64 protein-coding genes and 1 pseudogene (1 of these 65 cut by a window edge) are annotated in these 57671 nt (G+C 37.0%); 9 read left to right on the forward strand and 56 right to left on the reverse strand.

Going from position 1 to position 57671, the window contains the following annotated elements:
* On the reverse strand, window positions 1-252 hold the 5' end (the start) of the coding sequence (gene dhaK / locus A9Q68_RS04445) for a dihydroxyacetone kinase subunit DhaK (RefSeq protein WP_071793492.1). 738 nt of this gene lie to the left of the window's left edge; only the first 252 of its 990 coding nucleotides appear in the window; its start codon is at window positions 250-252; its stop codon lies beyond the left edge, outside the window.
* Between the two features lie 164 nt (window positions 253-416).
* Between dhaK and dhaS the strand changes: the two genes are divergently transcribed.
* Window positions 417-956 (forward strand): dihydroxyacetone kinase transcriptional activator DhaS, encoded by a 540-nt coding sequence (gene dhaS, locus A9Q68_RS04450; protein ID WP_071793493.1) that lies wholly within the window; start codon window positions 417-419, stop codon window positions 954-956.
* A 3-nt stretch (window positions 957-959) separates the two neighbouring features.
* The gene (gene dhaQ, locus A9Q68_RS04455) at window positions 960-1949 is read left to right on the forward strand and encodes a DhaKLM operon coactivator DhaQ (protein WP_071793494.1); all 990 of its coding nucleotides are present in this window, start codon (window positions 960-962) and stop codon (window positions 1947-1949) included.
* 43 nt (window positions 1950-1992) lie between these two features.
* Here the strand turns inward: dhaQ and thrS are convergent, their stop codons facing one another.
* From thrS to ccpA, 5 genes are all read right to left on the reverse strand, one after another.
* A complete protein-coding gene (gene thrS / locus A9Q68_RS04460; protein ID WP_071793495.1) occupies window positions 1993-3939 on the reverse strand; it encodes a threonine--tRNA ligase in 1947 nt (648 codons plus the stop codon).
* A gap of 340 nt (window positions 3940-4279) precedes the next feature.
* Window positions 4280-5614, reverse strand: coding sequence for a glycosyltransferase family 4 protein (locus A9Q68_RS04465; protein ID WP_071793496.1), 1335 nt, complete (start codon window positions 5612-5614; stop codon window positions 4280-4282).
* A gap of 1 nt (window position 5615) precedes the next feature.
* Window positions 5616-6614 (reverse strand): LTA glycolipid anchor biosynthesis glycosyltransferase, IagA/BgsA family, encoded by a 999-nt coding sequence (locus tag A9Q68_RS04470; RefSeq protein ID WP_071793497.1) that lies wholly within the window; start codon window positions 6612-6614, stop codon window positions 5616-5618.
* A gap of 99 nt (window positions 6615-6713) precedes the next feature.
* A complete protein-coding gene (locus A9Q68_RS04475) occupies window positions 6714-8186 on the reverse strand; it encodes an alpha-amylase (protein WP_071793498.1) in 1473 nt (490 codons plus the stop codon).
* 224 nt (window positions 8187-8410) lie between these two features.
* A complete protein-coding gene (ccpA, locus tag A9Q68_RS04480; protein WP_071793499.1) occupies window positions 8411-9412 on the reverse strand; it encodes a catabolite control protein A in 1002 nt (333 codons plus the stop codon).
* A gap of 172 nt (window positions 9413-9584) precedes the next feature.
* On the opposite strand from ccpA, the gene A9Q68_RS04485 reads away from it, so the two are divergent.
* Window positions 9585-10670, forward strand: a complete 1086-nt coding sequence (locus A9Q68_RS04485) for a M24 family metallopeptidase (protein ID WP_071793500.1) — start codon at window positions 9585-9587, stop codon at window positions 10668-10670.
* 49 nt (window positions 10671-10719) lie between these two features.
* Here A9Q68_RS04485 and A9Q68_RS04490 read toward each other — a convergent pair whose 3' ends face one another.
* From A9Q68_RS04490 to A9Q68_RS04520, 7 genes are all read right to left on the reverse strand, one after another.
* Window positions 10720-11808, reverse strand: coding sequence for a DUF871 domain-containing protein (locus tag A9Q68_RS04490; RefSeq protein ID WP_071793501.1), 1089 nt, complete (start codon window positions 11806-11808; stop codon window positions 10720-10722).
* A gap of 73 nt (window positions 11809-11881) precedes the next feature.
* Window positions 11882-13219, reverse strand: coding sequence for a PTS cellobiose transporter subunit IIC (gene celB, locus A9Q68_RS04495; RefSeq protein ID WP_071793502.1), 1338 nt, complete (start codon window positions 13217-13219; stop codon window positions 11882-11884).
* Window positions 13220-13245: 26 nt separating this feature from the next.
* The gene (locus tag A9Q68_RS04500; RefSeq protein ID WP_071793503.1) at window positions 13246-13770 is read right to left on the reverse strand and encodes a hypothetical protein; all 525 of its coding nucleotides are present in this window, start codon (window positions 13768-13770) and stop codon (window positions 13246-13248) included.
* A 26-nt stretch (window positions 13771-13796) separates the two neighbouring features.
* A complete protein-coding gene (locus A9Q68_RS04505) occupies window positions 13797-14111 on the reverse strand; it encodes a PTS cellobiose transporter subunit IIA (protein ID WP_071793504.1) in 315 nt (104 codons plus the stop codon).
* A gap of 10 nt (window positions 14112-14121) precedes the next feature.
* Window positions 14122-16089 (reverse strand): BglG family transcription antiterminator, encoded by a 1968-nt coding sequence (locus tag A9Q68_RS04510; RefSeq protein WP_071793505.1) that lies wholly within the window; start codon window positions 16087-16089, stop codon window positions 14122-14124.
* A 60-nt stretch (window positions 16090-16149) separates the two neighbouring features.
* Window positions 16150-16467, reverse strand: coding sequence for a PTS cellobiose transporter subunit IIB (locus A9Q68_RS04515; RefSeq protein ID WP_206281798.1), 318 nt, complete (start codon window positions 16465-16467; stop codon window positions 16150-16152).
* 160 nt (window positions 16468-16627) lie between these two features.
* On the reverse strand, window positions 16628-16942 hold the full coding sequence (locus tag A9Q68_RS04520; RefSeq protein WP_071793507.1) for a hypothetical protein: 315 nt from the start codon (window positions 16940-16942) through the stop codon (window positions 16628-16630).
* A 160-nt stretch (window positions 16943-17102) separates the two neighbouring features.
* On the opposite strand from A9Q68_RS04520, the gene A9Q68_RS04525 reads away from it, so the two are divergent.
* Both A9Q68_RS04525 and gloA read left to right on the forward strand, forming a co-directional pair.
* Window positions 17103-17765 carry an NAD(P)H-dependent oxidoreductase gene (locus tag A9Q68_RS04525; protein WP_071793728.1) on the forward strand — a complete coding sequence of 221 codons (663 nt, stop codon included), beginning with the start codon at window positions 17103-17105 and terminating at the stop codon, window positions 17763-17765.
* A gap of 12 nt (window positions 17766-17777) precedes the next feature.
* Window positions 17778-18158, forward strand: a complete 381-nt coding sequence (gene gloA, locus A9Q68_RS04530; protein WP_071793508.1) for a lactoylglutathione lyase — start codon at window positions 17778-17780, stop codon at window positions 18156-18158.
* A 59-nt stretch (window positions 18159-18217) separates the two neighbouring features.
* Here gloA and smpB read toward each other — a convergent pair whose 3' ends face one another.
* From smpB to A9Q68_RS04635, 20 genes are all read right to left on the reverse strand, one after another.
* Window positions 18218-18685, reverse strand: coding sequence for an SsrA-binding protein SmpB (gene smpB, locus A9Q68_RS04535; protein WP_071793509.1), 468 nt, complete (start codon window positions 18683-18685; stop codon window positions 18218-18220).
* Between the two features lie 3 nt (window positions 18686-18688).
* Complete coding sequence (gene rnr, locus A9Q68_RS04540) at window positions 18689-21040, reverse strand: ribonuclease R (protein ID WP_071793510.1); 2352 nt, start codon at window positions 21038-21040, stop codon at window positions 18689-18691.
* Window positions 21041-21127: 87 nt separating this feature from the next.
* A complete protein-coding gene (gene secG, locus A9Q68_RS04545) occupies window positions 21128-21364 on the reverse strand; it encodes a preprotein translocase subunit SecG (RefSeq protein WP_071793511.1) in 237 nt (78 codons plus the stop codon).
* 44 nt (window positions 21365-21408) lie between these two features.
* Window positions 21409-21555 carry a 50S ribosomal protein L33 gene (gene rpmG / locus A9Q68_RS04550; protein ID WP_071793512.1) on the reverse strand — a complete coding sequence of 49 codons (147 nt, stop codon included), beginning with the start codon at window positions 21553-21555 and terminating at the stop codon, window positions 21409-21411.
* Window positions 21552-22754: a multidrug efflux MFS transporter gene (locus tag A9Q68_RS04555; protein ID WP_476713172.1), complete on the reverse strand. Its 1203-nt coding sequence runs from the start codon at window positions 22752-22754 to the stop codon at window positions 21552-21554. Before A9Q68_RS04555 ends, rpmG begins: the two co-directional genes overlap by 4 nt.
* A gap of 290 nt (window positions 22755-23044) precedes the next feature.
* A complete protein-coding gene (locus A9Q68_RS04560) occupies window positions 23045-24559 on the reverse strand; it encodes a helicase HerA-like domain-containing protein (RefSeq protein ID WP_071793514.1) in 1515 nt (504 codons plus the stop codon).
* Between the two features lie 88 nt (window positions 24560-24647).
* Window positions 24648-25313 carry a membrane protein YczE gene (yczE, locus tag A9Q68_RS04565; RefSeq protein WP_071793515.1) on the reverse strand — a complete coding sequence of 222 codons (666 nt, stop codon included), beginning with the start codon at window positions 25311-25313 and terminating at the stop codon, window positions 24648-24650.
* Window positions 25307-25909: a dephospho-CoA kinase gene (coaE, locus tag A9Q68_RS04570; RefSeq protein WP_071793729.1), complete on the reverse strand. Its 603-nt coding sequence runs from the start codon at window positions 25907-25909 to the stop codon at window positions 25307-25309. The genes yczE and coaE overlap by 7 nt, the downstream gene beginning before the upstream one ends.
* Window positions 25906-26727 (reverse strand): DNA-formamidopyrimidine glycosylase, encoded by an 822-nt coding sequence (gene mutM / locus A9Q68_RS04575; RefSeq protein WP_071793516.1) that lies wholly within the window; start codon window positions 26725-26727, stop codon window positions 25906-25908. Before mutM ends, coaE begins: the two co-directional genes overlap by 4 nt.
* A gap of 204 nt (window positions 26728-26931) precedes the next feature.
* Entirely contained in the window at window positions 26932-27231 is a 300-nt protein-coding gene (locus tag A9Q68_RS04580) for a bacteriocin immunity family protein (protein WP_071793517.1), read from the reverse strand.
* Between the two features lie 135 nt (window positions 27232-27366).
* Complete coding sequence (locus A9Q68_RS04585; RefSeq protein ID WP_071793518.1) at window positions 27367-27999, reverse strand: ATP-binding cassette domain-containing protein; 633 nt, start codon at window positions 27997-27999, stop codon at window positions 27367-27369.
* Between the two features lie 602 nt (window positions 28000-28601).
* Window positions 28602-29432 carry a hypothetical protein gene (locus A9Q68_RS04595; RefSeq protein WP_071793520.1) on the reverse strand — a complete coding sequence of 277 codons (831 nt, stop codon included), beginning with the start codon at window positions 29430-29432 and terminating at the stop codon, window positions 28602-28604.
* A gap of 54 nt (window positions 29433-29486) precedes the next feature.
* Window positions 29487-29876: a hypothetical protein gene (locus A9Q68_RS04600; RefSeq protein ID WP_071793521.1), complete on the reverse strand. Its 390-nt coding sequence runs from the start codon at window positions 29874-29876 to the stop codon at window positions 29487-29489.
* A 182-nt stretch (window positions 29877-30058) separates the two neighbouring features.
* Window positions 30059-30535: an NUDIX hydrolase gene (locus A9Q68_RS04605; protein WP_071793522.1), complete on the reverse strand. Its 477-nt coding sequence runs from the start codon at window positions 30533-30535 to the stop codon at window positions 30059-30061.
* 120 nt (window positions 30536-30655) lie between these two features.
* On the reverse strand, window positions 30656-31555 hold the full coding sequence (era, locus tag A9Q68_RS04610; RefSeq protein ID WP_071793523.1) for a GTPase Era: 900 nt from the start codon (window positions 31553-31555) through the stop codon (window positions 30656-30658).
* 21 nt (window positions 31556-31576) lie between these two features.
* Window positions 31577-31978, reverse strand: coding sequence for a diacylglycerol kinase family protein (locus A9Q68_RS04615; protein ID WP_071793524.1), 402 nt, complete (start codon window positions 31976-31978; stop codon window positions 31577-31579).
* On the reverse strand, window positions 31959-32456 hold the full coding sequence (gene ybeY / locus A9Q68_RS04620; protein ID WP_071793525.1) for an rRNA maturation RNase YbeY: 498 nt from the start codon (window positions 32454-32456) through the stop codon (window positions 31959-31961). Before ybeY ends, A9Q68_RS04615 begins: the two co-directional genes overlap by 20 nt.
* A gap of 114 nt (window positions 32457-32570) precedes the next feature.
* Window positions 32571-33143, reverse strand: coding sequence for a uracil-DNA glycosylase family protein (locus A9Q68_RS04625; protein WP_071793526.1), 573 nt, complete (start codon window positions 33141-33143; stop codon window positions 32571-32573).
* A gap of 26 nt (window positions 33144-33169) precedes the next feature.
* Complete coding sequence (locus tag A9Q68_RS04630; RefSeq protein ID WP_071793527.1) at window positions 33170-33643, reverse strand: NUDIX hydrolase; 474 nt, start codon at window positions 33641-33643, stop codon at window positions 33170-33172.
* Between the two features lie 43 nt (window positions 33644-33686).
* On the reverse strand, window positions 33687-34766 hold the full coding sequence (locus A9Q68_RS04635; protein WP_071793528.1) for a PhoH family protein: 1080 nt from the start codon (window positions 34764-34766) through the stop codon (window positions 33687-33689).
* A 50-nt stretch (window positions 34767-34816) separates the two neighbouring features.
* On the opposite strand from A9Q68_RS04635, the gene A9Q68_RS04640 reads away from it, so the two are divergent.
* Window positions 34817-35467, forward strand: coding sequence for a helix-turn-helix domain-containing protein (locus A9Q68_RS04640; protein WP_083426023.1), 651 nt, complete (start codon window positions 34817-34819; stop codon window positions 35465-35467).
* Between the two features lie 527 nt (window positions 35468-35994).
* On the opposite strand, the gene A9Q68_RS10555 is transcribed toward A9Q68_RS04640, so the two are convergent.
* From A9Q68_RS10555 to A9Q68_RS04690, 12 genes and pseudogenes are all read right to left on the reverse strand, one after another.
* The gene (locus A9Q68_RS10555; RefSeq protein ID WP_165605223.1) at window positions 35995-36459 is read right to left on the reverse strand and encodes an ATP-binding cassette domain-containing protein; all 465 of its coding nucleotides are present in this window, start codon (window positions 36457-36459) and stop codon (window positions 35995-35997) included.
* A 2-nt stretch (window positions 36460-36461) separates the two neighbouring features.
* Entirely contained in the window at window positions 36462-37157 is a 696-nt protein-coding gene (locus A9Q68_RS10560) for an ABC transporter ATP-binding protein (protein ID WP_165605224.1), read from the reverse strand.
* Window positions 37158-37159: 2 nt separating this feature from the next.
* Complete coding sequence (locus A9Q68_RS10565) at window positions 37160-37417, reverse strand: hypothetical protein (RefSeq protein WP_083426026.1); 258 nt, start codon at window positions 37415-37417, stop codon at window positions 37160-37162.
* A 105-nt stretch (window positions 37418-37522) separates the two neighbouring features.
* A pseudogene (locus A9Q68_RS04650) lies at window positions 37523-38356 on the reverse strand (oleate hydratase); the annotation flags it as partial.
* A gap of 116 nt (window positions 38357-38472) precedes the next feature.
* Complete coding sequence (locus tag A9Q68_RS04655) at window positions 38473-38688, reverse strand: YozE family protein (RefSeq protein ID WP_071793530.1); 216 nt, start codon at window positions 38686-38688, stop codon at window positions 38473-38475.
* A complete protein-coding gene (msrA, locus tag A9Q68_RS04660; protein WP_071793531.1) occupies window positions 38685-39194 on the reverse strand; it encodes a peptide-methionine (S)-S-oxide reductase MsrA in 510 nt (169 codons plus the stop codon). Before msrA ends, A9Q68_RS04655 begins: the two co-directional genes overlap by 4 nt.
* Before the next feature lie 82 nt (window positions 39195-39276).
* Window positions 39277-40134 (reverse strand): CvfB family protein, encoded by an 858-nt coding sequence (locus A9Q68_RS04665; protein WP_071793532.1) that lies wholly within the window; start codon window positions 40132-40134, stop codon window positions 39277-39279.
* Between the two features lie 121 nt (window positions 40135-40255).
* Window positions 40256-40813 carry a ribosome recycling factor gene (gene frr, locus A9Q68_RS04670; protein ID WP_071793533.1) on the reverse strand — a complete coding sequence of 186 codons (558 nt, stop codon included), beginning with the start codon at window positions 40811-40813 and terminating at the stop codon, window positions 40256-40258.
* A 29-nt stretch (window positions 40814-40842) separates the two neighbouring features.
* Entirely contained in the window at window positions 40843-41571 is a 729-nt protein-coding gene (gene pyrH, locus A9Q68_RS04675; protein ID WP_071793534.1) for a UMP kinase, read from the reverse strand.
* Window positions 41572-41845: 274 nt separating this feature from the next.
* Window positions 41846-42535 carry a 50S ribosomal protein L1 gene (gene rplA / locus A9Q68_RS04680; RefSeq protein ID WP_003082715.1) on the reverse strand — a complete coding sequence of 230 codons (690 nt, stop codon included), beginning with the start codon at window positions 42533-42535 and terminating at the stop codon, window positions 41846-41848.
* A gap of 109 nt (window positions 42536-42644) precedes the next feature.
* Window positions 42645-43070 carry a 50S ribosomal protein L11 gene (gene rplK, locus A9Q68_RS04685; protein WP_071793535.1) on the reverse strand — a complete coding sequence of 142 codons (426 nt, stop codon included), beginning with the start codon at window positions 43068-43070 and terminating at the stop codon, window positions 42645-42647.
* Window positions 43071-43265: 195 nt separating this feature from the next.
* Window positions 43266-44348: a baeRF6 domain-containing protein gene (locus A9Q68_RS04690; protein WP_071793536.1), complete on the reverse strand. Its 1083-nt coding sequence runs from the start codon at window positions 44346-44348 to the stop codon at window positions 43266-43268.
* Between the two features lie 170 nt (window positions 44349-44518).
* Between A9Q68_RS04690 and A9Q68_RS04695 the strand changes: the two genes are divergently transcribed.
* On the forward strand, window positions 44519-44869 hold the full coding sequence (locus A9Q68_RS04695) for a DUF3397 domain-containing protein (protein ID WP_071793537.1): 351 nt from the start codon (window positions 44519-44521) through the stop codon (window positions 44867-44869).
* Between the two features lie 40 nt (window positions 44870-44909).
* Here the strand turns inward: A9Q68_RS04695 and A9Q68_RS04700 are convergent, their stop codons facing one another.
* Window positions 44910-47327: a DNA translocase FtsK gene (locus A9Q68_RS04700; protein WP_071793538.1), complete on the reverse strand. Its 2418-nt coding sequence runs from the start codon at window positions 47325-47327 to the stop codon at window positions 44910-44912.
* Window positions 47328-47453: 126 nt separating this feature from the next.
* Entirely contained in the window at window positions 47454-48290 is an 837-nt protein-coding gene (locus A9Q68_RS04705; RefSeq protein WP_083426027.1) for a hypothetical protein, read from the reverse strand.
* Window positions 48291-48494: 204 nt separating this feature from the next.
* Between A9Q68_RS04705 and A9Q68_RS04710 the strand changes: the two genes are divergently transcribed.
* Window positions 48495-49301: a peptidylprolyl isomerase gene (locus A9Q68_RS04710; RefSeq protein WP_071793539.1), complete on the forward strand. Its 807-nt coding sequence runs from the start codon at window positions 48495-48497 to the stop codon at window positions 49299-49301.
* Window positions 49302-49357: 56 nt separating this feature from the next.
* Here the strand turns inward: A9Q68_RS04710 and A9Q68_RS04715 are convergent, their stop codons facing one another.
* The 3 genes from A9Q68_RS04715 to A9Q68_RS04725 are packed head-to-tail and all read right to left on the reverse strand — an operon-like array spanning window position 49358 to window position 51891.
* Window positions 49358-50176 (reverse strand): metal ABC transporter permease, encoded by an 819-nt coding sequence (locus tag A9Q68_RS04715; protein ID WP_071793540.1) that lies wholly within the window; start codon window positions 50174-50176, stop codon window positions 49358-49360.
* A complete protein-coding gene (locus tag A9Q68_RS04720) occupies window positions 50176-50898 on the reverse strand; it encodes a metal ABC transporter ATP-binding protein (RefSeq protein ID WP_071793541.1) in 723 nt (240 codons plus the stop codon). The genes A9Q68_RS04715 and A9Q68_RS04720 overlap by 1 nt, the downstream gene beginning before the upstream one ends.
* A gap of 60 nt (window positions 50899-50958) precedes the next feature.
* Window positions 50959-51891, reverse strand: a complete 933-nt coding sequence (locus A9Q68_RS04725; RefSeq protein ID WP_071793542.1) for a metal ABC transporter substrate-binding protein — start codon at window positions 51889-51891, stop codon at window positions 50959-50961.
* A 144-nt stretch (window positions 51892-52035) separates the two neighbouring features.
* On the opposite strand from A9Q68_RS04725, the gene A9Q68_RS04730 reads away from it, so the two are divergent.
* A complete protein-coding gene (locus tag A9Q68_RS04730) occupies window positions 52036-52686 on the forward strand; it encodes a metal-dependent transcriptional regulator (protein ID WP_071793543.1) in 651 nt (216 codons plus the stop codon).
* 32 nt (window positions 52687-52718) lie between these two features.
* On the opposite strand, the gene A9Q68_RS04735 is transcribed toward A9Q68_RS04730, so the two are convergent.
* The 6 genes from A9Q68_RS04735 to A9Q68_RS04760 form a co-directional block, all read right to left on the reverse strand.
* A complete protein-coding gene (locus A9Q68_RS04735) occupies window positions 52719-53408 on the reverse strand; it encodes a 5'-methylthioadenosine/adenosylhomocysteine nucleosidase (protein WP_071793544.1) in 690 nt (229 codons plus the stop codon).
* A gap of 12 nt (window positions 53409-53420) precedes the next feature.
* Window positions 53421-53693, reverse strand: coding sequence for a cell wall synthase accessory phosphoprotein MacP (gene macP, locus A9Q68_RS04740; protein ID WP_071793545.1), 273 nt, complete (start codon window positions 53691-53693; stop codon window positions 53421-53423).
* Window positions 53693-54247, reverse strand: a complete 555-nt coding sequence (locus A9Q68_RS04745) for an NUDIX domain-containing protein (protein ID WP_071793546.1) — start codon at window positions 54245-54247, stop codon at window positions 53693-53695. Before A9Q68_RS04745 ends, macP begins: the two co-directional genes overlap by 1 nt.
* 21 nt (window positions 54248-54268) lie before the next feature.
* On the reverse strand, window positions 54269-55648 hold the full coding sequence (gene glmU / locus A9Q68_RS04750) for a bifunctional UDP-N-acetylglucosamine diphosphorylase/glucosamine-1-phosphate N-acetyltransferase GlmU (protein WP_071793547.1): 1380 nt from the start codon (window positions 55646-55648) through the stop codon (window positions 54269-54271).
* A 97-nt stretch (window positions 55649-55745) separates the two neighbouring features.
* Window positions 55746-56711 (reverse strand): Gfo/Idh/MocA family protein, encoded by a 966-nt coding sequence (locus tag A9Q68_RS04755; RefSeq protein ID WP_071793548.1) that lies wholly within the window; start codon window positions 56709-56711, stop codon window positions 55746-55748.
* 12 nt (window positions 56712-56723) lie between these two features.
* Window positions 56724-57230, reverse strand: coding sequence for a GNAT family N-acetyltransferase (locus A9Q68_RS04760; protein ID WP_071793549.1), 507 nt, complete (start codon window positions 57228-57230; stop codon window positions 56724-56726).
* Between the last annotated feature and the right edge of the window lie 441 nt (window positions 57231-57671).

Raw genomic sequence — 57671 nt, forward strand, 5'->3', positions numbered from 1 at the left:
GTCAGGTGTTGGAGATGTGAAGACCGCTCCACAGATGGCTGCCGAAAGCATTCCCTGTCCCACAAATCCAGCATGAGAAGGTTCATGGCCTGAGCCACCACCGGAAATAAGGGCAACTTTACCTGATTTTTCAGCTTTACGGACAATGACATCATAGCCATCTAGACGTTCTACTAAGTCCGAGTGGATAAAAGCGAAACCTTTTAACATATCGTCAACAATGGTTTCAGCTTGGTTCATAATTTTTTTCATTTGGGCTTCCTCCCTAAAACTAAAAATTTTGTTTACGCTTTCAGTTTATCGAAATCTCTCTTTTTTGGTAAGGGACAAAATGTGGAATTTGTCCTTATACTTTCCTCATTATTTTTGATAAAGTATAATAAGATAAAGAGACAAAAATGGGAAGGAGGTCTGATATGACAGCATCTTTAATTACTAAAAAACGGATTGCTAAAGCTTTTAAAAAAGAACTGGACAGTAAGCCTTTCGAAAAAATATCAGTCGTCGATATCATGGATCGTGCTGGTATTCGTAGACAGACCTTCTATAATCATTTTGTTGATAAATACGAACTCCTGGATTGGATTTTTGAGACAGAACTGCAAGAGCAGGTAACCAATAATTTGAACTATATTACGGGTTTTCAGCTTCTTGACGAGCTCCTCTTCTACTTCAGCAACAATAAAAGCTTTTATGCCCAATTGTTTTCGATTAAAGATCAAAATGATTTTTACACTTACTTCGGCGATTATTGTTTGGTCCTTTTAGAAAAAATTATTTCAGAGCAAGAAGCAAAAGCCAATATGAGTTTGGAGGCTAACTATCGATCATTTTTAAAAACTTACCATTCCCGCGCTTTGGCTAACATGATTCGAGCCTTCGTGACTTCAGAGGCTGTCAAACCAGAAACCAACCTAATTAAAAAGACAATTCTAGCTAGTATGAAAGGAGGTTAAGTCATGGTTACCATTTTAAATCATAGAAATAAAATGATTGAACATTATATGAAAGGCATGCTCTTGGCGCATCCTCATCTGGCCAAGCTTCCTGATCAACCAATCATTTATAATCGAAACCAGAACCCTGACCTGATCCCCATTCTTTCTGGCGGTGGTTCTGGACATGAACCGGCCCATATAGGTTTTGTGGGCGACGGCATGCTGACGGCAGCTGTTTATGGAGACCTCTTCACGCCTCCAAGTTGGGAACAAATCTTAGCAGCTCTGCGATTCCTTAACAAAGGAAGGGGCGTCTTCGTCATTATCAAAAATTTCGAGGCCGATATCCGCGAATTCAGCAAGGCTATTCATCAAGCTAGGAACGAGGGTATTGCTGTCAAATACATCGTTTCTCACGATGACATTTCGGTCGAGCCTAAGAAGAATTTCCAGATGCGACACAGGGGTCTGGCAGGCACCATTCTTTTACATAAGATTTTGGGACAAGCTGCGCTTCTGGGGGCAGATCTGGATGAACTGGAACAAGTCGCCTTTGGGCTTGCTACTGAGATTGCGACCATTGGCTTCGCAACAAAATCAGCGACTATCCCTAATGCCGCCCTACCACTTTTCGAACTGCCAGAAAATGACATCTCTTTTGGGATCGGCATCCATGGCGAAGAAGGATACCGCACTGTACCATTTTCATCCTCTGAACAACTGGCGGTTGAAATCACCAATAAACTACAGATGAAATTCCATTGGCAGGAAAAAGATGCTTTTATCCTCTTGGTCAATAATTTAGGGACAACAACGGAATTAGAACAAGGTATCTTCCTCAATGACCTGGGTCAACTCTTGGATTTAGAAGGCTTAGATATTGCCTATATTAAAAACGGCAAATACATGACCAGCCTAGATATGACCGGGATATCGGTAACCCTAGCCCGCTTGAAAGACCCCAATTGGTTAGACTACCTCAAAGCACCAACCAATGCCTTCGCTTGGTAAATAAGATTAGCAAAAAAGGAAGCCTTTGGCTTCCTTTTTTTGCTTATTCTGCGTCTGGTCTTGATTTGCGGGCAATATCCGCTAAGATTGTTTCTACAAATTGCTCGATCATTTCAGTATGTGTTGCCTTGCTTCCATAACGACGAACATTGACTGATTTCTCTTCCATTTCCTTGTCACCAACAATTAATTGGTAAGGAATTTTGCTAGTTTGTGAAGCACGAATCTTGTATTGCATTTTTTCATTACGTTCATCGACATCGGCACGAACACCTTTGTCACGTAAGATTTTAGCAACTTCCCATGCGTAATCCACATGAGCTTCGTTTGAAATTGGGATAACAGTAACTTGATGAGGTGCCAACCAAGTTGGGAAAGCCCCTTTGTAAGTTTCAATCAAGATGGCTGTAAAGCGTTCCATAGTTGAAATAACACCACGGTGAATCATTACTGGACGGTGCTCTTCACCATCTGCTCCAATATATTTAAGATCAAAGCGTTCTGGAAGCAAGAAGTCTAATTGAATAGTTGAAAGGGTTTCTTCGTTACCAAGAGCAGTTTTTACTTGGATATCCAATTTAGGACCATAGAAAGCTGCTTCCCCTTCAGCCTCAAAGTATTCCACACCCATCTCATCAAGAGCTGCTTTTAACATACTTTGCGCATTTTCCCACATCTCATCGTTGTCATAGTACTTTTCAGTATCTTTAGGGTCACGATAAGAAAGACGGAAACGATAATCTGTTAAGTTGAAATCAGCATAAACATCAATGATTAATTGAAGTGCACGTTGGAATTCTTCCTGGATTTGCTCTGGTGTGACGAATAGGTGCCCGTCATTCAGAGTCATCTCACGAACCCGTTGCAGACCTGACAAGGCACCTGATTTCTCGTAGCGGTGCATCATACCAAGCTCAGCGATTCGAATAGGCAACTCACGGTAAGAATGAACATGGTTTTTAAAGACTTGAATATGGTGAGGACAGTTCATTGGACGAAGAACAAACTCTTCTCCGTCTCCCATATCCATTGTTGGGAACATATCTTCATGATAATGATCCCAGTGACCAGATGTTTTGTAGAGCTCTACTGAAGCTAATGGTGGTGTATAAACGTGTTGGTAACCTGAAGCCAATTCTTTATCAGTGATGTAGCGTTCAAGGGTACGACGAATAGTTGCACCATCTGGAAGCCAGAATGGTAGCCCTTGTCCTACTTCTTGACTAATCATGAAGAGGTCTAACTCTTTACCAAGTTTACGGTGATCACGTTCTTTAGCTTCTGCCAAACGTGTTAAATAGGCTTTAAGGTCTTTTTTATCAAACCAAGCTGTACCATAGACACGTTGCATCATGGCATTATCACTATTACCACGCCAATATGCTCCGGCAACATTTAAGAGATGGAAGACTTGAATCCGTCCTGTTGATGGCACATGAGGGCCACGGCACAAGTCCACAAACTCACCTTGACGATAAATGGTTAAACCGGCAGCATCATCGGAGTGTTCATTAATCAATTCAACTTTGTAAGGATCATCTTTAAAGATTTCTAAAGCTTCTTCTTTAGAGACTTCCTCACGAATACAAGGATGATTTTCTTTAACAATTTTTTGCATTTCTTCTTCAATACGAGGAAGATCTTCATTAGAGATTTGACCAGCTTGATTATCTGTATCGTAATAGAAACCTTCAGCAATAGCTGGACCTACACCAAGATGGATTTCTGGGAATAAGCGTTTAGCTGCTTGCGCAAATAAGTGGGCAGCAGAGTGACGTAAGACTCCAAAAGCATCTTCATGATCAGGGGTAACAATTTCAATACTACCATCTTCTTGGATTGGACGGGTTGTATCAATTAATTGACCATTGAATTTTCCTGCTAAGGCTTTTTTAGCAAGGGAGTTGCTGATAGATTGAGCAATCTCAAATGTTGTGATGCCTGCTACAAATTCACGAACGGCACCATCAGGGAAGGTAATTTTAATCATTTTTTCTCTCCTTTTTATCGTAATACTTCCATTTTTTTAATAAAAAAAGCGACATCCTCAAAAGGACGTCGCAACGTGGTTCCACCTTCATTTGTGTATGACAAAAAGCCAGACACCTCTGATTAGTTATAAGGGAACCACCCTTTTATGTTTGCATAAAATCATTGGAAGGAGTATTAGTAAAGTCATCTTGTGCTCTTTTCACCAACCAGCACTCGCTTCGGATAGATGGTTCTCAACTAACTTGTCTTCTCTGATATTATATCAATAATTGATAAAATTTCAAGTCACTTCTTGAAATTTATCATAGACTTCCAATCAAGAAAATAGATAGTATTTCTTATTCTAAGAAGTCACGGATGGCATTAACCATTTTCAAGGGTGCTTTCACCACTTTGACAGATGTCACTGCTGTCGCTTTTACTGCTCTCCGTGGGAGATGAGTTGCAGATTGGACTAACTTCATAGGCTCACGCTTACTTGACCCCGTAATTCTTAAGCTGAGTTTCTGTTTCTTACGGTCACTTTTATTGATAATGGTATCTAAGTAAAAGGTAAAAACGGATTGTCCAAAATGCTGTGATGAAATATCAAAGCGCTTTTGATTCAAAAGTTCTGGTGACATTTCTGGTGTTTCCAGAATGGCATCAATAATGGCATCAGCAAGATCATCTTCATGGTAAAAGAGTGTTCCAAACATCTTATCAGAGATTAAACTATCTAAATAGGGATTACCATGGGCAATGATTGGTTTACCTGTTGCCAAACTTTCAATATAGGTAAGACCTTGCGTTTCACTAGTTGAAGCAGAGACAAAGAAATCACAGGCTTTGTAGAATAGACTAACTTGCTCATGTGCCACCATTCCTGTAAAAATAATATTGTCATCTAGCTCTAGTGCACTTGCCATATCCTTCAAATCATCCAGATATGGACCATCACCAACAATAACTAACTTAACCTTGCTATTAGCTGCCAAAACATCCGGCATTTGTTTGATAATAGCTTGGATATTTTTTTCAAAAGAAATTCGAGACAAACTTAATAGAAAGGTTTCATCCTCTTGAATACCTAGTTGATCTTTCAAAGACAAAATCTCTTCTTGACTGATATCATCACGAACATATTTTTCCAACTCGATACCAGTTGGTATAATACGCTTTGGAATGTCAATTTGATAATCATCAATTAAATTGGACACAATCGGGCTTGGGCAAACCAGGCCGTCAATTTCCTTGAGATAACTTTTAAGAATTGGTTTAATCATACTTGGACGAATAATTTTACCATTGGCAAAGTAATTGACATAGTCTTCGTACTGAGTATGATAAGTATGAACAACTGGGATTCTTAAAGCTTTAGCTACCATTTTCCCCAAAACCCCTAAACTGAACTCTGTCTGGGTGTGAATGATATCCAAGTTATACTGCTTGGCGATTTTATAAGAGGAAATAAGGCCACGATAAACCACGCGCCGATCTGTAAAAGAGACAAAGGGAACACTTGGAAGGCGAATAATGGTCGGATCTTCAAAGCGTTTAACATTACGATCAGTAGTCGTGAAGACATAGACTTCATGTCCTTCTTTTTCCAATTCCTCTTTTAAGGTTCGAATACTGGTTGCAACCCCTGAAACTTGTGGAAAATAAGTATCTGTAAATAGACCTACACGCATCTTAGGACTCCATAACTTTTTGATAAGTATCTACTAACTGAGTAGCAATTTTTTCCAAGCGTCGGCTTTCAGCAACACGATAACCCGCCTCAACCTTATGACTTTGTCCTGAAAGAACACGCTGAATGGCAGCGACAAATCCTGGAACATCGTCAGCTAATTCAGCACTGTCTTGATTAACCCAACCCGAATAGACAGGGATATCACGAAGAACAATATTCTGGCGACTAGCCAAAGCCTCCAAGACGACAATACCTTCTGTTTCTTCACGACTAGGGAAGAAAAAGACATCTGCTCCAGTCATGGCACCTTCATAAACAGCACCTTTGATATAACCCGGAAAAATCACATTGTCTGGATGGTCTTTCTCAACAATCCGTCTGATTTCAGCCGGAATCATCCATTTGTTCATCTCGCCAAACCAAATAAAGGTCACATCTGGCATCTGACGCGCAACTTTGACAAAGTCATCAATCCCTTTCCGTTTGAAAAAGAGACCTGCTCCCATGACCACTTTTTGACCTTCTTTTAGGTTGAAATAGTCCCGAAACGCTTGTTCCTTCTCTGGCTGTGCTCCATACTGCGCTAAATCAATACCATTTGAAATAGCGTAAATCGGTTTATGAATGCCATAATTTTCGATTAAAGACTTTGAATAAAGTGTTGGTGTAATAATAGTATCAGCCTTTTTATAGAAAGCACAAAGATACCGTCTAAATAAGGGAGACAGTTGATTTGAAAAAATAAAAGACTCACGGAAATCTTCTTCCGTCGAATGCCCATGCATAATGACTTTCTTCCCAGCTTTTTGCGCTTTAGCCATCAAAAGCCAGCTAGCTAGTCCATAAGAATTGAGATGAACTAAATCATAATCATCCTTTGGATTAGTTGTAAAATCCTGATGAGCCAGTTTAAGGGCTTTGATTTGGTGCTTGAGGGCACGACCAATGCCTGATTTTTTTAAATAATTTTCTGCTTCTAAGTATAGTAAGACTTTCATAAAGTCTATTATAGCTTATTTTAGCGGAATTTTCACTAGAGAGGAAAAAAATCAGCCAAAGGCTGATTTTCTCATTGTAACTACACTAATCAATTCTGATTAGTTGTCATTTGACAAAGCTGATTTAGGAATCCAAGCCGAGATGGAACCTGGCTCTACCTTAAAGTCAGCCCAACCATCTTCTCCAACTGTAATTTCTTCTTGACAGTATCCTAAATAATCTACGAAAGTCTGACCAGCATAGAGTAGACCAACTTCCATATGTTTCCAACCTCGATCACCATTAGTCATGACGACCGCTAAAGCAGCATCGGTTTCCTCGTTACCAAGTTGCGTCCATCCAATACAATTAGCATGATCAAAATAATCAACCTGATTACCATATACATATTTCTTCCGTAAAAAGGCTAACTTGTCGATAACTTCTTTAAAAGAAACCTGCCAATGGTCTCCCTGAATACCATGATAATCTCCGTAAAAGAGGCATGGCGTTCCTTCTTGGCGCAACATGATAAAAGCATAGGCTAATGGCTTAAACCAATCCTCTACTCTAGATTCTAAAGCTTGTCCACTTTGCGTATCATGGTTCTCGACAAAGGTAATGGCAAATTCAGGGTTGGCTTGCATCAATGTCGAATCTAAAAGTTTGGTCATATCAAAACTGTTGCCACACTTACTGGCTTCAAAGAAGTTCATGTGTAAGGCCACATCAACTAATTCAACTTGCATGTCAACCTCATCAAGGTAGTGATGAGTAGCATCCGCATTATCCTTCCAATATTCCCCAAAAACATAGAGTTCTGGTGCAAGATTTTCCCGAACATAACGAATAAAATGGTCCATAAAATGGGCATCGATGTGCTTAACAGCGTCTAGTCTAAAACCCTTAATTCCAGTAGTATCTAAAAACCATTTTGCCCAGTCTTGAAGGTGTTCTTGAACCTCTGGGTGTTTGAAATCAATATCGTTGAACATGAGGTAATCAAAATTCCCCTTCTCATTATCTACCGAATCTTGATTTGCCCAACCTTTATTATCACCAGTAATCAGATAGATACCCGTTTCATTATTGCGAGCGTCATAATCAATGCCGGTGAAATGATACCAGTGCCACTTAAAGTCACTATATTGATTCTTCCGACCTGGGAAATTGAAACCAGTCCAACCCTCAATTTCAAAGGGCTCTGAGATAGGCTGTTGACGATTTTCCGGATCCATTCGCAAGACATAAAAAGTCTCTTTCTGGTCACCATTTGCCTTATGATTCAAAACAATATCAGCAATTGGCAAGATACCGGCCTCGTTTAAGCCTTGAACCAAAGCAAGATATTCCTCTTTAGTTCCATATTTTGTGGGAATAGTGCCATTTTGATCAAATTCCCCAAGGTCAAAGAGATCGTAAACCCCATAACCAACGTCATTACTGCCGGTTCCTTTAAAGGCAGGGGGTAACCAGACTTTAGTAATGCCAAGTTTTTGCATGTCAGGAATAGCAGCTTTAAGGTTCTTCCAATGTGTTTGGTCTGCCGGTAAGTACCATTCAAAGGCCTGATACAATAATTGATTTGTCATTCTTTTCTCCCGTGTTTTCAGTCGACGCTGTTTAAATATAATGTCATAAGACCATTATATAATTAATTCTGTCATTTGTTTAACGTTTAGCATTACTCTTAAATTTTTGAAAGTCTAAATATCTCAACAATTCTTTTGACAAGGGGATTGAATTTCTATTCCTAGAAAAAATGAAAACAAAAAATTTTGTCATCAAAAAAAACTGCCAACCAATGGCAGCTTTTTTATTTTGTTGTACCACGACGTTTAATGCCATGATTTAACAAGATTTCTTTTTCTTCTAATTCTTCTTTATTCATAATTTTCGTCAACATACGCATACTTACCGCACCTAAGTCATAAACCGGTTGGCTAATAGAACTTAAGTTTGGACGAGTATAGTCAACAACTGGAGAATCGTTACTTGTGATGATTTCAAAATCTTCTGGTACTGATTTGCCTGCTGCAAAAAGACCATTTAAGAGACCTGCGGCTAATTCATCCTCACCAACATAAGCTGCTGTTGCACCCGAATTAATAACGCGTTGCGCCAGTTCGAAACCTTCTTTATAAGAATAGTTAGCTTCAAAAACAAGACCCTCTTTGTAATCTAATTTATTAGCTTTTAAACCTTCTTTATATCCAGCTAATCTTACTTTTCCATTAATATCATCAATTAATGGTCCAGAAACAAAGGCGATGTTTTTATGATGTTCCGCTAAAATATCGACAACTTCTGCTACAGCTGCTTTATAGTCAATATTAACACTTGGTAATTGGTGTTCTAAATCAACAGTACCAGCTAAAACAATAGGTGTTCTTGACCGTGAAAACTCGGCACGAATTTTTTCTGTTAAATGGTGACCCATAAAGATAATACCATCTACCTGTTTTGCAAAGAGGGTATTAACGACATTCACTTCTTTATCATCATCTTCATCACTTGATGCTAGGACAATATTATATTTGTACATTGCTGCAATATCATCAATTCCTTTTGCCAAAATTGAAAAATAAGCATTTGCAATATTTGGGATAACAACCCCAACGGTAGTGGTTTTTTTACTTGCTAAGCCACGAGCAACAGCATTAGGACGATAATCTAAACGATCGATAACTTCTAATACTTTTTTACGTGTATTTTCCTTAACATTTTTGTTTCCATTTACAACACGGCTAACAGTTGCCATCGATACGCCTGCTTCACGAGCGACATCATAAATCGTAATGGTATCATCTGTGTTCATACTTTATCTTCCTTTCTATTTTGAAAATGACGCTTCCAAAATCATTCTAGCATGATTTGAAACCACTTTCAAGTCATAACTCGCATTTTTTGAAAACTTTTTCAACAACTAAAAGAAAACTTGATTTTTTAAGCTTTTTTTGGAAAAATAGAGGTAGAAAGAAGGTATTTTTATGACTAAAATCACCCAAATCCAAGAATTTTTGAAAAAAAATGATGCTGAATTGGCAGTCTTTTCAGACCCAATTACAGTCAACTATTTAACTGGCTTCGCTTGTGACCCACATGAGCGCCAAATGTTCCTTTTTATCTATGACCAACAAGACCCAGTTCTTTTTGTTCCTGCTTTAGAAATCGCTCGCGCTAAGAAGTTTGTTTCCTTCTCAGTTTTTGGCTATATGGATTCTGAAAACCCATGGGAAAAAATCTCAGCGGTGCTACCAAATACAAATGCCAAACGCATCTATGGTGAGTTTGATCACTTAAATGTCACTAAGTTCCAAGGCTTACAAACTGTTTTTTCAGGACGCTTTGAAAATTTAACACCCTTTATTCAACGCATGCGTTTAATTAAATCAGCTGATGAAATTGACAAAATGATGGTTGCCGGTGAATTTGCTGACAAAGCTGTTAAAGTTGGTTTTGACAATATCTCATTAGTAGCTACTGAAACGGATATCATTGCTCAAATTGAATTTGAAATGAAAAAACAAGGTATCAGTAAAATGAGCTTTGAAACCATGGTTCTAACAGGTGACAACGCAGCGGACCCGCATGGAATTCCTGGTACTAATAAGATTGAAAACAATGCCCTACTACTCTTTGACTTAGGCGTTGAAACCTTGGGTTATACCAGTGACATGACCAGAACGGTCGCTGTTGGAAAACCTGATCAGTTCAAATTAGATATTTATAATCTCTGTCTTGAAGCCCAATTAACTGCCCAAGAATTTGTCAAACCAGGTGTTACAGCGGCTGAAGTTGATGCAGCAGCTCGTAATGTCATTGAAAAAGCAGGTTATGGTGAATACTTCAACCATCGTCTCGGTCATGGTCTCGGCATGGATGTGCATGAGTTCCCTTCAATTATGGCTAGAAACGATATGGTTATCGAAGAAGGCATGTGCTTCTCAATTGAACCAGGAATTTATATTCCTGGCAAAGTTGGTGTCCGGATTGAAGATTGTGGTCACGTTACCAAAGATGGTTTCCAAGCCTTTACTCAAACACCAAAAGAACTCTTGTACTTTGAAGAGTAAATTAATTACATATACAAAAAGCGAAGACAGAATCTGTCTTCGCTTTCTTTTATTCTTCAATAAAGAGGAAGGATTGCCACACTTTTAAGAGATCAATCAAGATATCATTTTCAGGGGAAATCTGAGCGACCACATTTTGACGGCCATTATTCGGACGATCTTGCAAGGCAATTTGCAATTCGCCTTTATATTGACCAGCTTCATTATTGCCAATAGTTACCATACCCCGTTTAATTGGAATGGTATTGAATGGCTCAATAGAATGGTCTTTATAAATAACACGTGGTTGGCTAGAGCGGATCATGTAATCTGACTTGTCTCCACGGTAAAGATGCTGATTATCGAGTAGGATTTCTTTTTCCACAGCCGATAATTCTTGCTGAACTTTGACTGGAAAGACTGGTAAGGATTGTTTGTAGGCGTCAGCCACGGCTTTGAGCTCTTCTTCCGACAAGAGACTTGATGAGAGTAAGATATCGTCTATCAGGCCACTCATTTTCAAAAGCGAAACCTGAGCTCTTAAAGACATATCCCTTTGAATTTCTGCTGAAACCATGCGATCTGATAACGGCCAAGGGCCGATTTTGCCATTTGGACTATCAATAAAGGCTGCTGTTTCTAGATTATAATCCTTGTATTGTTTGGCTGTTTTAAGGAAATAGTCAAAGGACAGTCCGGTATAGGCTTGCGGATAAAAGTTGTGTGAGCCGATTAATTGAGTTGGGTTTGGACCAAAGTCGTGAACCATATCAATATAGTGTTGCCCGCGTGAGATGTTTAATTCAATCTTGATGCCTAAGCTATTATGGGTTAACATAGCTTCTTCATAGCCAGTGAAACCTTCATCTAATCGAAGGGCATCAATCCCCATTTGCGCAAATTTCTCTAATTGATTGTATTTAATGTTTAAGGCTTTGAAGAGTTTCGGATTGACATCCAAAGATGTTTTAAATCCTTTTTCATTTCCATATTGAATAATTTCAGTAAAGGTAGCTACTGTTTCTTGAGCATTATCTGCCACTTCTAACATGGATGTAAAAAGGCGTTGATAGCCATACTTAGCTGCTAAATCAATATATGACTTCATTTCAGAGATGCTGGACTTAGACGGATAAATGGATATACCTAATTTTCCCATAAGAATTCCTCCTTTAGTAAAAAAATACCTTAATCCACAGTGTGAGTCAAGGTATTTTTTAAAATGCTACAGATTAAGCAATTGATGCTGCTTTAGATGCTGCTTCTCTTTCTTCAGCTACTAATTTATTGTCATAGTATTTGAAGAATGGGAACCAGATAGCACCTGAGATAGCGAAACACGCAAGTGCTAAGATAGCAGCTTTGATGTCACCACCAGCTCCGATGAAGGCACCAAACCCAATTGGAGTTGGCCATGGTGTTTGAACGATAGCTTCTTTAACAATGTTCAAGTTGATAACAATGTAAGCGAAGACTGCAGTTGTAACAGGTGCAAGAATAAATGGAATTGCAAGAATTGGGTTATAAACGATTGGAAGACCGAAGATAAGTGGTTCGTTGATGTTGAAGATTGATGAACCGATAGCGGCACGACCTAAAACTTTCAATTGTTCTGAACGAGCAAGGAAAGTCATGAATAAACATAATGCAAGAGTTCCACCAGAACCACCCATTGTTACATAAGCGTTTGTGAATTCACCAGCGAATGCGAAGTGAGCACCGTTTACGTTTTCTGCCATGTTAGCAAGAAGGATTGGGTTAACAAGACCCATAACGATGTTGGCACCGTGGATACCAACTAACCACAAAGCATGAACTAGGAAGTAGATAACGATGATACCACCAACAGAGTTGGTAATATTTTTAACGAAACCGAATGGAATAGCGATTACTTTATAGATATCTGTACCCATCATGATGAAAGCACCATTGATGAAGATAACTGTAAGAGCTACTACGAATGCAGGAATCAAAGCTGTAAATGAACGAGAAACTCCTTCTGGAACAGCTTCAGGCATTTTAACAACCCAGTTTCTAACAACACAGAGACGGTACAATTGAACTGCTAAGATAGCCATAAGGATACCTGTAAACAAACCAGATGTTCCTAAACGCGCTAAACTGTCGCCACCAACTGTCCAACCATTGATAGTTGTTTCAGATGCAACAAGTGTCATAGCACCTTTTGTAAATGTTAATTCAGGAATAGTCATGAAGAAAGCAAATACAGAAAGGATACCACCATTCATTGGGTCAAGGTTTAAACCATCTTCTTCTGCATAGATTTTAGTATATTCATTACCAATAACGAATGCGAAGTAAAGGGTTAAAATACCCATTGAACATTTGTAAGCGAGCAAAGTAAGTGCGGCAAATTTATCAAATGATCCTGCCCAGATACCTGCTAAGAATGGAAAGGCTTGAGGAAGAACTCCTAAAACCAAGAAAGCTGAACCAACGATTGTTAGTGGGATACTGGCCATCCCAGCAGCAACAATGGCACGTACAGGACGCCAAGTGGATACTTTACCCATTGGGCCCATGAGGTACTTCTCTAAAAATTCAAACATTAATCTTACCTCCTAATTTATTTACATTAATAATGTTTGCTAAGGTTAAGTGATTCCAAATAACGATTAATACGAACGTATTGTTTATCCTTATTGGTATCGATACGGTTAATTTTGACTAGCATCCAAAAAGCAAGCAATGCTCCAGCTGCTAAGAGAGATAGGATTACCATCTTACTTGCAAAGGAAGTATTAAAGAATGGATATAAACTAGCCGATTGACCAGCAAGGGTCATTATCGCCAAACAACTATTAACCGCGATAGTTGTTTTAAAGAAAGCCTTACTAAATTTTGCTTCTTTTTGCTCGATGGTAAACATTCTATATTGTTCCCACATAGCTAATGCAGCAAAAAGTCCTAATAAGACTGGTGCAACAACTGTAGCTGAAGCTTTTGATAAATAGAGCAGGATGCCCCAATAGAGATTAGCAAAAACAAAGAAGGTAACCACGTACCGAACCATAAAATAACGTGTGTAATACATTGATTTTATGGCATTAGTTTTCCGCAATTCTTCAACTTTTGCCTTGTCCTTTTCTTTTGTATTCATCTAAAACTCCTTCTCAGTATCAAATCTTAGTTAACTTTTTTATAAAGTTCTAACATTTCAAGTGCAACTTCACGTAATGTCATTGTTGTCATTAAGTGGTCTTGTGCGTGAACCATAATAATTTCAATCTTAATTTCAGTACCACCAGCATACTCTTGTAAAAGTTTTGTTTGTGCTTTGTGTGCTAGTAATAGTTCTTCATTTGCAGCTTCAAGTAATTCGGCTGCTTTATCATAGTTTCCTTCACGCATTGCTGCGAATGCTTCATGAACAGTAGTTCTTGAATTTCCACTGTTCAAGATAATTTCAAAGGCTGCCATTTGCAATTCATCGTTTGTCATTAATACTCTCCTATTTCATGTTTAATAATATGTGTTTAAATGTTTCGAAATCCCGACAGGCGATTAGTTTTTCTTTTGTTTCTGGACTTTCAGTCAAATCAACAATTAATCGTGTCATTTCAGCCAAACCTTCATTATTGTAAATGGAAGGTGAAACGAGGAAGACTAATTTGATGGCTTCAAATCCCTTTTCCCAATATATTCCAGTCGGAATAATGGCAATCCCAATTTTTCCTTGTTTATCGACTGCTTTCAGAGGATGAGGTACAGCAATGTCTTGATCAAAGATAACCGTACTCATTGACTCTCGATTAGCAATTAATTCTTTCATGGAAGATTGGTATTGGTCGTTTTCATTTGAATCCAAGGATCTTATCATTTGTGACAAAACGGATTCTTTATCACTCTGTTCAAAAACTGTAAAGTAATCTTTTGAAAAATAGTGATCAAAAATGTTTGCATCTGTCATTTTTTCATTGGTATGATGGCGATGATGATGTTTGCAATCTAGTTGTGCTAATTGATCCTTAATTCGCTGAACTTCGTCATCTTTTAAGAAGACACTAACAGTAAATACCGGAACAGAGAAAACTAAATTTGATAAATCAATGGTTGAGATAATTAAGTCGATACCTTCTAATTTCTCATCAGTGATATCATAATAACCAACTAAATTAACAACATTCAATTGTCTACCCAATTCATTTTCCAGACGCATTCTAAGCATCTGAGCACTGCCGTAACCAGTAGCGCAAATAACTAGGGCATTCAACTTATTATTTTGATAAAAGCGTTCAATGCCAGCTAATAAATGTAAGGTGACATAGGCAATCTCATCATCAGACAAATGAAAATCTTTAAAATATTTCAACTTACTCATCAAACTTCTTGAGATTAAGTAAGCTTCCTTATATTGTTTTTGGATATCATCTAATAGTGGATTATCTAAACGAACCTTATTTCTCACACGTTCAAGTAAGACTTCTAAGTGTTTTAACAATCCTTCGATGAAAGTAAAATCCTGACTGAATTGATAGCCGTAACGGTGATCAATTTCAGTTGCTGCTTCTACCAGGTCTTGTCTCAATGAGATTTGATCGAGGCTATCAGTATTCTCAGCATGGATACTTTCTGAAATTAAATGAAGGGCAATATAATTGATTTCCTCTACTGGAAAATTCGTTCCAGTAACATGCTCAACGCGTCTTAAAATATTTTTCGCTACTAAAATTTCCGTTTTAAATTTCTTTTGGTCAATTTTTAGTTGCGATATTTTAAACCCATCGTTAACCCGAGTGATCGCTAAAGCAATATGGACAATCAGATTCTGGATTACAAAATCAGATAATTTTAAATATTGACTTCTACACTCATCTAAAACAATGATGGTTAATTCTTCAAAACTAATTGGTAATTTAAAGAAATCATCTCCAACATATTGGTGGATATTCTTCAAAAAATAACCGCTAAAGAAGTAATCCATAATAAAATGGCGCTTATCATGTTCGGCACCACTAACATAAACTCCCTTGTTTGCCCGACTTTCAATTTTCAAATCGTATTTGGCAAATTCGTGGCGAATTTTTTTAAAATCTGAAGATAAGGTGGATCGACTCACATAGAGTTGATCCATCAAATCTTCAAATAAAATATATTCTTGCTCAAAAATTAATTTATTAATGATGAAATTGTGACGATCATTAATATCAATATTTTCAGTACCGACTTGGATATTATTATCAGAAATAACGTTTAAATAATCTGATTCTTCTTCCAAGATGAGTTGGTAACCATGACCTTGTTTAGAAATGATTTCTAAACCTTTTTCATGATCAATAAAGGAAATTAGTGACTTGATATAAGTACGAACAGTACGATCTGAGCAATCTAAGTGTGCTGCCAGTTCCTTACTTGTCACGAATTCTTCTCGCTTGTGGTATAGATATTGTAAGATAAGTTTTTCTTTTTGGCCTAACATCATGTCTCCTTTGGAAAATCTCTTACCTTAATTATACTAAATATTTAATGAGAAGATAAGTTAGATATTTTCTTTCACTAAAGCAGCCATTTTTTCAATACCCATTGGGATTGGAATATAAGCTTGAGGAGGAATTTGAACAACAGGTTTGCCAACTTTTGCACCAGCATCAGAGAACTGTTTGAAATGCATTTTTGTTTGAGGACTTACTAAATAAAGATCATATTCAGATGATGCAATACGTTTTGCTCCTTCTGGTACACCAACTGCATTCATTTCAACTTCAACACCTTGCTCAGCAAGCAAAGTTTGAGTTTTTTTAGCAATAAGTGATGATGACATGCCTCCGGCACAGATAATTAACGCTTTAGTCATAATGACTGCCTCCTATAATGTGTTTTTATTTACAATTTAATTATAGGTGTATCCGCTTTCAAAGGCAAGCTATACTATTTCCGTATCAATACGGAAATTGATGACCTTGCTTTTCTTTTTTTCCGTAAATAAAAAAGCAAAAGCCTTAGACTTTTACTTTACCTTATATTGTCGCTTGTGAAACGATGACTTGATTTAGAGTCAGATGAAATTCTTTCATTAAGAATTCCTTTAGTTTAATCGCACTTAGTTGTGTTTCCACGGAATAAGCATCTTCATCTGGATTTTTTGACAATATCGTCATTTTTTCTTTACAAGAATCATAACGGTCTAAATCAATTGATCTTGCCAGATTTTTAAAATGGATAATGTAGTGATGACCTTTTTTTGAACGATTTCTCAAATTACCTCGAATAATAATAAAAGTCAAAATCAAAAATAAAGTCAGAGAAGATATAATCAAAAGAATTTCTAACATAAGAAAACCTCTACATAGAGCAATTTTGTTCTATTTATTATACCCCTACCTGTAAGCGTTGTCAATTTAATTTTATAAATAAAGCTTTTAAGTCATTTTTTTGTTTATGTCTTTTCATTATGCTATCATTATTTTAGTAAATACTTGGAGGTAGTTAATGATGGATGACATCAGAAAAGTAATCGCAGATGCATATTATTTCCGCACAGCGGTTCGCGTCTATAATGACCGAAAAATCCCTGATGAGGATTTAAATCTGATACTAGATGCTGCTTGGCGAAGCCCTTCTTCGGTAGGACTTGAAGGTTGGCGCTTTGTTGTCTTAAACAATGAAGATATCAAAAAAGAGATTAAAGAAGTTGCTTGGGGTGCTCAATACCAATTGGAAACGGCCAGCCACTTTATTCTCTTACTTGCTGAAAAAAATGCTCGCTATGACGGTGATTCCATGTATCAAAGTTTAGTTCGTAGAGGTATCCCAGATGGTGATGGCATAACAAGTCGTATTAAGACCTATGAAGATTTCCAAAAACGTGACATGCATATGGCCGATAACCCACGCGCCCTATTTGATTGGACTGCCAAACAAACTTACATCGCTCTTGGTAATATGATGACTAATGCAGCCCTTATGGGGATTGATTCCTGCCCAATTGAAGGCTTTGATTATGATAAAGTCAATGAAATCCTTGCCAAACATGGCGTACTTGACCCTGAAAAAGAAGGTATCGCCAGCATGTTATCCCTTGGTTATCGCTTAAGGGACCCTCGACATCCACAAAACCGTAAACCTCGAGAACACGTTATCACCTATTTTGATTAAGGAGAAATTATTATGAAAGCATTACATACCTGTATACGCGTTAAGGATTTAGAAGCCTCTGTCAACTTCTATACACAAGCATTTCCCTTTAAAGAAACACGTCGTCGTGATTTTCCCGACAAACAATTCACCCTTGTCTACTTAGCCCTAGAAGGTGAAGACTATGAATTAGAATTGACCTATAATTACGACCATGAAGCCTACGATTTAGGAAATGGTTACGGACATATTGCAGTAGGTAGTGACAATTTTCAAGAAGACCACGACATGCATGTCAAAGCTGGTTATCCCGTCACTGATATTAAAGGTTTAACAGCAACATCAGCTTCCTACTACTTCATCCAAGACCCAGATGGCTATAAAATTGAAGTCATTGATATTAGTAAAAAATAATTGTTCTGAAAATAAAAATAAGACCTAGAAGTCATTTTTGATTTCTAAGTCTTATTTTCTTATCTACTATTTATACTTTTCATGACACGTTTGATATCACGGTCCTGCTCCTTGCGTTTGAGGCTTTCGCGTTTATCATAGTCGTGTTTCCCTTTAGCCAACCCAATCAAAACTTTAGCAAAGCCATCTTTGAGATAGACTTTGAGCGGAATCAAGGTCATACCGCTGCCTTTAAGCTCGTTTTCTAAGCGCTGGATTTCTCTTTTTTTGAGTAATAGCTTGCGCGTTCTGTCAGGATCTTGATTCCATATATTGCCATTTTCAAAGGGGGCAATATGGACATTGACCAACCAGGCTTCACCATGTTTGATTTGGGCAAAGCCGTCCTTTAATTGGATCCGAGCTGCGCGAACACTTTTAATTTCTGTCCCAGTTAAGACGATCCCAGCTTCAATGGTTTCGACAATATGGTAATCGTGACTTGCTTTTTTATTTTGTGCCAGTAAATTTCCCTGACCTTTTGCCATAGTTTATCCTTTCCTTTTCTTTTTCTTCTTGGCCGCATCTTTATAAAAAGCTTTTTGAGCTGTCTTGCCTTGGCCGTTTTTAGTTCTTAAGTGGCCTGACTGATTGTTACGGTCATTGGCATCTTTTAAAGCAGAGCCATTTCGGTTTCCTCTTGAAGAACCAGTATTACGTTTACCTCTTATGTCACTCTTGTCTGGCTTAGCCATTTTTTCCACCACATCAAAGCTACTTGGAAGATATTCAAAATCAATATCGCCTGTTTCTTTGTCAGCTCTCACTAACTTGACTTGGATAGATTGTCCAACCTTGAAGACTTTGCCTGACTTCTCACCTTGTAGACTCATGGTCCGCTCATTATAGTTATAGTACTCAGGCAAACTTGTAACATGAATCAGGCCTTCAATGGTGTTTGGAAGTTCAACAAAGAGTCCAAATTTAACCACGCTAGCCACAATAGCATCAAAGGTTTCGCCAACATGTTCTTCCATGTATTCGGCTTTTTTCATGGCTTCAACCAAGCGTTCAGCATCAATAGCACGTCGTTCTAAACGAGAGGATGATGTCGCTAATTCTGGAATGACTGCAGCAAAATGCTCGCGTTTGTCATCAGTTGCTTGGGTATATTCACGAATCATCCGGTGAACTAACAAGTCGGGATAACGACGGATTGGACTGGTGAAATGAGTATAATATTCTGCTGCCAATCCGTAATGTCCATGATTAGTTTCTGAATAGCGAGCTTGTTGCATAGAGCGTAGTAGCATCATATTGAGTACTTCTGCTCCGGGTTGCCCCTCAACTTTAATCATGAAGTCTTGGAGTGCTTCCTGGCTAATTTTAGTAGCTGTCCCTTTGATTTGAATGCCAAAGACACTAGCGTAATCAATAAATTTTTGTAATTTTTCAGATTTAGGTTCTTCATGGACACGGTAAATGAATGGGTATTTGGCCCTTGAAAAATGTTCTGCCACACACTCATTGGCCGCCAACATAAAGGACTCAATCATCCGCTCAGCGATTCCTCGCGTGCGAACAACGATGTCAACAGGCATCCCTTTATCATTAACAATAATACGTGCCTCTGAAGTATCAAAATTAAGGGCTCCCCGTTTAATGCGCATAGCCTCAAGAATCTTATGTAGAGCTACCATATGGTCAACTGACTCTTTGATTGCAGCAAACTCTGTCAACGTCTCTTCATCACCAGCAATCATGTCGTTAACAGCCGAATAAGTCATTCGGAAAGTCGTATTAATTACTGATTGACAAATTTGATGGTTAATAACGTGACCATTAGCATCAATTTCCATAATAGCAGATTGGGTTAAACGGTCCACATTTGGATTTAAAGAGCAAATACCATTAGACAATCGTTCCGGTAACATTGGCACAACCCGGTCAGTAACATAAACGGAAGTTCCACGTTCGATGGCTTCTTTGTCCAAAGCAGAGCCTTCGGTCACATAGTAGGATACATCGGCAATATGAACTCCGAGTTCGTAATTACCATTAGCCAATGGCTTGATATGAATAGCATCATCCAAGTCCTTAGCATCTGCCCCATCAATGGTGAAGGTAATTTCTTTGCGTAGATCAATCCGTCCCACTAAATCTTTATCAGATGGTGCATCTGCAATGGCATTAGCTTCCTCTAAAACAGCATCAGGAAATTCAGAAACAATATCCATTGATTCCAAGACTTCTAAGACATCAATCCCGACATCCCCTTGGTGACCAACAATATCACGAACATTTCCTACAAAATAGTCATGACCACGCGTTGGGTATTTTTCAATATCAACCTTAATAATTTCAGTTCCATCTAAGACAACAGGTTCTTTTTTAATATATATTTTTTGTTGCACTTTCTGGTTTTTAGATTTAATATAACCAGCATATTTTGGCTTATCGTCATCTAAAATAAATTTACCAACAACTGTTTTTAAGGCTCGCTCAACAATTCCAACAACCTTTGCTTCAGCTGCTGTTCCTTTAAGGCGATCAGCTGGCTTTTTAATCGCCACTTCTACTAAGTCACCGTCGATAGCGTAGCCGATATCATTGCGACCGATAAACATATCATCTTCAGTATCACTAACTTGTAGGAAGCCAAAGCCAGCTTTATTGGCACGAAAAGTTCCTTGCACCGTAATCAGCTTTTTTTCTTCTCTTGGTTTCCGTAAACTGATGCTGCCATCATTATCGAAACGTAAGAGACGCTGACTTTCCATTTTGGATATTTCTTTAATTAAACTAGGGAATTTTTGCGCCCCAGCCATATCTAAAGCAGCCGCAATGGCATTAATATTGGACTTGCCGTTTTCCTTTAGATAGTTAATAATATTTTCTTTCATAAAACCTAATTTCTATTTCTTTAAGTGTACGACTATTTGTCAATCTCATAAAAAAATGAGCTAGACTAACTCTGTCAAGCTCACTCTCTATTTACTTGATAAAACAGCAAGCACAAGTGCGATAGCTAGCCAGAAAAAGACTAGAATTGCTGTAAAGCGTTGCATGAATGCTTCAAAACCACGAGCTTTTGTCCGCTCAAATAAAGCTTCTGAACCACTGCTATCAAAAACATTACTGCTTGGGTTCTTTTGTGGTTGCATAAAGATAGCAATCACTAATAAAACTGATAAAACAAGCAATACTGTGAGTAGTAAGTTGTACATGTTTATTCCTCCACTATAGTCTTCTCATTTTAGCACAATAATCACTAAGATTCAACATGTAAGGTTACTTTTCTCTCTTTTGGACAATACTTGGGAACCTGAATTTTCTCAGGATGATTGGTCTTGTTTTTACTGGTCAGATAATTCTTACTTCCGCACTCGCTACACTTTAAATTGATTTTAACTCTCACACAATATCCTTAACCTTAATAAATTTTCGAAAATTAATAACACACCAAACAAGATTGACCAAAACGATGGCACTTGTGACAAAGAAGACGGACCTATAACCTAAAAGGATAGCCACATTTGATCCAATGAAAGGACCGATGACTTGGCCAATATTCATAAACATTTGATTAAAGGAGAAAATCCGTGAAATGCCTTCTCGTGGTGTTATTCGAGTCAGCAAGGAATTAATGCTTGGCATTAAGGCACCGACACCAAAACCATAAGCAAATCTAAGAAGTCCCAATTGTAAGCTAGTGGTTGCTAAAGCAGTAAAGAAATACATAATAAAACTGTAAAAGAGTGCCATCAGCAACATGCGATGATTACCGATTTTATCCCCTAGTTTACCTAAAGTTGAACTACTTAACAAACTGGAAACACCCATTGCTGAAACAATCAGACCAGAAACAAACATCAGATTTTCAGTCTGACCTAAATGCCTAATATACAAGGTCAAAATTGGAGCTACCGATTGAGCTGAAATCTGGATAATCATACTGGTTACAAAAAGACTAACCATGATTTTACGACTCTTGACCCGTTTTAAAACTAAATGCGTAGGAACTACTTGAGACTTAGTAATAGGTTGAAAATCTTCCTTAACAAAGAAGATAGTCATTATGGTACAAATCATAAGAATGAGACCCACTAAGAGGAAAACTAGCCGAATCCCAACGAGTTCTGCTAAAATCCCACCGATTAGGGGACCAATCAGCATACCAGCCGTAACTCCGGTCCCAAGCGTTCCAAGTGCATAACCAGTCTTATCACGGGGGATTTGACTAGCAATCAATGCCGTCGAATTAGGGACGTAACCAGCAAAAACACCATTTAAAAGCCTTAGAATAATTAGCCAATGGACATTGGGAATAAAGGCTAGGCCACCCATAGTAAAAGTCATCATTAAGGAAGCACGAACCATCATCGGTTTTCGACCATAGCGATCCGCTAAGCGCCCCCAAATGGGAGCAAAAACAGCCGAAGCAAGGGCAGAAATAGCTACTGCTAGCCCTGCATACCACTCTATTTGATTCTTAGCAACACCTAAATTTTCTACAAAAAGTGGCATAAACGGCATGACAAGCGAAAAGCTTGCCCCAGTAAAAAAGGTACCGAGCCAAGCCACTTTCAAATTTTGTTTCCAATTTACGGTTTCTATTACATTTTCATCAATAAGACTTCACTTCTTTCCAAAAAAACGCTCTTACTATTATAACATATTTTTCACAAAGATTTAAGGAAACTTTTAAATCAATAATAGAAAAAGTAACTTTCCAAATAAATAGAAAGGATATTTTTGAAAATCATTTTATAGCTACAGGTTATTGCTCACTGACAAAGGAAAGCCAATCAAACAGTAACAAAGCTTTCTGATTACTTGCATAAGATAACAAAAAATAATATTGTCAAAATCTATTGTTTACTAAACAAATTAACGTTATTCACTTATTACTTACGAAGGGAACCTAATAAGCCACGCACCAATTCACGGCCAATTGTTCTTACGGCTGTGCTAATGAAAGCATCTGTCGCTTTTTCAACAACGGTTTTACGTTGGCGTCCGCCAGTACTTCTTCTAGCTAAGCGTTCAGCTTCAATTCTGTCTCTTTCAGCTGCTTTTGCAGCTTCTTTTTCGGCTTTTTCTCTTTCCTTAGCTAATTCAGCCTCTTTGGTAGCTGCTTCTTCACCTAAAACTTTGGTTGCCAGTTTTTCGTAGGCTGATTCCCGGTCAATGGTCTGACTGTATTTGCTTTGGAAGGGCGACGCTTGAACTAAGCTTTGCAATTCCCCATCAGTCATCACATCAAAGGAACTCTTAGGCGGCATAACAAAGGCCCGTTCCACTATACTTGGTTGTCCTTTGTCATTTAAGGCTGAAATTAGGGCTTCACCGACTTCTAATTCTGTGATCACTGTTGCGACATCCAGCTCTGGATTTTGGCGGAAAGTATCAGCAGCCACGCGAACGGCTTTTTGTTCTTTAGGCGTATAAGCACGGAGGGCGTGTTGGACACGATTACCTAATTGGGCAAGGACTGTTTCTGGTAAATCCAATGGATTTTGGGTAACAAAGAAAATTCCCACACCTTTTGAACGGATTAAACGAACGATTTGCTCTACTTTTTCAAGGAAAACTTTTGGTGCATCATTGAAGAGTAAATGCGCTTCATCAAAGAAGAAGACCATTTTTGGCTTATCAATATCTCCAACTTCTGGCAACAACTCATATAATTCAGATAGCATCCAAAGTAGGAAAGTGGTATATAGAGTTGGCGAGTTGAACAATTTAGTAGCATTTAAGACATTGATGGCACCTTGACCACTAGCCACATCCAACTGAATAAAGTCAGCAAGTTCCAAAGCCGGCTCACCAAAGAAGAGCTCTGCTCCTTCTTGTTCCAAGGTTAATAAGCTTCGTTGAATGGCACCAATTGATTGCTTGGCAATATTGCCATATTGACCTGAGTATGCACTGGCGTGATCAGAAACTTCTTTAAGAATTGCCTGCAAATCTTTAAGGTCAATCAGCAACCATCCACGCTCGTCAGCAATCTTGAAAACAATATTAAGAACGCCTGTTTGCGTATCATTTAAATCCAAAAGACGGGATAACATCAACGGTCCCATTTCAGAAATGGTCGTCCTTACGGGTTGTCCTTTTTCACCAAAAACATCCCAGAGTCGAATTGGAAAGGCTTGGGGACTGTAATCCGTAATTCCTAATTTATCGAGTCGTGCTTGTAATTTATCATTAACTTGACCAGCTTTAGCAAGGTTACTTAGATCACCTTTAATATCTGCTAGAAAGACCGGTACACCAGCTAAACTTAATTGCTCAGCCAAAACCTTTAAGGTCACTGTCTTACCTGTTCCGGTTGCTCCTGCAATCAGTCCGTGACGGTTGAGCATATTTAATTGAAACTCAATTGGCGTTTTGCCTTTTGCAATGGTAATAGTTGCCATAACTACCTCTTTCTTATCTCCGCAAATCCCGAAGTTTTAGCACTTTATATTAATCAATTATATCACAAAATAGGGAAAATCAATTCTGCTAGCCTTTGGCTGATTCGTTCTTGTTTAAGTGGGGAAATAGCTTAAAGATACAGTCCAAACTGAGCTGCATAGCCCATCCCACCCCAAAGGCAAATAACAGAGTCCCAAGTCCTAAGGTCCCGCCTAAAATGTAACCAAGGAGGGAAACTGTTCCTTCGATTAGTGTGCGGACAATGGCCACGCGCCAACCAAAGACATAACACAAGCCAACTAAGAGGCCATCACGAGGCCCCGCCCCCTTATGGGAAGTCAGGTATAGAGCAGAAGCTATCCCTACGATGATGACGCCCGCTATGGTCAAGTAAATACGACTGATAAGGCTTGTTGGAGTTTCAAAATAGCTGACCATCTGACCAATGACAAAAGCAATGACGATGATATTGAGGACCGTCCCTAGGCCTGGCTTAATATGAAGAGGAATCCAGAGGAAAAGAATTAGACTGCTGATAATGAAAGTCATCCAGCCCAGGTCAATTTGAGTCGTCTGGGAAAGGCCAGTCGATAAAACAGTCCAAGGTGCAGAACCTAAATTGGCAATAACCAGAAAGGACTCACCGACCCCATAAAGAATTAAGCCTAGAATCAGAACAAGAATGGAAAGTGGCTCAAGAGACCAATAGGTCTTACCTGTCCAAGGAGTTAAGGGGATCATTTTTTTCAAGATTTTTCTCCTCCCTCCAGCTCATTCAAAGCCTGATCAATCTGCTGATAAAGGGCAGGCAAATCACCACTATTATCAAAAATCCGGTCAGCAAATACCTTTTTATCCTCCAAAGGCATCTGACTGGCTAAGCGTACCAGCGCTTCCTCCTCAGAGTAATTGTTACGAGCCATTAAACGGCTGACTTGGATATCCTTTGGCACGAAAACCAACCAAATAGCATCAAACCACTCTTGATAGCCCAACTCTATTAATAAGGGAATATCCATGAAAAATATGGTCTCAGTCGCAGCCAAGCTATCCTTAGCCTTTTTCAATTCTTGGTGGATAATCTGATTTTGAATCTTGGCAGAGAGGACCCGATTTTCTGGACTCGAAAAAATCATGGCAGACAACTTAGGTCTATCCAAATTCCCATCCTCAGCCAAAATATCTGGGCCAAAGTTCTTTACCAAAGCTTCATATAGACGACCACCCTTAGCCTGCAAATCATGAACAACTTGGTCCGCATCTATCACTGGATAGCCGGCCTGACGCACTTGCTTCACTAAAGTTGATTTACCCGAGGCAATACCCCCAGTGATTCCAATAATTGTCATATCTTTTGACACTTGGGACAAAAATGCGTCCCTCTCCCTCCAACTTTTATTTTCATAATTTCTGTACCACATCGCGGACAAGGAGCTCCATTTTGTCCATAAACCTGCAAATAATCTTGCATAGACCCATTCAGCCCCAAGGTATTTTGGTAAGTCCGAATGGTCGAACCACCTTTCTCGATGGCAAAATTCAAAATAGCAATAGTCTGGTCGTGAATGCGTTTGATCTCAGCTTTCTTTAATTCTAAAGCCGGACGCAAAGGATGAACTTTTGCCGCCCAAAGAACCTCATCCACATAAATGTTACCCAGGCCAACCACTAATTTCTGTTCCAAAAGCAAAGGTTTGATAGGTTTTTTGGATAATCGCAGAGCAGTCTCAAATATTTTCAGCTTAAACTCATTCTTGGTCGGCTCAGGACCAAGCTTTCTCTGACTGAAGTACATATCAAGCCCATCCCGAGCGAGCAGTTCCAGGGTGCCGAATTTACGCACATCCTGATAAACCAAAGTTGAGCCATCCGTAAAATGGAAAAAGAAATGAAAATGCTTATTTTGCGGAATTCCGCCCTCAAAAAGCAAGTACTTGCCTTCCATGCGCAAGTGAGAAATCATGGAAAAATCACTAAAATGAAAAATCAAATACTTGCCACGACGACCAATAGAAAGAATTTCTTGGCCCATCAAATCGCCAGCAAAAGTGTGCGGATCGGAAACAATCATCTTAGGCACATTTACAGTAACCGATTTAACCACTTTTCCAATGACTAATTTTTGCAAGCCCCGACGAACTGTCTCTACCTCAGGTAATTCTGGCATGATTCCTCCTTGTTTAAGTCATTATTTTTAGATCCAAAATGTTAAAAATGACTCTCTTGATTACAATCATTTGGGATTAAAATCGCCTAATACCGAAATGACATTATTACATCTATTATAACACGATAAAAGGAGAGCTGAGCAATGAAAAAAGCAAGCCCCTGAGTGATGACTTGCCTATTTTTTTGTGACATAAAAATATGACTAATAACCATAGCGGATATTGGAAATCGCCCGCAATTGCTTCAAATAGTTAGATTCTTGTGGTGTCATGGAAATCTTTTCTTCTTTAAGAACTGAAGCAATTTCAACATTCAGCAGACTGAGAATTAAAGGCACCGAAGTCCCATTTGATTGCAGTTCATCGCGGTATTGACACAATACTTTTATAAAAGTCTGACTAGGATTATTCCCTTTTGAATGCGAAGCTATCAACAATTCAAGAATTGTCACTGCTTCTTCTTTTCTATCTTTACCACCTGAAAACCATTTTAAATAGGACATAGGTTACTCCTTTTTATAGATATAAATAATTAATTTTATAACAAAATTAATTTATATTAATTTAATGTTAATTATTTTATCGCTATTTTTATTTTTTGCACTAACAAAATATTGTCGACTCCAAAATATTAGTCTTTAATAGTTTTCTAAAACAATTTTCCCTTCTTGCACATGATAGATTGTGTCACATAAATCGTCTATATCACTTACATAATGAGAAGTCATGATGACAAACCCTTTTTCTTTATGCTTTCTTATGAGTTCTTTAGTGATATCAACACTTTTTGTATCAAGTGCATTCATAGGTTCATCCAAAATCAGAATTTCTGGATTATCCATAAAAGCTTGAATAAGAAGCATTTTCTTTCGAGTTCCAAGGGACAAATGCTTATAAAGTGTATTCTTATATTTTTTGATTTGATAGAGATTTATCCAATAATCTAAATCAATACACTGACTGTTTGGACATATTTTTTTAATCAAGTTTAAGTTCTCTTCTAGAGTCAGATGACTGATAAAATCTTGATTCCCAAGAACTAAACCTGCATGTAATAATGTTGAATTATTTTGTCCAATCTTTATTCCATCTTGAATGACAGTTCCATGATCTAATCTTATTAACCCTGAAAGAGCTCTTAATAGCATAGTTTTTCCTGAACCATTTATACCTACTAATCCATAGACATGATAATTCGAAAATACTAAATTAATATTATTTAATATTGTCATTTGGCCTTTTCGTATAATACCGTCTTTAATTTCTAGCAAATTGATACCTCCAATAAACATTCAATAATAGGTGAAGAAAAATGACAAATAATAAAATAGCAATCTCCTTAACTAGGATAAACCGAAGCAAAATTTCTAAACAAATTGCTATTAATACGAGAACATTGTTTGAAATATAATATGTAATTAAAAAATAGCAAATACTATCTACGAAAAACCATGTCAGTAATAAGAAAGTTAAGTTTAGGATTTGTTCTATATCCTGAAATAATATCAACGTAATACTATAAATACAAATAACTTGAAGGATGAATTCCTTTAAATACCAACTTGTTATAAATCTATAAATAGAAATCTGAAACCTTTGATGATTGTTACAATGAGCTCGAATCATTGTCTTTATACCAATAGATAATTCAGCCATAAATGCATATGTTGTTAAAAAACTTGAAACAGATAATCCTAAAATCATAATTAGTTTAAGAAAACTAAGCTCTTGACTATTTATCGAAATAAATGGATTAATTAATTGAGAGGCGACTAAACTAGCAATATCTGAATGCGAAAACTCGTTATAGTGAGTCAATAAAAGAAAAGACATAGATAATGTCATGATAAATTTAGTGATGTAATAAGGGAGTTTATATAATTTCATATGAATTTTTATATTTTATGATTAAAAAGATGATAGCACATGGTAAATAGGTAGCAAAAACTTGCCACAAAGTAATATCCCCATAAGATGTCATCATAATATGAGTCATTGGAACTAAGTAAAAGGGAAGAAAGCTATATAAAATTGGTGCAGTTCCCCACATAAATAGAAGATAAACTAGTGCTGATTTTGTAAAATAATTAAAATAATCAATTATATTAAATATTAAGAATGACTCTACTAATAGTGCACAAGACTTCACAAAAAAATAATAAATCAGATAATTAATGGTATTGGTTCCAAAAAAATAATAAATCAGATAATTAATGGTATTGGTTCCAAAAAAATAAAGAATGGAATTGTTATTAAAATAATATTCAATTCCACTTAAATCAAATCTGCCAATTCCTTTTGAAACAGTAATGATAAAGGCTAAAATAATTGTAAAAATAAACACACTTAGTAAGGCTAACATAATCTTTAGTTTTTTTATTGTGAGAGAATAGTATAGTGTCCTGCCCAAATAATAACGACAATACCTATTTTTAAGGTAATAATAAGCATTTCCAATAAAAATAATTAACAAGGGAAACAAAAAAGCTTGGTAAAAATTATACTCAAAAAGGGTATTATTTAAAGATAAAAGACCATAAAATATTTTTAGCTTTACCGATTCTCCTTGAATTTTGGCAATATCCGCAGCACTGTCATCAAAAGTCAAGATATGAATGAAAGCTTGATTATAGATTAATAAAATAAATAGTAAACAGATCAAGAGATATGTTTTTTTATATGGCAATAATTTTAGCGTAATCATTTTTTCTCCTTTAGAATATCGGGAATAACAAATATTTTATTTTTTTAAATCAATTTATTTTGAATCTGGAGACCAACTTCCATCTATAAAGAAGCCTTTATCCCAGAAGTTTTCTCTAGCTAAGTTCAAATTATAAATATAATTACTTTTCGCAAAGTTCGTGTAAACACCCCTCTGACCAGTCCAGGTCATATCGATATCACTTCTTCTAACGCCCTCAGAATTTGCCAAGTAATGTTTAACTCGAATCTGCGGGTTCTTTGAATCTAAGTTGACAACATAATAACTGTCAATTATCTTTTGCAAATATCCTGTCCCAGTGAACGATGGGGTGATTCTAAAGTTTGATAATTGACCAATTTGTCTTGCACCAGCAAAGACATTATTTGTTGTAGCAAAAATGCTTACTAACAATAAGAAGAGACTTATCTTACGTATTATCATAAAAACTTCATTTCTGTTCTTTTGTTATTCCCTTAACTATCAATTCGAAAATATTTTTAATAAACTTATTTTATTATCATTTAATGAGTGAGATATATTTTATCATGATGCTATTTTTTTTGACTATAAGACAAAAATTTCAACAAAAAAACACAACCATTCAGCTGTGCTTCTCGTTATTCTTACCACCCTAGTTTAAAAGTGTTGTTAAAGTATTCCTTTAACATCAGTCTGTGTTTGTCTGATATATTAGCTAGAGAGTGAATGTCATCTTTTGAAAAGAATTTTAATTTTAGAGTCTCTTCGTTACTAAAATCGGTAATTTCTATACTCGACTTTGCTTTAACTTCATATAAAAAGACAACTGTTTGGACTTGATCGCCATTGGGGTAGACTTCACTAAAATTACTGTAGACGTTGAGGAAACGTGTCGCCTCAACTGGAATGCCAGTCTCTTCAAAAAATTCTCTTTGACAAGTATCCACAGTGCTCTCACCTAATTCCATGGCCCCACCTGGTATTGCCCATGTCTTTTTATCTCCTCTTAACTGGAGTAATATTTGTCCTTTTTCATTTTCTAAAATTCCACCTGCAAAGGTCATGATGACTTTATCATGACCAACTTTTGACCGCAGATAAGAGATATAATCTTTTTTCATCTTTGCTCCTTATATAAAAATACCTTTAAGCCGACTTGACTTAAAGGTAACTTTATTTTTCAAATTTTAACCAAGAGACTTTTAATGCGACATCTAATTGTTGCATTTCGAATTACAATATCAGTATTCTTTTTGATTATAACCAAAGTCGGCTAGGTCTAGTTTTTTGTCGCGCCAGTTCTTTTTGACTTTGACCCATGTTTCTAGGTAGACTTTGTCACCTAACATGAGTTCGATGTCACGGCGGGCCATTTTGCCGATTTTCTTGAGCATTGCTCCTTGTTTACCAATGATGATGCCTTTTTGGCTGTCACGTTCAACCATGATGGTTGAACGTATGTGGACTTTATCGGTGTCCTCATCACGTTTCATGGATTCTATCACTACTGCGACTGAATGGGGGATTTCCTGTTGTGTTAAGTGTAACACTTTTTCACGGATCATTTCTGAGACCAAGAAGCGTTCTGGGTGATCTGTTATTTGATCAGCTGGGAAATATTGGAAGCCCTCTTCTAGGTTGTCTGTTAATAATGACATTAGGGTTGGAATATTGTTGCCCTCTAAAGCTGAGATTGGAACAATTTCCTTGAAATCCATTTGACTTCTAAAGTCATCAATTTGTTCTAAGAGTTGATCTGGATGGACTTTATCAATTTTATTAATAACAAGAATAACGGGAATCTTGGCATTTTTTAGACGTTCCATAATCATTTCGTCGCCTTTTCCACGTTTTTCGTCTGCTGGTACCATGAAGAGGACGGTATCAACCTCTCTTAAAGTACTGTAGGCAGACTCGACCATGAAATCGCCAAGTGCTGTTTTGGGTTTGTGAATCCCCGGCGTGTCAATGAAGACGATTTGCTCTTCTTCTGTAGTGTAGATACCCATGATTTTGTTACGGGTTGTTTGTGCCTTATCACTCATGATGGCAATTTTTTGCCCCATAACATGGTTCAAAAAGGTTGATTTGCCGACATTTGGTCGACCTAGAATGGCTACAAAGCCTGATTTAAATGACATAGTTTCTCCGGTTTCTAGTATTTAAAAGATGAGTGCCCAAATTTTGGGTGCAAAAATGATAATTCCTGTGATAACAGCATATAAGGACATGACTAAAACAGCCCCTGCTGCCATATCTTTTGCTTTCTTAGCTAACATGGAAAAGTGATAATCACTGGCCAAATCAACAACATTTTCAACAGCTGAATTGACAATTTCAAAGGCGATAACTAAAAAGATGGCTAAAAAGAGGAATAACCATTCAATGGCTGAAATTCTTAGTAAGATTCCTCCTAGAACTGCCACCAAGGCTGATAACAGATGACTTTTGAGGTTGCGCTCCTCTTGCACCGCAGTCACAATACCAGTCAATGCAAACTCTAAGCTTGAGGTGACCGTTCTATTTTTCCATTTACGTTGGGATTTATTGTCTTGTAAGGCCATAAGCAGTCAAAATCTCTTCCTGTAGTGTGAACATTTCTTTTTCTTCTTCTGGCGTGTAATGGTCGTAACCATTAATGTGTAAAAATCCGTGAACAGCTAGAAAGCCCATTTCTCTTTCAAAAGAATGACCATATTCTGCAGCTTGTTCTCTGGCTTTATCGATTGAGATAAAAAGTTCTCCAATATAGGCGTCAAATTCTGCCAGCATCTCTGCAAATTCAGGATTTTTTGCCAATTCACTTTCCTCAAATAGAATTGGTTTTTCAGGTTTATATTCCAAAGAAATAACATCCGTTGGACGATCAGTATCCCGATATTCCAAGTTTAATTCATGACTACGTTCATTGGTCACGAAAGTCACAGACATTTCTTTTTCTTCTTTACCGGTTTTTTTAGCAGCAAAGTCGAGCAAATCTTTTGTTTGCTCCATAATCTCTTGCGAAACCAAACCCGTTTCGTCAATCATCTCGATATACATAAAATCTTCTTTCAATTGCTTTTGTCAGTCCATTATACCATAAGACTAGTTAAAAGGGGAGTTTTGCTTAATAGTCAAGGATTGCCGGTCAATATTAAATATTGTGCAACACCTCTATTTCAACAACCTAGCCACACGCTTTTGAAGTTGAGGAACCACTTGTTCTTCAAACCAGGGATTCTTCTTCTGCCAAATTTGATTGCGTGGTGAAGGATGAACCAAAGGAAAATAGTCAGGCAGATAATCCTCAAAATGCTTGACCGTCTCTGTTAAGTTTTTCTTCTTGGATTTACCCAAATAATGGTTTTGAGCATACTGACCAACTAGAATCATTATCTCTAGTTCTGACAAAGTCTCTAAAATAGGCTGATGCCATTTGTTCGCAAAGCCCTTACGAGGAGGTAAATCTCCTGACTTGCCTTTACCAGGATAGTAAAAATCCATAGGCAATATGGCAAACTGATCCGAATGGTAAAAGGTATCGTTGTCAACACCTAGCCACTCCCTTAATTTAAGACCACTCCGGTCATTCCAAAAAATCTTAGTTTCCTGAGCAATGATACCAGGAGCCTGACCAATAATTGCAATCTTTGCGGCTTTAGGTGCTGAATAAAGGGGTTCAATGCCCTGCTCAGTGTATTGCTTATTCTCCTTGTCATCCATAATAGCTTTGAAAATCTTATCCATAGAGCATTCCTTTCTGCTTATTGAGCTTAGTGTCCTAGTTTAAATTCGCCTGAAAAAAAATCTTCTATGATGACTTGATGTTGCCTAGTTGCTAGTTCAAGTATTTTTATATCATCTTTCGAAAAGAAAGCTAATTCTAAGGTTTCATCATTTTTTATGCCATGAATATCAAAAGGGGAGGTTGATTTTACTTCATAAATAATTCCTACAGTCTGTGCCCTATCTCCATTTGGAAAAATTGTTTCAAAATTTGTATAAACATTAAGTAACTTAATAGGCACAACTTTAATTCCAGTTTCTTCATAAAATTCACGGATAAGGGTATCAACAGAAGATTCTCCCAGTTCCATACACCCTCCAGGTAATCCCCACTTATTCATATCTGCACGCTTTTGCAATAAAACTTGACCCGCATTATCTGTCAAAATTCCTGAAGCAAAAGGTAATAAAATAGAATCTTGACCTACTTTTGATCTAATATATGAAACATAATCCGACATAGCATTCCTTTCACAAAAAGCCCTTCCAAAGAAGAGCTTACTTTTATTTGTCAATTGGCTTTTCAGGCAATTCTCCAATCACTTCATAAGAGGTCAAACCCGATTCTGCTGTAGCATCCTCTTGATTTTCCTCTTGAGAATGGCTGGCGCTAGCTTGTAGCTCGAGATGAGCTTTGCTTTCATAGGCTTTGATGATATCCGCAACAACTGGATGGCGCACCACATCAGCCGCTGAGAAATGCACAAAGTCAATGGCTCTGATCTTAGCTAGTTTTTGACTGGCATCAATCAAACCTGACTTAACATTTTTCGGCAAGTCGATCTGACTGATATCGCCATTAATAATCATTTTTGAGTTAAAGCCAAGACGGGTCAAGAACATTTTCATCTGCATGATGGTCGTGTTTTGCGCTTCATCAAGAATGACAAAAGCATCATCTAAGGTACGTCCACGCATATAGGCAAGTGGGGCGATTTCAATGATTTCCCGCTCCATCATTCTAGCCGTTTGTTCTTTCCCTAAAATTTGATAAAGGGCATCGTAAACTGGTCTTAAATAAGGATCAACTTTTTCCTTAAGGTCTCCAGGCAAGAAACCTAAACTTTCACCAGCCTCAACTGCTGGACGGGTTAAAATAATCCGCTTAACTTGACCACGCTTGAGAGCATTAACAGCTAAAGTTACCGCTAAAAAAGTTTTCCCTGTCCCTGCAGGACCAATTCCAAAAACAACATCGTGTTTTTTGACACTATCGACGTAGACTTTTTGCCCGAGTGTTTTCACACGAATTGGTTTACCACTACTGTCCTTGATAATCTCTTCTTCATAAAGGGCAACAAACTTATCAATAGTTCCTTTTTCGGCCATTGATAGAGCTGTGACAACATCGGAAGTATTAACCACCATACCACGATTGACCAGAACTAATAAAGCTTGAACCGTTAACCGCGCCAACTCTACAGCTTCTTGATCATCACCAATAATTTGGACACGCTCAGTCCGAGCATGAATAATAATATCTAAGTGATTTTCAATTAACTTCAAATGGCGTTCATTACTACCAAAAAGTGACAATACATCATCAGGATGATTTAAAGCAATCTCAACTGAATATTCTTGCAAATGCGTCTTCCTTTTCTTCCTTGTTATAGTTTCATTATAACAAAAAATAAATGGAAAAAGGTAAATTTTCATTTCTATTAATGCGTGAGAAAATAGGACTAACATGTCTATTGACTCATTCTTTAGCATCTTATATGATTACTTTTAAAGAAAATCAATGTAATGGAGTTGTAAATATGAAATTTGGTTCTAGCTTTCGAAAATTAAGAAAAGAAAAAGGCATCAGTATTTCAACATTAGCAGGAGAATTTATTTCAAAATCTCAAATATCTAGATTTGAAAGAGATGAAAGTGAGATTTCCTTTCAAAAACTCTTTTACCTGTTAGAATCTATTTCCATTTCACTAGAAGAATTCTTAATCATTTCGAATAATAATGAAATTTCAAATTTTAAACAGTTTATTAGCCAATTACAGGAAGCAGAGTTTAGCAATAATATTGAGTTTTTAAGAGAGCTATATCACCTAGAATCTAAAAACTATCAAAAATCATCCTCAAAATATCATTTCTTAAATATGATTATGATAAAAAACTCCATGTTAAAATGCGCAGAAGTCATTAGAATTTCTGAGTCTGAAAAAATCTTTTTAACAGAATATTTATTTACGGTTGAAACATTTAGTTATTATGAATTAATCATATTATCTCGTACTGAATATATTCTAGATTTACATGTGCAAGATAATTTATCGCAGAAATAATAAAACATTTGAATTTAAAGAAAACAAATATTGAAAAACAAGGGCTAATTCTTCAAGTACTTTTAAATAGTATTAAAATCAATATTAAAAAAAATAGATTACATAAAGCACAAAATTATATTATTGAAACTCAGAAAATTCTTATTCACAGTCAGTTTTATTCCGAGAAAATAATTTTTAATTTTTAGAAGGATATTACTATTTCCAGAATGACCCAGATAGGGGGAGAGAAATGATGGAAAAATCTTTAGACTTTTTTTATTTTTTGATGAGCGAATGCATCATTACTATTTTGCTCAATACTTAAAATTAACTAATCAATAATGATCGAACATGGATTTCCAAATAAAATATCGGATTGCAAGAAATGGTTTAAATCATATATATTTATTTTTTCAATCTCAAATATTATTTATATTAATAACATGATCAAATTTTTGCAAAATTTCAGGTCTTTGATCATGGGTTATTACAATGATAATGACATCCTTATGACTAACGATATAGTCTATGATTCTCGTAGCATTTCAAGGATCTAAATTGCTAGTTGGCTCATCAAAAATATAAACTTGATACTTTTTAGTTAATATTCTACTTAAATCAATTCGTGGTTTTTCGCCTAAAGAAACATCATTACTATCTTTAATATTCTTTCCTAAAAAGTCAGAATCTAGACCTACGACCAATTTAAAATCATTCAAATTTTCCAATGAGTCATCTCTGCCTAAAATAATATTTTCTTGAACCATACTTGCAAACAGGAAATCATTTTGACATACAAAACCAATATTTTTATATAAGTTTTGTGGATTAATCTTAACTAATTCCATATTGTTAATTGAAATTGTCCCATCATATTCATTCTTGTCAAAATACCCTAAAATCATTTTTACTAATGTAGTTTTGCCACAACCAGAATTACCAACAATCACATAACTATTATTTTTTATAAATGAATATGAAAAATTTTGGAAAAGTTGTTTTTGATTCAATGTCAGACTAATATTTTGACATTCAATTTTTTTATTTCTAGATTTGCTAACTCGCAATTGTTATTCTCAACGAAATCAAATATTTCATTGAGCCGACTTCTAATCTTTTTGGTAGAAGTCATTTGATTATGTTGATGTAAGATGACTTGCAAAGGATGAAATACACCATTTAAAATTTGAATGCTAGCAATCAAATTTCCTAAAGTTATTTGTTCAACCCATATAAAATAGATACCAATGACCATACAAAACATCTGCGATGGAAGACTGATAATTTGTGTAAAAATTTGAGAACTTTCTTTACTAAAAAAGTATTGTCTTCGGATAGTTTCAAAATGTTGATTTACATCCTGGCACTTATTTTTAATGAAGTTTTCAATCTGTAAAAGCTTACTTTGTTCAAAGCTTTTAAGAAAGTCACTTATCTCACGTAAATAAACTTGACTAACTGTAGTCAGATTATTTGTCATTTTAGTAAAGTATTTTCCTGGTAATTGGGATATTAATATTGAAAATAGTGAAACTAAAATAAAAGACAAAGCCATTTTCCAATTAATCAGGAAAATAATAATTAAACTTACCACAACTGAAATAAAATTTTCTAAATATATACTTAAGTTCTGAACAAAATGATTTAGGTATTCATCTTTCCTCCTTATATTATTATTCGAAATTTTTTGAGAAAAATAGCTATCCAAGATTATTTTTTTACTTCTAAAATAATATTTTTTCCATAAATCGTTTTTGCATACTCATAAGAGATTGAGCATATCACCCATACAAATAAGACCAGGGCACAAAAAATGATTTTTCCATAATATTCTTGATTTGAATGTCTGATTAAATCAAAAATGGAACCTAACTGTATCGAAAATAGTCCTAAACAAATCGCTGATATAGAACTGGTTATGATGACGATTGTAAAAATCATGCGCTGCTTTTTATAAATAGTTTTCATTTTGTCTCCTTTATGGAAAATTTTATCGCATTAACATAAGCAAATACTATTTTTCCCATATTGGGGACAAAAAAAGAGGAGAAACTGACTTCTCCTCTTGCTTTCTTATATTAAATTAGCTTCTTTCAAGAGTTCTTCAACAAAGGTGCCTTTGATTTTCTTGAGTCCGATTTTGCGGATCAATTGTGGGATTGGCAGATCCATATCTTCAACTTTATGTTTGTCATTGAGATAATAAACGGATTTCAAGAGTTCACGGATATCATAGGTTGAGTTAAAGACTTCCGGTACGCCACGTTCCACATCCAGCAACATATAGACAGCTTCCATAGCCGTTCTGATAGAGTATTCTGTAGTGAAAACAGTGTCTCGTGATGGGGATTCCGCAAAGTTACCAATAAAGGCTAAATTGACAGAACCATTAGGGATAACATCTGGTCGGTCACCTTTCAAACGGGGCATAAAGTAACTTGTGATGTAAGGCATGTAAAACGGTACTGTATTAACATTTTCCTGACTAGCCAAATCCGAAATCTTATCTTCGGGAACTCCCAAATGGTATAAGAGTTCTTCTGTGATTTCCTTACCACAACAGTCTTCAATTTTTTTCTTGACGTAGTTTCCTTCTATGTTGGAATAAAGACCATAAATCCAAGCAATGGTTTCATTAGGATTTTGTTCTTTAAAATGCGGTTGACGGTGGATGGCAAAGCTCATCAACCAATTGTAATCAGTGATGGTGATAATACCGCCAGAATTCACTTTCCCATCATGTAAATCACGCTTAGTCAGGCGTTCAATATATGGTTCAATAGCTGGCGTCTTGATAGTTGCGGTAGCTGAAACAAACCATGATTCAGCAGGTAAGTCCTTGTAGAAGACTTTTGGATGACCAAAGTCTTCCGATTGAGCGGCTAGGTTTTCCCATAAATTCCAATTACTCCTATCTCTCATGAACTACCATGAAAAACCGTAAAATCTTACAAGCTCAAAACATTTTTAGACAAAGTGTCCAAAAAAGACCTTATCAATTGATAAGGTCTGAATCATTTTTATTAGTGGGCCAAATAATCCTCCCAAATCCGGTCAAAGTCCCCTAAATTAAAGGAGAAAACGGCTTGGTCTTCTAAATAACGACTAATCAAGTCAAAATCATCCGTATGCTTTGGAAAAGTAGAATCATCAAAAGCCAAGTCAGCTAAAATGGCGACTGGTTCATTTGATTTGGGATTCCGTTGGGTCATTAGCCAAGTGTAAAAGGATTTTCTCAATTCCAATTCTCCTTTAAAAAATCATGTCTACGTTTACTGCTTAAAGCATAGCGTTCTGGATTCTTCCGGTAGAAGGCTTGGTGGTAGTCTTCTGCTGGGTAAAAAGGCTGCGCCTCTTCAATTGTCGTCACGATAAGACGGTCGAAACGGCCGCTGGCTTCTAATTGCGCCTTGGACAGCTCAGCCATTTCCTTTTGTCGTTCATCAAAGTAATAGATAACTGGACGGTAATTATCACCTCTATCTTCAAATTGTCCAAAAGCATCTGTTGGGTCTGTTTGTTGCCAATAGAGGTCTAACAAATCTGAATATGCAATCTTCTCGGGGTCAAAAATGATTTCGACAGCTTCTGTATGACCTGTTGTCTTTGTACAAACTTCTTCATAAGTTGGATTAACTGTATGTCCGCCTGTATAACCACTTAAGACGGATTCAATACCGTCTAATTCTTCAAAGGGTTCAACCATACACCAAAAACAGCCACCTGCAAAAATTGCTCTTTCCATAAGGACTCCAATCTGAAAATCTATTGGTCCCATTGTAGCAAAAAACTTTGCCTCAGGCAAAGCTTTTTTATAATATCTGACTTTATGAGATTAATTCTGTTCCGCTAGCATCTTGTTTGATGCGTTTTGCTTTCATTAAACCACCCAAAGCTTTTTTAAATTGGCCTTTTGAGATACCAAAGGTTGCTTGAATATCATCTGGAGCTGATTTGTCATTTAGGGTCATAAACCCACCATTTGATTCTAAATAAGTCACAATCATTTGGGCATCGTTTTCCAACATTTCAAATGAACGTGGCTTAATGGAAAGATTTAAGGTTCTATCCACTTCTCTAAAGCCGATAACACGAGCATCAAGGACTTGGCCAAGACGAGGCTCATTGTAACGTTCACTTGGGTGAATATAGCCTAACATATTGTTTTCAGGTAGATAAACAAAAGTACCGGACATTTTTAAGCGATAAACAATAGCTGGCCAATTCTGATTTTGCATATTATTATAGGCTGGTTCAGCCATCTTTTGGAAAACCTCCGGCTCAGCAGGGATACCCCAGATGCGATCCTTCTTATCAAGATCTAGTTTGATATAAAGTCGATCTCCCTTTTTAGGCCACAATTCTTTCATCTCAGGAAGGAGATCTAGGGAAACCACTACTTCTTTGTCTGGAATGCCAGTATCGACAAAAACACCAAGGTCACGGCGGACGTCAATAACCTCTCCCCAACCATAAGAGTCTAGGGTTGATTTGATTTCTTTAGTTGTTAAACGGAGCTTTTGTTTTTGGTCTAAATAGGCAAAGCCAGTGACCATATCACCAATGGCATGCGGACCCTCTTCTTTATCCAAGCTCAAAATGAAGCCATCTTTTTGAACGAAATAAGAATGGTCGTTTTCTTCCCTAATTAATCCGGTAATGTATCTTGCTAGTAATTCATTCATATCTTTTTCTTTCTTTTAAAAAAGTAGGCATCAGTCAAAAACAACGCTTCTGAAATGATTGCCTACCTCCTTTTATATCGTTTATTTTTCCTCACAATTAAGGAATGGAATCTCTTAAAACTTAAACAGATAGAAGTTCTTTTTCTTTTTCAGCAGTCATGCTGTCAATATGTTTGATAGCATCATCTGTTGCTTTCTGAATATCTTTTTCAAGTGTTTTTAATTCATCTTCAGAGATTTCTTTGTCTTTTTCCTGCTTTTTAGCTTCGTCCATAGCGTCACGTCGGATGTTTCGGATAGCAACTTTTTGGTTTTCACCAACTTTTTTAACTTCTTTAGCAAGCTCTTTACGTGTTTCTTCAGTAAGTGCTGGAATGACCAAACGAATGACTGATCCATCATTAGCAGGTGTAATTCCTAAATCTGAAGCATTGATTGCACGTTCAATATCTTTGATTGAATTCTTATCGAATGGTGAGATTAAAAGAACACGTGCTTCAGGCACAGTAATTGATGATAATTGATTTAAAGGAGTTGGAGCTCCATAATAATCAACTTGGATACGGTCTAAAAGACTTGCATTGGCACGTCCAGCACGGATACTTGCGTACTCACGTGAAAGTGATTGAAATGATTGTTCAAAACGTTGATTAGCTTTTTCAATAATTGCATTTGCCATGAGATATTCCCCTTTTTTTCTTCTATTTCTTAATCGATTGCTTTATTTGAAACAGTTGTTCCAATATGTTCTCCGAAAACAACCCGTTTAATATTACCTGGTTCGTTCATGTTGAAGACGACCAAGTCAATATCATTATCCATTGATAAGGTTGATGCTGTAGCATCCATGATTTTCAAGCCACGTTTGATGACTTCACCGTGAGTTAATTCATCGAATTTAACAGCATTAGCGTCTTTCTTAGGATCGGCATTGTAGACACCATCTACACCATTTTTAGCCATCAAAATGGCATCTGCTTCAATTTCAGCTGCTCTTAAAGCTGCTGTTGTATCCGTTGAGAAATAAGGTGAGCCAATACCAGCACCAAAGACAACGATACGTCCTTTTTCCAAATGACGAAGTGCCCGACCACGGATATAAGACTCTGCCACATTTTGCATTGGAATTGCTGTTTGAACACGTGTATCAACGCCAAAATGTTGTAAGCTATCTGCCATAACAAGAGCGTTCATAACAGTTCCTAACATACCAGTGTAATCGGCTTGAACACGGTCCATGCCAGCTTCTGCAGCAGGTTCCCCACGCCATAAATTACCACCACCGATAACGAGCGCAATTTGTACACCTGAAGCATGAACTTCGGCAATTTCTTTTGCAATTGATTGAACGATTGGAATATCAATCCCTACACCTTTTTCGCCTGCAAGGGCTTCACCTGAAAGTTTAATTAAAATACGTTGATATTTAGGTTCCACAATGATTATCTCCTTATTTTGTCCTTTCCTATTCTATCATAAATCACATGATTTTGATAGCTCAATAGCTATTAGTCAGGTAGAAAATTTGGGGACATTTACCTTGATTATCTTGTTGACTTATAATTTGGACAGGCCAATACAAAAGAGACGATAGGTTTTTATATTTCCAGCAAATAATGGTCCAGTTCCATCAATTCTTTGAGAATGATTTGATCTTCCAAATGTGATTAAATTTCCATATAAAAAAAGCTATCCGAAGATAGCTTGTTTATTACATTGTAGATGGGTCAACTTTGATACCAACACCTTGTGTTGAAGTGATTGACACGTTAGTCATGTAAGTACCTTTAGCTGTTGAAGGTTTAGCTTTTACCATAACATCGTTAAATGCTTTAAAGTTTTCAACTAATTTATCAGCGTCAAATGATACTTTACCGATGATAGCTTGTACGTTACCAGCTTTGTCAGCACGGTAAGTGATTTTACCACCTTTAGACTCTTCAACTGCTTTAGTAACATCCATTGTTACAGTACCAGTTTTAGGGTTTGGCATCAAGTTACGAGGTCCAAGGACACGTCCAAGACGACCTACGATAGCCATCATATCTGGTGTTGCAATAACAACATCAAAATCAAGCCATCCGCCATTGATTTTAGCAACTAAATCATCTTCACCAACGAAGTCTGCACCAGCAGCTTTTGCTTCTTCAGCTTTAGCACCACGTGCGAAAACAAGAACACGTTGTGTTTTACCAGTTCCGTTTGGCAATACCATTGCGCCACGGATTTGTTGGTCAGCTTTACGAACGTCAATGTTTAAGTTGTAGGCAACTTCAACTGATGCGTCAAATTTTGCGAAGTTAGTTTCTTTAATTAATGCTACAGCTTCTTCTACGCTGTATGCTTTTGTGCTATCAACTTTTTCAAGTGCTGCACGCATTTGTTTGCTTTTTTTAGCCATTTTTAAAATTCTCCTTGTAATGTGGTCATATCGATTTGATTAATAAATCTCCCACGTCACTCATCAAACTATGATGAAGTCGTGCGGGTAAATAGGGTTCAATAACTGATTAGTCAGTAACAGTGAATCCCATTGAACGAGCAGTACCTTCGATCATACGCATTGCAGACTCGATGTTTGCAGCGTTTAAATCTGGCATTTTAGTTTCAGCAATTTCTTGTACTTGTGCACGAGTAACTGTTGCAACTTTAGTTTTGTTAGGTGTGCCTGATCCTTTTTCAACACCTGCAGCTTTTTTCAAAAGAATTGCAGCTGGTGGTGTTTTAGTAATGAAATCAAATGATTTGTCTTCATAAACTGAGATAACAACTGGGATGATCATTCCAGCTTGATCAGCTGTACGAGCGTTAAATTCTTTAGTGAATCCCATGATGTTGATACCTGCTTGACCTAATGCTGGTCCAACTGGTGGAGCTGGTGTAGCTTTACCAGCAGGGATTTGAAGTTTTACAAGTTTTTCGACTTTTTTAGCCATTTTTAAAATCCTCCTGTTGTGGTTTTGGCGGTAATTAAGATTTTTACCTCCCACAGATATGCGTATAGCATACCTTTCTATTATACGGCATTTTAGAAATAAATCAAGTGAAATTTCTTTATTTTATCAAAAAATCAAGCTGACTTTTTGGCCAGCTTGATGAGACTACTTATTGTGAATTCCTTTTTCTTATGTTTAATAACGCAAACGTGCACTAATGGTAAAATCACCTTGCAACTGGTCAGAAGTTAATATATAAACTGTCCCTTTTGCTTTATAAGTTGCTGCTACGATGTCTTTAACTACAGCTTTTTTATCCACATTTGTGACAAGATCATCTAGTTTATCTTCTACTAAAATTAATTCGTCAATCCGGTTTTCTTGCGCCAAGGTCTGAATTTCTTCTAATTGATCTGTTACCCGATATTCAGGCTTGGTTTCAATAAATCGTTTACTTAGGGAAGCTAATGATGCCTCGCGATAGCTATTGACAAATTGGTATGCCTGCTCTGCAATTTCATCCGTAGATACTTTAGCAGCTGACAATTCAATTCCTTTATCTAGTAGAGGCTGATATTTACTTATAGCACGATAAGCGGCTTGGTTTTCCACAAGGCTATATAGGATTAATGGGCGTTCTGACTCTTGTCCAAAATCTTCAATCAATTGATTGTCGACAGAACGGAAGAAATTTTCACGGTCAATTTCTTTCTCGACACTTGTCTCATTGTGTCCATGCATACCAACTTGACCGGGTCCAGCGGAACCCGTATGGTTTAACTGTCCACCGTCTTTTTCTTCTCCTAAGACAGAGGTCAATTCCATTGGCCAATGGCCTTCTGTAACTTCTTCTAATTTTTGCGAAGATAAGTCATAGATATGGGCACTATCTTGGTTTAATACTAATAGGTGATAATCACTCTTAAATTGATAGTGTTTAATCAAAGGTGTTAAATCTGGACCTTGACCAAAAATCATATGGTCCGCCACCGGACTCTCAATATAATAATAGTAAGTTTCGTTTTCTGTCATATAGATTAATAAGCTACTTGTTGCACTTATTAATTGACGTTGTGCAGATCGAACCTCTTCAATTTGCTCTTTCCACTGACTTCCTAAATCAGCCACTAATTGTTGGGCTTCCTTTAAAAAGTTCTCTAGAGTAAGACTGTCCTTTTCGGAATAGCCCGAATTGGCATCTAAGTCGATACTGATTGAAATAAAAGGTTGAGTCTCTGTAAGCAGTTCAGCTACTGGGAATATGTTTAACTGTTTCATAATAGTCTTCCTTTCTTCCTTTAATACTACTAATGTAACATAATTTAAGACCAAATTCTAACAAAAACCCTTAGTGACCACTTGATTTTAAAATGAAGTTGTCTTTTTTGTTCCTCAATTTTATCTTGCTCCTTATTTACATCTTATCTGATAAAGGTTAAAATAAGGCTATGATGACATATAAATTAATTGCTTTAGTATTCCTCATTTTAACACCCTTAATATCTCAAATTTTAATAAATCTCTTTAAACTTGGTCGCTATGGTTTGAAATTTCCTGATCTAGCTTTTATCTTTTTTGCTATAGAGATTGCTATTGTTTCTGGTAAATTTTTTGATAATAGTTTTTTACCCTATTATCTGATTATCTTATCTCTTTTAGCCATCATTATTACGCTTACGCTTGTTATTCGGAGTCAACGCTTTTCATACCCACGTTTTTTCAAGTTATTTTGGCGTATTGGTTTTTTGATGACATTCTTTGGCTATTTCGTACTAGTCATGATTGTTTTTACAAAGTAAAAGGCTTGTCTTAACGACAAGCCTTTTACTATTTTCAATTTTATTGAGTCTGTAAGACTTTGCGAGGTTTTGTTCCCTCAGCAGGTCCTATAACACCTGCTTCTTCTAATTCATCCATTAAGCGTGTTGCACGATTAAAGCCTACTGAAAGTCTTCTCTGAATCATTGATGCTGAAGCTTTTTGTGTTTCTAGAACCAAAGCTTTTGCTTCTTCAAAGAGAGGATCTCCTTCACCTGAATTCCCTGAACCAGAATTCATGTCCGCTTCAGTCACTTCTCCTGGATCAAAGGAATCATCATAGTCAGCCTCTGCTTGGTCTTTGATATAAGAAACAATGCGTTCAACATCGTCATCTGAAATGAATGACCCCTGTAGACGAACTGGATGGTTTTCATCAATTGGTTTAAAGAGCATATCCCCACGACCAAGAAGTTTTTCAGCACCATTTTCATCCAGAATTGTCCGACTATCTGTCCCTGAGGAAACAGCAAAGGCAATCCGAGATGGAACATTGGCTTTAATTAAACCTGAGATGACATCTACAGAAGGACGTTGTGTCGCTAGAATCATATGAATTCCGGCTGCACGCGCTTTTTGTCCTAAACGGATAATAGCATCTTCCACTTCTTTACTGGCAACCATCATTAAGTCGGCTAATTCATCGACGATAACGACAATAAGTGGTAATGGAATTTGTTTCTGTTCCGATTGTTTATTGAACTCTTCCACTTTTGCATTATAGCCAGCCATGTTACGAACACCAACTTTACTAAAGAGTTCGTAACGATTTTCCATTTCATCAACCACTTTTTGAAGTGCCTTACTGGCTTTTCGAGGGTTAGTAACTACTGGAATCAAGAGATGAGGAATGTCATTATAAACGGACAACTCAACCATTTTAGGGTCAACCATCAAGAATTTGACTTGGTCTGGGCGAGCTTTCATCAGGATACTTGAAATAATTCCGTTGACGGCAACAGATTTCCCTGAACCTGTTGAACCTGCCACTAGCAAGTGAGGCATGCGGGTCAAATCAAAACTTCTAGCCTTACCATTGACCGCTTTCCCTAGTGGAACTTCTAACAATTTTTCATCTGAAGTATTGGATTGTTCCCACAACTCTCGGAAGGATACAGTCGCAATTTCTGAGTTAGGAACCTCAATACCAACCAGTGATTTGCCTGGTATTGGAGCTTCAATACGTACATCTTTTGCCGCCAAGGCTAAGGCTAAATCATCCGCCAAATTAGAGATACGATTAACACGAACACCAACTGCTGGTTTAATTTCATATTTAGTAACGGAAGGTCCAATTTCAGCTCGTTCAACCTTAACATCGATACCAAAACTGCGAAAGGTGTCTTCCAAAACAGTTATGTTTTTGCGAACCAAATTCTTTTCTTTAGATTGGTCTTTTGGACGGTCCGGAGCAAACAAATCGATTGTCGGCAATTTATAGAGCAAGTTAGCTTTTGGTGTAAAGTCGACTTCAACTGGCTCATCGTCCATTTGGTCCTCATCAAGACCTGGCTCCATCATTGGCATTATTTCTTCAGGATAATCTTCTGTTGAACTTGGATAATCCGATTCCAATTCTTCAATTGGGAAATCAATAAATTCTTCAGTAGGATGTGATTGATAGGCCACAATTTCTGGCTCAGCAGGTATCTCTGGAACAAACTCTTCATTTTCAAGCACGGAAGATTCTTGTGGTAGAGGGAGAATTTCACCTGTTTCCAAATCCAAAGACTGATTTTTAGCCAACTGGGCTTCGAGAGCCTCTTGCTCTAATTTTTCTTGCGCAGCTAGGGCTTTAGCTTCCTCGCGTTGGACAAAGCGCTCTTCTCGGCGGAGTTTTTGGCGATCGGCGAAGCTTTCCCACAAAGCCTTGAAATAATTAGAGACATCGTAAACGTCCCATGGGGTCATTAAAAAGAGTCCTAGCAGAATAATTAAGGAACCGATAAAGAAGGAACCGATATTTGAAAAGAGGAAGGAAATAGGTTTGTAAATTAAGGCACCTAACATGCCACCACCAACGAAAGTTTGCACTTTAAAAGCCATCAAATCAGTCATGATCAGGCGAGCGGTATAAGTGAAGACTTCATGGTTTTTTACAGTCGGAAGGGTAAAGAGGTAAGCCTGCCATTCGATTAAGAGTCCTAAAAAGAGAATCACAAAACCAGCTACCAAGCCCTCTTGCTTACGTAACCATTTAAAGAAGAATAGATAGATAAAAACTGCAAGAATAAAAAGGTAAGCTAAACTACCTACCATGAATCGGATAACATTATAAGCTGTAATCCCAAATATCCCAAGTCGAATTGTGGCAAAAATTAAAACAAGAGCGAGTAAGAATGAAAAAACCATTCGTTTAATGGCTCTTTGTTTCTCCAATTCTGCCTTAGTGAGACGCTTTTTTTTGATCCCTTTTTTATGTTGATTTCTAATAGCCATAGAATTATTATACCATTTTTTAGAGATAAAGAAATAAGCTACCCTTTTTACAAAAAAATGAGACTTTCAACATAAGAAAGTCTCAAATCTTTATCATAAAATCGCTGGTCCTCTTTTTGTCGGTTATTATTCTCTTCCTAATGATTTTTGAGTTTTATTTCTGACAAATTTACCAATAAAACTAAAGCGTCTTAAATCAGTAGTTAGAGATAATCCAAAAATCAAATTGGTTAACCAAATAAACGACATTAAAACCAGGATTGGAATCAAGCAAGTCGTTACAATCATGACTGCAACTGCATCAATCATGTTACTTAAGGAATTTTCCATAGTATTTAAGACTTTGCTTTTTTCCCCATCAATTTTACCCAGGATATTTTTGAGCGAAAGCTTTTGATTTTTTTTCTGCAATTTTTGGTCAATTCGTTTATTTTCTTTCTCCGTTTTCTTAATAGTTTCTTGAATTGAACTTTGATAGGTTTTTTCAATATGGTTTGAAATAGAAACACTGGTTGGCACAATACAAAATATCATTAAGCCAAACAAGGCCAATTTAAAAGCTACCCGGATTAAAATCTCTTTCTTTGAGAAGAGATATAAGATAAGAAGTAGGCAGGTCGCTGGGAAGAAAATCTTAAATGAGATAGCACCAGCTATGGCGATTAAATATTTTTGGAGCCATATAGCAATAATAATAACTAATAAGTAGTCACTAACATCAGCTAAATTTTCTGCTAAGGGTGAGCCGACATCTCCAGGAATTAGAGTAACAGCGGTTGATGCTGCTGTTGAACTTGCTGCTAATTTCATAACGGTAACCTTCTTTTGGTCAAGCGTTGATACGATATCTTGATTCATTTGATTAACATAGGTAGAACTCGCCATTTTTGTAAACATAAAGAATCCTAAAACTGCTAATAAAGCCGCAATAATCAGCTTTTTACTATTTGAACTTATTTCCATTATCTTTTCTCCTTTAAAAGTTATCACTCTATTATTTGTCAAAGACAGACTATTTAACAATACCTTTTAGCCTGCCTCTATCATAGGACTTGTAATTTTTGGGATTTGAAAGTCTTCTTCTTTTTTTAGGAAATCTAGTAATTTATTTAGATTTTTCCAGCGACTTTATGATAAAATATAGAAAAATCAATCTGAGGAGAAAAGATGAAGAAAGTTCTTACCCTAAGCCTCTTAGCCCTATCCCTCTTGAGTTTAACAGCTTGTGAGTCGATGGACCGTTTAATCAAAGGCGATAAATATGTTGATGAGAAGATGGCTAAGGAAGCGACTTCTGCTTCAGCCAAAGCCTATGAGAAAGAAATTCAGAAAGCACTCAAAGCTGATAAGAAAGACTTTCCTCAATTATCTAAGGATGTTACAAAGGATGAGGCTAAAATTCTTATCAAAACAAGCCAAGGAGATATTACCTTAAAACTCTTCCCTAAATATGCACCCCTTGCCGTTGAAAACTTTTTAACACATGCAAAAGCAGGCTATTACAATAATCTTACTTTCCACCGGGTTATTAATAATTTCATGATTCAATCTGGTGACCCTAATGGAGATGGTACTGGTGGAGAATCCATTTGGAACGGAAAAGATAGTAAGAAAGATAAAGGAAATGGTTTTGCTAACGAAATTAGCCCTTATCTCTATAATATTAGGGGGGCTATTGCCATGGCCAATGCTGGTGCCGATACCAATGGCAGTCAATTCTTTATCAACCAAAATAAAGAAGACCAATCCAAAAAATTATCGGCTGACCACTTCCCTAAACCAATCATGGATGCATACAAAGCCGGAGGTAATCCAGACCTAGACGGTTCTTATACAGTTTTTGGTCAAGTTATTGATGGCATGAATGTTGTTGACAGTATTTCTAAGGTAGCTGTTGATGGCAATGATAAACCTACTAAAGACGTTACCGTCATTTCCGTTTCTGTTGTAAAAGATTATACTTTCAAAAAATAAAACTATAGCCTTTTAAAGTTAAAAGTCTTCTGTTTATAAACAGAAGACTTTTGTTTTTATTTATTCATTCTAGGCGCTATGAAAAAGCAAAGGCTAAAGATAAGGGCTGAGGTCAGAACAATACAAGATCCAACTGCAATGTTAAAACTGTAACCTATAAAAAGACCAAGGACCGACGTAAACCCACCTAAACTTGAAGAAAGTAAGAGCATGGCCTTTAAATTTTTGGCAAAGAGATAGGCTGTTGCTGCTGGGGTAATTAAAAGAGCAACAATCAGAATTGTCCCTACACTTTGCATGGCTGTAACAGCAACTAAGGTTAAAAGTATCATCAATAGATAGTGATAAAAGGGAACCTTGATGCCGATTGTTTGAGCTAAAATTGGGTCAAAAGAAGTGATTTGTAATTCTTTAAAAAAGAGTCCAATGAGTAATAAAACTAAAATAGATACCACAATGCTAGCCCATTTATCAGAATCTTGTACCGCTAATATATTACCAAATAAAATATGAAAGAGGTCTGTTGAACTTTTAGCAATACCAATTAAGATAACACCTAAAGCTAAGTAGGCACTAAAGGTGATGCCAATAGCGGTATCCCCTTTAATTAGACTATTTTCTTTGATATAGGTGATTAAAATGGAAGCCAGTAGTCCAAAGATAATGGCTCCAAAATAGTAGTTAACCCCAATCATAAAAGAAATGGCAACACCGGGTAATACAGCATGAGAAATCGCATCTCCCATTAGTGACATGGACCGCAAAATGATAAAACATCCCAGTGCTCCTGCTACAATACCGATGACAACTGAGGTTACTAAAGCATTTTGTAGAAAATGATAATTCAACAGACCGATAATAAATTTTTCCACCATTAGCATACTCCTCCTGTCATCACCCTATTTTCACCATAAGTTTTAGTGAGATTTTCTTGGTTAAAAACTTCATCTACTGGTCCAAAGGCTATTAATCCTCGATTTAATAAGAGCAATTGGTCAAAGTAATCTTTGACCTTGCTCAAATCGTGATGCACGATTAAGATTGTTTTTCCCTGATTTGCAAGCTTTTTAAGTAGGTTAACGATGATGGCTTCGCTGACAGAATCAATTCCAACAAAGGGTTCGTCTAAGAAAAGGTAGTTTTGTTCTTGAATTAAACATCTTACTAACAGCATCCGTTGAAATTGACCACCTGACAGAGACTTTATCGGTTCTTGAGCGTAATCCTCCAAACCAACTTCTTGCAAATAATGTGAGGCTAGGTCTCTTTCCTTAGCTGTTACAGCATGAAATAATCCCAAACGACCATAGGTCCCAAGCAACACACACTCTTCAACAGTGATAGGAAATTGTAAATCAAATTGGCTCCGTTGTTCAACGTAAGCTACTTGTTGACTAGGTTGCTGGTATTTATTATCAATCGCTAGCTCTCCCTTATAAGGGATTAACCCTAACATCGCTTTCATTAAGGTAGACTTTCCAGCACCATTAGGTCCAATAATGCCAATAATGCCTTCCTCTTCAATCATTAAAGTGACCTTGTCAAGAATCTTGTTACAGCCGTCATAGCTAACCGACAAGTCTTTTATTCGTATCATTTTTTACTCCTTTAAAAAACAGAAAGCACACAAGCCCTAAGACCATGTGCTTTTAATGTCTTATTTTGCTAATCCTTCAGCAATTTTATCTAAATTCCATTTCATCATCGAATAGTAACTGTCGCCATTTTTCCCCTTTTTGGCAATTGAGTCAGTGAAAATTTCTGAATAAATAGGAATGCCACTATCCTTGGAAACAGACTTCATCGGACGGTTGTCAACACTTGATTCAACAAAAAGTGCTGATGGTTTTTTAGCCTTTAGTTTTTCAATTAAGCCCGAAATTTGATCCGGTGTTCCTTCTTCTTCAGTATTAATTTCCCAAATATAAGCCGATGGCACTTTGTAGGCTTTAGAAAAGTATTTAAAACAACCTTCGCTTGTGACAATCACCTTTTTATTTTCTGAAATTTTATCAAATTTGGATTTGGCTTCACGATCTAATTTTTCTAGCTTAGCCAAGTAAGTCTTCACGTTTTTTTGGTAAAATGCCTTGTTTTTAGGATCTTTTTGACTTAACTGCTTGGCAATATTCTTAGCATAAATCATGCCATTTTCTAAATTCAACCAAGCATGTGGATCTTCTTTTCCTTTGGTAGAATAACCTTCTAAATAAATCACCTCGATACCATCGGACACCGCAAAATAATCAGTGTTTTTCTTTTTACCAGCATTTTTTACCAACTTGCTGAACCAGGCCTGACCGCCATCTTCTAAGTTGATTCCGTTATAGAAGATCAGATCAGCTTGACTGGTCTTTTCAACATCTTCTGGTAAAGGTTCATATTCATGAGGATCTTGACCAATTGGAACAATGCTATGCAAATTTATCCGATTGCCGGCAATATTCTTTGTCATATCGGCAATAATCGAATTAGTAACCACCACATTTAATTTATGGTCTTTTGCTTTTTTTGAAGCTGTTGAAGAACAGGCAACCAAAAAAAGCAAGGATAAAAGGGCGAGGGTTATAAAGCTCAGCTTTTTCTTCATTTTTTACTCCTTAAATAAAGTTATTATTTTTATTAAGTATACTTAATTATATTATTAATGTATATTAGTAAGATCTTTTTGTCAAGATTTTTTTGTAATTTTTTGTTATAATAATGATTATAAATAAGAGAAAGGCTATGTAAAATGACGCCTAATAAAGAAGACTACCTTAAATGCATTCATGAGTTGAGTCAGTTAGAAGTCAAAATGTCTAACAAACAAATTGCAGAAAGAATGCAGGTATCACCTCCTGCTGTTTCTGAAATGATTAAAAAAATGATCCAGGAAGACTGGATCAAAAAAGATGCTAAAAAAGGCTATTTATTGACTGCAAAAGGCGACCAAGTTGTAGCTAATCTTTTCCGTAAGCACCGCTTGATTGAAGTCTTTTTGATTGAACATTTAGCTTATAGCCCAGAAGAAGTTCACCAGGAAGCAGAGATATTGGAACATACCGTCTCAGATACTTTTATAGACAGACTGGACCAAAATTTAGGCTATCCCACCTATTGCCCACATGGTGGCACAATTCCTAGAAAAGACCAAGCCTTAATTGAAATCAACCATCAAACCCTTGCTGGAATTAAGGAATTAGGAACCTATAAATTAAGTCGAATCCATGATCAAATAGAGCTGATTAATTATCTGCGCCAACAAGACTTAAAACTAAACAGTGAATTTGATTTGATTCAAATAGATGCCTATGCTAAGACCTTTACCCTTACTTTAAATCAAAAACAAGTTACCATACCTGAATCAATAGCAAAACAAATCTACGTTACTAAAATAAACTAAAAGCACTTGGATTTTCCAAGTGCTTTTAGTGTTTATAAAGCTTTTAAAAAAGCGATTAAAGTTTGGGCTGATTTTTTGCCAGCTTCGACAATGAACTGATCAAAAGTCATGTTTGCATCGTGGGCTGCTGTGTCACTCATGGCGCGAACAACAATAAATGGTTTGCCACAAGCGTGGGCTGCTTGGGCGATTGCTGCCCCTTCCATTTCAACGGCAAGGACCTGTGGGAAATGGCTTTTTATAGCATCAATCTTATCTTGACCCGCAATGAATGAATCTCCAGTAGCAATCAAACCAATGGCAGTTCCTTTATCTTCTTCCTTTAAGACTTGCTCAAATGTTTCGACAAATGGTTGGTGACTTTCAAAATAAAGTGGCTGCATGGACATTTGACCATAGTCATAACCAAAGGCTGTCAAGTCAACATCATGATAAACTAGCTGACTAGCAACCACGACATCACCAATGTTAAGATGGCTAGCAACTGCTCCTGCTGAGCCTGTATTGATCAGGACCTCTACTTTAAAAGACTCAACCAAAATAGCCACTGTCATTGCGGACATAACCTTGCCCACACCAGATTGAACAAGAACTAAATCATGTCCTGCAATCTGTCCACTATAATATGTATTGGCTAAAATCGAAGTTTCCTTTTTATCTTCTAGTTGGTCAACTAAAAGAAGTAGTTCTTCCTCCATTGCAGCAATAATTCCAATTTTCATGTGATTTCCTTTTTATAAATTAAACATGGCATAGATTAAGAGAGCAATCAAGATGACTAAAACAATCAATAATAAATTCAATTTTGATTGAAACTGATTGCGTTTGGCATTTTCAATACGGCGACTTTTGTAGATTCTTTGTGAATCATCATAGTATTCGTCATCAGCAAATGTCATTATTTTGGTATCTGAATCGACTGCAAAATCATCTGCAAAGTCATCTTCAATGTACTCACCACGATTGGCTTTTTCAATCACTTCATCAGTTAGTAAGGATTTTCCCATTACAAATCACCTCCAAAATGTTGACCAAAATAGTTAATAGCAATAATAGTTTTGGCATCAACAATTTTACCTTGAGCAATCATCTCAAGACATTCTTGATAGCTTAATTCAAAAACCTCTAAGACTTCATCAACATCCTGAGGTCTTGGATTTTCAACTTTTTTAAGCTCAGTTGCCAAGTATAATTTAATTTTTTCATTGCAAAAACCGATGGCCGTATAGAATTCATAAATTTGCTCTAAATGGCCACTATATCCGGTTTCTTCCTCCAACTCGCGGCCAGCGGCCTCAAGTTCAGATCCATTCTCACCCACTTCCAATTTTCCCGCAGGAATTTCATAAGAAATAGACTCGATGGCTTTGCGATATTGTTTGATAATAACCAGTTTATTTTCCGGAGTCACAGCTAAGATGGAAACAGCACCCCGATGGAGGACCAGCTCTCGCTTAGCATTTCCCAATGCGTTTGGAAGTTTCACATCATCGACAACAACTTTAAAGATATTTCCTTCAAAAATAGTTGTCCGCCGTAATGTTTTTTCTTCAAAATCCATGGTTTCCTCCTCTAAAATGTATTATTTATTTCCTGGATGGTGGGGAAGACGTTTGGCATAACCCTCTTTTATCACTTGACGACTTCTGCCAATGGCAATGCTATCTGCTTGAACATCTTTAGAAATGGTTGATCCAGCTGCGGTTAAGGCATTATCTCCAATTGCAAGTGGGGCGATCAAGGTAGAATTGCTGCCGATAAAGACATTGTCCCCAATTTCTGTTTTGAATTTGTTTTTACCATCATAGTTGACAGTGATGGTTCCCGCTCCAAAATTCACGTTTTCACCAACTAGGGCATTGCCAATATAGGTGAGATGTCCTGCTTTGGTGTTTTTTCCGATTGTTGAACCTTTAACTTCAACAAAGTTTCCAATATGAACATCTTGTGCCAAATCAGAACCTGGACGAATGTGTGCATAAGGACCAACTGTCACGCCATCAGCGATAGTTGATTCTTCAATAGTTGAATTTGTAATCACAACATTTTGGCCAATTTCAGCATCTACCAAGCAAGTCCCGTTAGTCAGAACAGTTCCTGCTCCAACTTTGGTATTGCCTTTGAGGGTCACATTTGCCTCTAAAAGAACATCCGGTTCGATTTGGACATCACTCTCAATATAGGTTGTTTCCGGACTTTGAAAGGTTACCCCATTAATCATGTGGCCTCTGTTAATGCGACGACGCATAACAGCTTCGGCTGTTGCTAGGGCAACGCGGTCATTAACACCTAAACTTTCGTTGAAATCACGAAGGATGTAGGCACCGACTTTTTCTTTGTTTTCGCGGAAAATAGAGATAACGTCAGTCAAGTAATATTCCCCTTGAGCATTATTAGTATTAATATTTTTCAAGGCTTCAAAAAGGCGCTTATTATCGAAGATGAAGGTACCTGTGTTAATTTCAGTTACTTTTTGTTCATATTCGTTAGCATCTTTTTGTTCGACAATTTTCATGACTTCTTGGTCACTGTTACGGATAATCCGCCCATAACCAAATGGGTCTTCGGCTTGCGCTGTTAGAATTGTCGCAACATTTTTATGGTTAACGTGGAAATCGATGAGATTTTTTAAGCTTTCACCCGTAATTAATGGCGTGTCGCCAGCAATTACTAAGGTATTTCCTTCTAATTCTGCTAATTTTTCTTCCGCCATCATTACAGCATGGCCAGTTCCTAATTGCTCAGTTTGTAAAACAAATTCTGATTGATCTGCCAAAACTTCTTGAACCATTTCAGCTTTATGACCAATGACTGTAACATTTTTTTCAGGATTGATTGCTTCAATACTTCTAAAAACATGCTCTAACATGGTTAAGCCTGAGACTTTATGGAGAACTTTTGGTAAATCAGATTTCATGCGAGTACCTTTACCCGCAGCTAATATAATGGCGTAATTTGTCATAACTTTTCCTTTTTCATAAATTGAATTCCCCTCCATTATAGCATATTTAGAGGGAAAAAGATGAAAAAAAGAGATTGGTTAGGCCAATCTCTGATGTTTATGACAAGTTTTCACTTGCTTTTTCAAGAACTTTCATAACTTTGAGACTATGGTCGATTGCCTCTTGGGCACGCGCAAAATCTCGGTCATTAATTATCGCTTGAAAAGCTCTAAACTCTGCTGCCATCCGGTGTTCAGTGCTGTTTTTATTAACTAGGCGAGGCTGGCTACCATTTTCTGTAATTTTAACTTGTGGAAGTGTATTACTTTCTCCAGCCACAATCATCGAGCCTTTGTTGCCCTGAATGGTCGTCCGTACTTCTGCGCTGCAATCTTTAGCAGCAATACAAACCACCTTAAAGTCAGTGTAATCTAAAATAAGTATACCTGAAGTATCAACGCCACGTTCCATGTTTGGGAGATAATCGACACTGGTTGGCTCTCCAAACAAAGCAACCACTAGGTGAATATTGTAGATGTTAAGGTCTCTAAGGGCTCCTCCCCCTTTTTCTGGGTCAAAAGCTGGCGCAATAACACCATCTTTGAAGGCATCATAGCGAGACGAATATTGAGAATAGTTACAGTCAACAATCTTAATGTCGCCCAAGTTGGTTAATTCTTCTTTTAAGACAGCGAAATTCTCTAGATAGAGATTGGTAATAGCCTCTAGCAGAATCAACTTTTTCTCTTTAGCAAGCTGTGCCAATTCTTGTGCTTGGGCTTCTTTCAAGGTGAAAGGCTTTTCGCAGATAACATGTTTGCCCGCTAATAGGGCTGCCTTGCTCATTTCATAGTGCAAATGATTTGGGGTTGCTACGTAAACCGTATCTGTATCGGGGTTATCCAGCGCTTGATCTAAACTTGTATAGAGGTCTTGAATTTGGTATTGACCTGCCAAAGTCTCAGCTTTTTCCCGACTTCGTGGGGTTGAAACCAAGGCTTTAATGTCTATGCCATTAGTGGCTGTAATAACGGGTAGGGCTTCTTCAACAATCTTCCCTGTTCCAACAACTATTAATTTCATTTATTTTTCTCCTTAATCTAAGCCAAATTCCTTAGCAAAACTAACGGAACCTGGAAAATGCTGATTTCCCTGTAAGGAAATGGCCATAAAATTTGCTGGCGGAAAGCCGTCAGGTATAGTAATCCCAAAGGATTGGGCTGGTAAGTAACCAAATTTGGGGTAATAAAGGTCACTTCCCAAAACCAAAATAAGGTCATAACCTAATGCTTTGGCAATTCGGTGACCTTCTTCAATTAATGCTTTGCCATAACCTTGTTTTTGATAATCAGGAGCAATGCTCAAAGGGGCTAAAACTAAGGCTTGTACCTGACCAACTTTTGCCTTGGTAAAGATAATATGGCCTATCATTTGCTGATTCTCTTCTAAAACTAAGGCTAATTCCGGTATATAAGAGTCTCCTTGACGGAAGGCTTTAACCAAAAACTGTTCATTTCCGTCAGCATGTTCAGCTCTGGCGAATGCATCTCTTATTAATTTATCAATGGCCTGATAGTCAGCAGGCTGTTCTTGTCTAATCATTTTCGATTCCTTTTTTTTTTGATTTCTTTTGGATGTCTTTCAATCTGCTTTTGGTCTTCCTCTGTGCAAGTGGTATTTTTAAATAATATAGTATTTGTCAAAATATGAACGATAGGAGATAACTAATGATTAAGTTAAAAATAAGGCCATTGTCTTCTTGCCAAAGTGGTGGTAAAAATTGCTCCTTAAACGGAAAGCTTTGGGTAGCTGCCCAGACTCCGATAGTCATATGGCTAATTGCGATGACAGCAATCAACCAGCTCATGATGTCTCTTAGTTCACTTAAAGAAGTCGCCTGTTCATTTCGACTAGTACGAAAGAAATGCTTATAAAAGTAAAAAAGGGGAATCATCAGATTAAAAGTAAGGGGCCAATAGACAAGTGGCAACTGCACTTTTTGCAAGACAAGGTAAAGGAGAATAATGCTCCTAAATAAAAAAC

The organism is Streptococcus bovimastitidis (genome assembly GCF_001885095.1).
GTDB lineage: Bacteria > Bacillota > Bacilli > Lactobacillales > Streptococcaceae > Streptococcus > Streptococcus bovimastitidis.

Coding starts and splice junctions, on each gene's coding strand:
- A9Q68_RS04690 (WP_071793536.1), bottom strand. CDS start 44,348: ATGAAACAGTTAAACATATTCCCAGTAGCTGAACTGCTTACAGAGACT.
- A9Q68_RS04640 (WP_083426023.1), top strand. CDS start 34,817: ATGGAAAAAGGTAAATTTTCATTTCTATTAATGCGTGAGAAAATAGGA.
- A9Q68_RS04625 (WP_071793526.1), bottom strand. CDS start 33,143: ATGGATAAGATTTTCAAAGCTATTATGGATGACAAGGAGAATAAGCAA.
- secG (WP_071793511.1), bottom strand. CDS start 21,364: ATGTACAACTTACTACTCACAGTATTGCTTGTTTTATCAGTTTTATTA.
- A9Q68_RS04705 (WP_083426027.1), bottom strand. CDS start 48,290: ATGGAAATAAGTTCAAATAGTAAAAAGCTGATTATTGCGGCTTTATTA.
- A9Q68_RS04715 (WP_071793540.1), bottom strand. CDS start 50,176: ATGGTGGAAAAATTTATTATCGGTCTGTTGAATTATCATTTTCTACAA.
- A9Q68_RS04465 (WP_071793496.1), bottom strand. CDS start 5,614: ATGCGTGTAGGTCTATTTACAGATACTTATTTTCCACAAGTTTCAGGG.
- A9Q68_RS04725 (WP_071793542.1), bottom strand. CDS start 51,891: ATGAAGAAAAAGCTGAGCTTTATAACCCTCGCCCTTTTATCCTTGCTT.
- A9Q68_RS04760 (WP_071793549.1), bottom strand. CDS start 57,230: ATGATTAGACAAGAACAGCCTGCTGACTATCAGGCCATTGATAAATTA.
- A9Q68_RS04615 (WP_071793524.1), bottom strand. CDS start 31,978: ATGGCCTTACAAGACAATAAATCCCAACGTAAATGGAAAAATAGAACG.
- A9Q68_RS04580 (WP_071793517.1), bottom strand. CDS start 27,231: ATGTCCTATTTAAAATGGTTTTCAGGTGGTAAAGATAGAAAAGAAGAA.
- A9Q68_RS04630 (WP_071793527.1), bottom strand. CDS start 33,643: ATGTCGGATTATGTTTCATATATTAGATCAAAAGTAGGTCAAGATTCT.
- rnr (WP_071793510.1), bottom strand. CDS start 21,040: ATGAAAGAAAATATTATTAACTATCTAAAGGAAAACGGCAAGTCCAAT.
- glmU (WP_071793547.1), bottom strand. CDS start 55,648: ATGACAAATTACGCCATTATATTAGCTGCGGGTAAAGGTACTCGCATG.
- A9Q68_RS04490 (WP_071793501.1), bottom strand. CDS start 11,808: ATGGGAAAATTAGGTATATCCATTTATCCGTCTAAGTCCAGCATCTCT.
- coaE (WP_071793729.1), bottom strand. CDS start 25,909: ATGACAATTATTGGAATCACTGGGGGTATTGCCTCGGGTAAATCAACT.
- A9Q68_RS04730 (WP_071793543.1), top strand. CDS start 52,036: ATGACGCCTAATAAAGAAGACTACCTTAAATGCATTCATGAGTTGAGT.
- A9Q68_RS04695 (WP_071793537.1), top strand. CDS start 44,519: ATGATGACATATAAATTAATTGCTTTAGTATTCCTCATTTTAACACCC.
- frr (WP_071793533.1), bottom strand. CDS start 40,813: ATGGCAAATGCAATTATTGAAAAAGCTAATCAACGTTTTGAACAATCA.
- rplK (WP_071793535.1), bottom strand. CDS start 43,070: ATGGCTAAAAAAGTCGAAAAACTTGTAAAACTTCAAATCCCTGCTGGT.
- A9Q68_RS04595 (WP_071793520.1), bottom strand. CDS start 29,432: ATGATTACGCTAAAATTATTGCCATATAAAAAAACATATCTCTTGATC.
- A9Q68_RS04755 (WP_071793548.1), bottom strand. CDS start 56,711: ATGAAATTAATAGTTGTTGGAACAGGGAAGATTGTTGAAGAAGCCCTA.
- A9Q68_RS04505 (WP_071793504.1), bottom strand. CDS start 14,111: ATGACAAACGATGAATTGCAAATGGCAGCCTTTGAAATTATCTTGAAC.
- macP (WP_071793545.1), bottom strand. CDS start 53,693: ATGGGAAAATCCTTACTAACTGATGAAGTGATTGAAAAAGCCAATCGT.
- thrS (WP_071793495.1), bottom strand. CDS start 3,939: ATGATTAAAATTACCTTCCCTGATGGTGCCGTTCGTGAATTTGTAGCA.
- A9Q68_RS04600 (WP_071793521.1), bottom strand. CDS start 29,876: ATGATAATACGTAAGATAAGTCTCTTCTTATTGTTAGTAAGCATTTTT.
- A9Q68_RS04745 (WP_071793546.1), bottom strand. CDS start 54,247: ATGGATTTTGAAGAAAAAACATTACGGCGGACAACTATTTTTGAAGGA.
- ccpA (WP_071793499.1), bottom strand. CDS start 9,412: ATGAACACAGATGATACCATTACGATTTATGATGTCGCTCGTGAAGCA.
- A9Q68_RS04700 (WP_071793538.1), bottom strand. CDS start 47,327: ATGGCTATTAGAAATCAACATAAAAAAGGGATCAAAAAAAAGCGTCTC.
- A9Q68_RS04475 (WP_071793498.1), bottom strand. CDS start 8,186: ATGACAAATCAATTATTGTATCAGGCCTTTGAATGGTACTTACCGGCA.
- A9Q68_RS04710 (WP_071793539.1), top strand. CDS start 48,495: ATGAAGAAAGTTCTTACCCTAAGCCTCTTAGCCCTATCCCTCTTGAGT.
- A9Q68_RS04720 (WP_071793541.1), bottom strand. CDS start 50,898: ATGATACGAATAAAAGACTTGTCGGTTAGCTATGACGGCTGTAACAAG.
- A9Q68_RS04510 (WP_071793505.1), bottom strand. CDS start 16,089: ATGTTAGGCCAAAAAGAAAAACTTATCTTACAATATCTATACCACAAG.
- A9Q68_RS04485 (WP_071793500.1), top strand. CDS start 9,585: ATGACTAAAATCACCCAAATCCAAGAATTTTTGAAAAAAAATGATGCT.
- msrA (WP_071793531.1), bottom strand. CDS start 39,194: ATGGAAAGAGCAATTTTTGCAGGTGGCTGTTTTTGGTGTATGGTTGAA.
- A9Q68_RS04665 (WP_071793532.1), bottom strand. CDS start 40,134: ATGAATGAATTACTAGCAAGATACATTACCGGATTAATTAGGGAAGAA.
- celB (WP_071793502.1), bottom strand. CDS start 13,219: ATGTTTGAATTTTTAGAGAAGTACCTCATGGGCCCAATGGGTAAAGTA.
- A9Q68_RS10565 (WP_083426026.1), bottom strand. CDS start 37,417: ATGAAAACTATTTATAAAAAGCAGCGCATGATTTTTACAATCGTCATC.
- dhaS (WP_071793493.1), top strand. CDS start 417: ATGACAGCATCTTTAATTACTAAAAAACGGATTGCTAAAGCTTTTAAA.
- A9Q68_RS04605 (WP_071793522.1), bottom strand. CDS start 30,535: ATGAAAAAAGATTATATCTCTTATCTGCGGTCAAAAGTTGGTCATGAT.
- dhaQ (WP_071793494.1), top strand. CDS start 960: ATGGTTACCATTTTAAATCATAGAAATAAAATGATTGAACATTATATG.
- smpB (WP_071793509.1), bottom strand. CDS start 18,685: ATGGCAAAAGGTCAGGGAAATTTACTGGCACAAAATAAAAAAGCAAGT.
- A9Q68_RS04520 (WP_071793507.1), bottom strand. CDS start 16,942: ATGTTAGAAATTCTTTTGATTATATCTTCTCTGACTTTATTTTTGATT.
- A9Q68_RS04560 (WP_071793514.1), bottom strand. CDS start 24,559: ATGGCAACTATTACCATTGCAAAAGGCAAAACGCCAATTGAGTTTCAA.
- A9Q68_RS04735 (WP_071793544.1), bottom strand. CDS start 53,408: ATGAAAATTGGAATTATTGCTGCAATGGAGGAAGAACTACTTCTTTTA.
- ybeY (WP_071793525.1), bottom strand. CDS start 32,456: ATGTATATCGAGATGATTGACGAAACGGGTTTGGTTTCGCAAGAGATT.
- rplA (WP_003082715.1), bottom strand. CDS start 42,535: ATGGCTAAAAAAAGCAAACAAATGCGTGCAGCACTTGAAAAAGTTGAT.
- mutM (WP_071793516.1), bottom strand. CDS start 26,727: ATGCCAGAATTACCTGAGGTAGAGACAGTTCGTCGGGGCTTGCAAAAA.
- A9Q68_RS04525 (WP_071793728.1), top strand. CDS start 17,103: ATGGATGACATCAGAAAAGTAATCGCAGATGCATATTATTTCCGCACA.
- A9Q68_RS04500 (WP_071793503.1), bottom strand. CDS start 13,770: ATGAATACAAAAGAAAAGGACAAGGCAAAAGTTGAAGAATTGCGGAAA.
- gloA (WP_071793508.1), top strand. CDS start 17,778: ATGAAAGCATTACATACCTGTATACGCGTTAAGGATTTAGAAGCCTCT.
- era (WP_071793523.1), bottom strand. CDS start 31,555: ATGTCATTTAAATCAGGCTTTGTAGCCATTCTAGGTCGACCAAATGTC.
- A9Q68_RS04470 (WP_071793497.1), bottom strand. CDS start 6,614: ATGAAAGTCTTACTATACTTAGAAGCAGAAAATTATTTAAAAAAATCA.